The organism is Solidesulfovibrio alcoholivorans DSM 5433, from assembly GCF_000702665.1.
Taxonomy (GTDB): domain Bacteria; phylum Desulfobacterota; class Desulfovibrionia; order Desulfovibrionales; family Desulfovibrionaceae; genus Solidesulfovibrio; species Solidesulfovibrio alcoholivorans.
Map to the genome: position 1 here is coordinate 55885 of NZ_JNJA01000012.1, position 57671 is coordinate 113555.

Genomic DNA, 57671 nt, shown 5'->3' on the forward strand with positions numbered 1-57671 from the left:
CCTCGTATTCCTTGCGGAAATGCTTGAGCGTGGAGAGCACGGGGTTGGGCGCGGTCTTGCCCAGGCCGCAAAGCGAGCCGATCTGCACGGCGTGGCCGAGGGTTTCGAGCAGCTCGAGGGTCTCGGCCGTGCCCCGGCCTTCGATGACGTCGTCAAGCAGCGCCAGCAGCTGCTTGGTGCCCTCGCGGCACAGCACGCACTTGCCGCAGGACTCGCGCTGGGTGAATTCCATGAAGAAGCGGGCCACGGAGACCATGCACGTCTTCTGGTTCATGACGACCAGGCCGCCGGAACCGACCATGGCCCCGACGGAGCGCAGGGAATCGAAATCGAGGGGCAGGTCGAGCAGGTCCGGGGTCAGGCAGCCGCCCGAGGGGCCGCCGATCTGCACGGCCTTGAACCCGGCCTTGTCGATCAGGCCCCGGTCGTCGGTGACGCCGCCGCCGATGTTGAGCACGATCTCGCCCAAGGTCGTGCCGAAGGGCACTTCGATCAGGCCCGTGTTGCAGACGTGGCCGGTGAGCGCAAAGGTCTTGGTGCCCGGGGACTTCTCGGTGCCGCACTCGCGGTACTTGGCCGCGCCGCCCATGACGATGCGGGGCACCTGCGCCAGGGTTTCGACGTTGTTGATGACCGTGGGCTTGCGCCACAGGCCCTTTTGCGCCGGAAACGGCGGCTTTGGCGCGGGCATGCCGCGCCGGCCCTCGATGGAGGCCATCAGCGCCGTTTCCTCGCCGCACACGAACGCGCCGGCTCCTTCCATGACTTCCAGGCGGAAGGACTGGCCCGAGCCGAAGAGGTCGTCGCCGAGGAACCCGGCGGCCTCGGCATCGGCCACGGCCTGGCGCATGCGCCTAACGGCCAGGGGATACTCGGCGCGCACGTAGATGTAGCCCTCGTCCGCGCCGATGCCGCGGGCGGCGATCATCATGCCCTCGATGACGCAGTGCGGGTTGCCCTCCATGACGGAGCGGTCCATGAACGCGCCCGGGTCGCCTTCGTCGCCGTTGCAGATGACATATTTCTTGGCGTTGTCCTGGACGCGGGCGGCTTCCCATTTGCGGCCGGTGGGGAAACCGCCGCCGCCGCGGCCGCGCAGGCCCGATTCGGAAATGACGTCGCACACGGCCTTGCCGTCCATTGCGGCAAAGGCCTTGCGCGCGGCCGCGTAGCCGCCGTGGGCCACGTATTCCCTGATCTCGTCGGGATCGATGAAGCCGCATTCCTTGAGCACGCTGCGGTGCTGGCGCTGGTAGAAGGGAATCTGGTCCGGGCCGAGGCACTTTTCCCGGGAGCGCGGATCGACGTAGAGCAGGCGCTCCACGGGTTCACCCCGAAGCAGGGTGAGGTTCACGATGTCCGGGACATCCTCCTCGCAGACTTTCGTATAGAGGATGTTCTCGGGCAGGATGGTGACGAGCGGCCCCATCTGGCAAAAGCCCTGGCAGCCGCTGTGGGAGACGCGCACGCCGTCGCCGTGGCCTTCGGGCTTGAATTCCAAAATGACGTCGAGGCCGGCGGCGGCCATCTGTTTTTCCAGGGCGGCGAGCACCTTCCTGGAGCCGTTGGCCACGCAGCCGGTGCCGGCGCACACGATGACCCGGCGCAGGCCCGCATGCGCGGCGGTCGCGGGGGCGGCGGCGGAATCCTGAAGGGGACCTTCCATTACTGCAACTCCTTGGCGCGGATGCCATCGATGAGGGACACGGCGCGCTGCGGGGTCATCTGGCCGTAGACGTCCTCGTTTATGACCATGACCGGGGCCAGGCCACAGGCCCCCAGGCAGGCCACGGTCTCGACGGTGAAGAGCATGTCCGGCGTGGTCGCCTTTTCCTCGGACAGGCCCAGGCGGTCGCGCAGGGCTTCCAGGATGGGGATGGAGTGCTTGACGTGGCAGGCGGTGCCGTCGCACAGGCGCACGATGTACTTGCCCTTGGGGGTGAGCGCGAAGTGGGCGTAGAAGGTGGCCACTCCGAAGACGTTGGCCTCGGGGATGCCCAGGGAGGTGGCCACGTAGGAGAGCACTTCCTCGGGGAGGTAGCGGTACTCTTCCTGCAGGGCTTGCAAGATGGGCACCAGTCGCGCGGGGTGACGGCCGTAATGGTCGAGAATGCCGCACAGCTTCTGGAATTTGGTGGTTTCCGCCAGGCAGGCGGCCATGTTCGGCTCCATCCGTTGATCTCCTTTTCGACTGCAAGCGTTTATCGGAGTCCATACGCCGGGTATCGCGGCCTTCGCCGCCGCCCTGGGCGCAATCGCACGCCGCGGCGTCCGGCTGCGCAAACGCAACATCCGAAAACGCCTTGCGGCCGTCGCCATCCGGCAAATCCCGGGCACGACGCCAGAAAGGCGCCGCGCTCGGGGCGTCGGGAATCGATCCGTCGGATCGCACCAGGGTCATGTTGTCAGGGGGTCGCGCAAGGAACGCCTTGGCGGCCGGATCGGGCGGGTCCAGCAAGATGTATGCTATGCGTCGGAGGACTGGAGGGAGGAGACGTCGGACTGTCTTATTTAATTGAACAAATATGGGGAAATTGCGCTTTGGAGGCGCGGGAGCATCACGGTTCGGCGCGACGTCGCGCGCGGGACATGTTGCAATTTGGCATCAATTTATGCAAATCTGCAACATGCCCGAGTCCGACTTCGGTATTTTTGCAACCGCTTTCCAGAGCGCCAACGTCTGATTAGTTGCAAAAACGCATCAATACGCGCCGCCGGACACCACGCCAGGCCCAGCCCGGTCCCCCAAGGCGCAATGCACCGCCGCCACGCACGACCCAGCGCCCGAAAGACCCTCGACAAGCGCCGCCTCCAGCGCGTCCGCGCGCGCCACGGCAAGCCCGCGCGCGCCCAGCGACCGGCCGAAGGCCGTGAAATCGGGATGCGCCGCAGCATCCTCGCCGACAAGGGCCACGACCAGGACCGGCAGGCCGCAATGCACCGCCGTGGCCAGTTCCGTGCCCAGGGCGAGCAGGCCGCGCGCATCCGTGACGCAGGCCACGGCGCGCGGCCCCACGGCCGCCTTGACCCCCACCGCCGCCGCCACGGCCCAGCCCGCCGGCGCGCACGGCGCGGGCGTGAAATAGGCGCACGGCCGCACCGCCATGAAGCCGTGGGTGAAACAGGGCCGCAGCGCAAACGCGTCGACCACGAGGCAGCCGTCGCGGGGAAGCGCCCGGCGTAGCGCCGCGGCCACGGCCATAGGGACGGGCGGGGCGTCGGGCGCGGACGGCGCGAGCGACGCGGCATCGGACAACGCCGCTTCCCGCAGCCCCCTGGCCCAGGCCGCACGCGCCTGGTTGCCCGCCCGCAGCCGGTTGATGCGGGCCGAGCCGCCTTCGAGCATGAGTTCCAGCGCCGCCCGGCAATCGCCGACCACGGGCACGTCCACGGGGAGCGCCCGCCCGATGGCGGCCGGGTCCGCGTCCACCTGTACGAGGGTGCGCCCGGGCGCGGCCAGCGTCGCCCCCAGAGGGGCGTCCCAGCCGGAGAGATTGCAGCCGAGCAGGATGAGCACGTCCAGGGGCTGCGCGAGCAGCGCGCCGGCCGCGCGGCCGCCGCCGTCGCACACGCCGAGGCACAGCCGGTGGTCGCCCGGAAACGCCCCCTTGCCCCGCACGGTCGTGGCCACGGGCAGCTCGAACTGCTCGGCAAAGGCGATGAGCCGCCGGACGGCTCCGGCCTTTTCCACGCCCGCGCCGGCCAGGACGGCCACGCGCGCCGGCGTGGAGCCGCCGCCGTCGGGCACGAGGATGCGCCACAGCCGTTCCACGGCGACCGCGTCCACGAAGCGCGGCCGGTAGGTCGCGGCGTCCAGGGGCTGCCACGGGACCGCGTCCCCGGCCTCCCCCCCGCCGCCGGCATCGGGCGGCAGGCCGAGCAGGACCGGCCCCCGGGGGGCGGCGAGCATGCGCGCAAGGCCCGCGCGCAACTGTTGCGGCATCGCATCCGGCGTCGCCGCGGCAAAGGACGCGGTCGCGGCCGGCGCGAGCAGGGACAGGCCGCCCCCTCGCGCCGCAACGCACAGCAGCGGCGAGCCGTCGGCACGGGCCGTGGCCACGGCGCCGGCCATGGCCGCAGCCTCGGACCCGTCTCCGGCCAGACAGGCCCCGAACCGGCCCGAGGCCCGGGCGTAGCCGTCGGCCATGCAGGCCGCGCCGGCCGCCTGGGCGGCCGGGACGACGGCGACGGCAGCGTCTTGGACAGCGCCGCGCAGGGATTCGCCGGGTCCTCCCGCGGCCGTGAACACGTGGCGGACGCCTTCGGCGGCAAGGATATCAAGCAGAAAAGCCGTGGCGCGCATCTCCCCCTCCAGGGTGGAAAATTCTCCCTTTGCCCATGATGCGCCGGCCAAACCCGGGCGTCAAGGCCGGCCGCCGGCCGCGCGGGGCGAACAAAGTCCGTGCGGCGGCGTTGCCTGTATGCGGTGATCGATGCTATCCTTTGCTCCCAAAGTTCCCACGCCAAACAGCTGGTCCGGTTTGCGCGCGTTCCGCAGGGGAGGGAGGCAGCTAGCCCATGGACGACAACGATGCCGTGACAGGCCAGGACGACATCCGGCGGGAAACGTCACAATCCCCCCACGCCCCCGACGCGCCCTGCCCCGTGGTCGCCATCGGCGCTTCGGCCGGCGGGCTCGAAGCCATCCTCGCACTTCTCGAGAATCTCCCCCCAAACCTGCCTGCCGCCCTTGTCGCCCTCACCCACCTGCCGCCCGACAAACCGAGCAGTCTCGACGCCGTGCTCGCCAGCCACACGCGCATGGCCGTGCGCACGATCGACGGGGACACCCCACCGCAGCAGGGCACGATCCATATCCCGGCAAGCGGCGACGACCTGGACTTTTCCGGCGGCCTCCTGCGGCCCCACCGCCGCGAGGCAGGACTGCTGCGCCACAACATCGACGCCTTCCTGAGCGACCTCGCCGAGGCCTACGGGTCCCGGGCCGTGGCCGTCATCTGCTCCGGCACGGGCACGGACGGCATGCAAGGGGCCATCCGCGTCGCCAAGGCCGGCGGCGTGGTCCTCGTCCAGGACCCTGCCGAAGCCGCCCATGCCGGCATGCCCGAGGCCGTCATCGCCGCCGGCGCGGCCACTGCCGTATTGCCCATGGCGGAACTGGCCCGCCAACTGGCCCGCCTGCTGGCCGACGCCACCTGCCCCGAGGTCGAAGACGACGCCTTTGTGGACGCCACGCTGCTGCTGGTCAAAAAACAGACGGGGCACGACCTGACCGGCTATAGGACCAACACCATGGCCCGGCGCATCCACAAGCGCATGCTTCTCTCCGGCACGACCGGGCCCCAAGCCTACCTCGACCGCCTGCGTGACGACGCCGAAGAGGCCGGCAGGCTCCTGCGCACGCTTTTCATAGGCGTGACAGCCTTTTTCCGCGACCCCGACGCGTTCGAGGTCCTGCGCGCCTGGGCCCTGCCGGCCATCTTCCGCGACCGCGAGCCCGGCGACCCGGCGCGTTTCTGGGTGGCCGGCTGTTCCACGGGCGAGGAGGCCTATTCCCTGGCCATGCTCACGGCCGAATATCTGGAGCGCACGGGGAGCCGGGCGGGATTCAAAATCTTCGCCACGGACATCGATCCGGGCGCGGTGGCCGCGGCTCGCAGGGGCCGCTATTCCCTGCGCAGCCTGCAACAGATGCAAAAGGAACGCCTCGACCGCTATTTCAAGACCGAGGGGCGGGGAAAAACCGTCATCCCGTCCCTGCGCGAACGCGTCGTGGTGGTGCGCCACAATCTGCTTGCCGATCCGCCTTTTCTGCGCACGGACCTGATCGTATGCCGCAACCTCCTCATCTACCTGACGCCCAAGCTCCAGGAGCGGGCCGTGGGCCTGCTGCATCAGGCCCTCAATCCCGGAGGATTCCTGTTCCTCGGCCCCTCCGAATCCGTCAAGCCGCACACCGGCGGTCTGGAGGTGGTGAACAAGCGCTGGAAACTCTACCGCAGCATCGCCCCCCCGGACCGCCGCCACCTGCGCCGCATCGCCCCGGACCATCCGGCCTCCCGGGAAGCCCCCTGGGCGGTCCCTTTCGCCGCCAAGCCCGACGAGGACCTCGACGCCGTCCTGGACAAGGGCCTGCGCCGCCGCTACAGCCCGCCCGCCGTGCTGGTCGACAGGGAGGGGCACATCCTGCGCGCGCACGGCGACACGAGCCGCCTCCTGCGTCTTCCCGACGGCGAACCGACCCTCGACGTCGTCCGGCTCGCCCGGCCGGAACTGCGCCACCACCTGCGCCTGGCCCTGGCCCGGGCGATCAAAACCGGCGCGGGCACGACCCTGCCGCCCATACGCCTGACGGCGGACGGCGATGACGCCGTGGCCGTGGCCGTGGACCCCGTGCCCGGCGAAGACGGCGAAGCCGCGCGGCTGCTCGTGGTCTTCGACACGGTGCGCGCGCTTCCCCTGCCCGGCGACTATCAGGAATTGGCGGGCCTGACGGAAAGCGGCGTCGTGCAGCGCTACGAGGCGGAATTGCAGGCCGCCCACGACCACCTGCGCGAGGTCGTGGAGCGTGACGAGTCCCTGAACGAAGAATTGCGCGCCACCAACGAAGAACTGCTCAGCATGAACGAGGAGCTCCAGTCCGCCAACGAGGAGCTCGAGGCCTCGCGGGAGGAATTGCAGGCCTTAAACGAGGAGCTGACCCACAAGATCGAGGAACTTGGCAGGGCGCATGCCTTCGTGGAGAACCTGCTCGCCGCCGCCGAGGTCGCCACGGTGTTTCTCGACCGGGAGGGACGCGTCATGCGCTCCACCCCGGCCGCCCTGGAGGTCTTCCATGTCGCGGTGGAGGACGTGGGCCGCCCGCTTGCGACGATCAAACCCAGGGTGCACGACAAGGCCCTCATGGCGGACGTGGACGCCGTCCTGCGCGGCGAGGCGGCGACCGAACACGAAGTCCGGCGCGACGACGGCCGGGTGTACCTGCGCCGCGTGCTGCCCTACCGCGAAGAGGACGGGACCGTGGGCGGCACGGTGCTCACCTACGCCGACGTGACGACGCTCAAGGAAGCGGAGGCCGTGCTGCGCCGCGGCAACGAGGAACTCGAACACCTCGTCGCCGCGCGCACAGACGAACTGCGCGCGGCCCGGGAGGAAGCGCAGCGCTGGGCGGACAGGCTGGTCATGGCCCTGGACGCGGCCAAGGCCGGCATCTGGGAATGGGACCCCAAGACCAACGAAAACATCTGGTCCGAGCAGATCTGGTCCCTGTACGGCCTCGACAGGAAGTCCGTGCAACCCTCCTACGACAGCTGGCGGCAGGCCGTGCATCCCGCGGACCTGTCCGCGATGGAAACGGCCGTGCAACAGTCTCTGGCGCACGGCGAGGACATCGCCATCGAATGGCGCACGGCACGGCCGGCCGGACAGGAACGCTGGCTGCTCTCCGTGGGCCGGCCGGTGTTCGACGCCCACAGGCGCGTGATGCGTTACAGGGGCATCGTCCTCGACATCACCGGACGCAAGGCGCTCGAACGCTCGCTGACGTTTCTGGCCACCTGCGGCCACGGCCAGGACGGACGGGACTTCTTCCATTCCCTGGCCGCGTACCTGGCCGAGGCGCTGCACATGTCGTTCGTATGCATCGACCGGCTGGAGGGCGACGGGCTGCGCGCCACCACGCTTGCGCTTTTCTGCGACGGCCATTTCGAGGACAACATCACCTACGCCCTGGCCGACACCCCCTGCGGCGTGGTCGTGGGCAAGGCCGTATGCAGCTTCCCCAGCGGCGTGCGGCAACGCTTTCCGCACGACGCCGTGCTGCAGGAGATGGACGCCGAAAGCTACGTGGGCGTCACCCTCTGGGACAGCGCCGGCCGGGCGAGCGGCCTGATCGCCGTCATCGGGCGCAAGCCCCTGGCCGACGTCGAGCTGGCGGAATCGCTTTTGACCATGTTCGGGGCGCGCGCCGGCAGCGAACTGGAACGCCTGGAAGCCGAGGAGGCCCTGGTCAAGGCCAAGGAAACCGCCGAAAGCGCCAGCCGCACCAAATCGGAATTCCTGGCCAACATGAGCCACGAGATCCGCACGCCCTTAAACGGCGTGCTCGGCATGCTCCAGTTGCTCGGCACCACGAGCCTCGACGCGGAGCAGGCCGAATACGTGCAGGCGGCCACGGTCTCGTCGCTGCGCCTGACGCGCCTGCTCTCCGACATCCTGGACCTTTCGCGCATCGAGGCCGGCAAGCTCGTCATCCACGAGGCCGAATTCACCGTCGCGGGCTTGCGCGCCGCGGTCCTCGACCTCTTCTCCGTGGCCGCCCGAGAAAAGGGCCTGACGCTGGCCTTCGAGGTGGACCCGCGCCTGCCGGCCACCCTCGTCGGCGACGAGGTCCGGCTGCGCCAGATCCTTTTCAACCTCGTCGGCAACGCCATCAAGTTCACGGAGAAGGGCGTGGTACGGGTGGAGGCGTCGCTGCTGCGGCAGGAAAAGCGCCGCGCGCGGGTGCTCGTTTCCGTCGCGGACACGGGCATCGGCATCGCCGAACACAAGCTGCGCGAGATCTTCGAGCCTTTCGTCCAGGCTGAGGGCACCTACACCCGCCGCTTCCAGGGGGCGGGGCTGGGGCTTTCCATCGTGCGCCGGCTGGCGCGGCTCATGGACGCAAGCCTCGACATCGACACCGAGGAGGGCCGGGGCGCGACGTTTTTCCTGTCCCTGTCCCTGGGCCTGCCCGGCCCGCTGCCCGCCCGGGAAGTCCCCGCCCTGGCCGCTTCCGCCGCCGCCAGGCCCCTGCGCGTCCTGCTGGTCGAGGACGACATGGTCAACCTCCTGGCCGGCAGGCGCATGCTCGAAAAGCTCGGCCATGCCGTGGCCACGGCCGAGGACGGCCGTCAGGCCCTGGCGCGCCTCGGCGACGACGACATCGACCTCGTCTTCATGGACATCCAGATGCCGGTCATGGACGGCCTGGAAGCCACCCGGGCCATCCGCGCCGGACAGACCCCCCGGCCGGACATCCCCATCATCGCGCTCACCGCCTACGCCATGCCCGCGGACCGGGAACACTTCCTGGCCGCCGGCATCGACGACGCCGTGACCAAGCCCGTGGAAACGGCCACCCTGGCCGAAGCCATCGAACGCACCCTGGCCAGGCGCGGGACCGTGCCCGCGTAAGGGGCGTTGCGCCCCGGCGCCGCGGCGCGTGTGGAAAAGGAATCAGCAAAGGAGACAGCCATGTCGTCTGAAAAAGCCGCTTTCGAAACCACCTGCCCGGGCTGCGGCGAAAAGGTCCGCGTCACGGTCTCGCGCGAGGACGTCGCCGACGGCAAGGCCCATGCCCAGGCCGTGTGCCAGCGCTGTCTCGGCCGCTTCGAGGCCATCACCGACCTCGACTGCCTGGAATGGGACGACGCCTGCAAGACGGAAGTCGGCCGCTTCGGCTAAGGGCGCGTCCTTTCGATAATCGTTCCGCCAACGGCGTCGCCCCTTTTTAGGGGCAACGCTTTTTTCGGGGGCGCGGCGCGAGGCCGGCCCGCACGAGGAGTTCCCGATGCCGCGCCACTGGCTGCTCAAGACCGAGCCGGGCTGCTTTTCCATAGACGACCTGGCCGCCGCCCCCGGGCAGACCACCTGCTGGGACGGGGTGCGCAACTATCAGGCCCGCAAGTATCTGCGCGAAATGGCCGTGGGCGACCTGGCGCTTTTTTATCACAGCGTGAAAAATCCCGCGGCCGTGGGTGTGGCGGAGATCGTGCGCGAGGCCTACCCGGACGTGAGCGCCCAGGACCCGCAGGACCGCCATTTCGATCCCAGGGCCACGCCGGAAGATCCCGTCTGGGTCATGGTCGACGTGCGCCTGCGCGCCCGCTTCGCCGCGCCCGTGCCCCTTGCGGCCATGCGCCGGGAACCGGGGCTTGCCGGCATGGAGCTTTTGCGCAGGGGCTCGCGCCTGTCGGTCATGCCCGTTTCCGCCGAGGAATTCGCCCTGGTCTGCGCCCTTGGCGGCGCGGCGGCACAAAAGGCTTGACGCCGGCCCCGGACAGGGGTTTAGCCCGTCTGGCGCAGGGCGCCGCCGCGCCCAATCCGCGCCCAAAGGCTCTTCCCGTGCATTGTGACGCAACCTGCCCCATCGGCATCTTCGATTCCGGCGTCGGCGGCCTCACCGTGGCCCGCGCCGTCATGGACCGCCTGCCAAACGAACGCATCGTCTATTTCGGCGATACCGCCCGCGTGCCCTACGGCGTGAAGTCTCCGGACACCGTGGCCCGCTACGCCGCGCAGATCACGCGGTTCCTGCTCGCCAAAAACGTCAAGCTGCTCGTCGTCGCCTGCAACACCATGGCCGCCGTGGCCCTGCCGGCCATCGCCTCCATGTCGCCCGTGCCCGTCATCGAGGTCATCTCGGCCGGGGCCAAGAGCGCCCTGGCCGTCTCGAAATCCCGGCGCATCGGCATCATCGCCACGCCCTCGACCGTGGCCAGCCGGGCCTACGAAAAGGCCCTGGAACTCTATGGCGGCCCGGACGTCCACGCCGTGTCCAAGGCCTGTCCGCTGTTCGTGCCGCTGGTGGAGGAAGGCTGGCTCGACCATCCGGCCACGCGCATGGTGGCCGAGGAATACCTGCGCCCGATGCTGGCGGAGGACCTGGATACGCTGATCCTCGGCTGCACCCATTATCCGCTGCTCGCCCCGCTTCTGGCCCAGGTCGTCGGGCCGCAGGTACGGCTGCAGGACTCGGCCACGGCCATGGCGACGCGCGCCGCCGCCGTGCTGGCGGAACTGAATCTCGCCCGAAACGACGGGCCGCCGCGCCATATCTTCCACGTCACGGACATGCCGTTGCGTTTCCGGGAGATCGGCGAACGGTTCCTCGGCCGTCCCATGGAGGACGTGCGCCTGGAGAAGATGTAGCGCCGGAGTGTCTAGGAATTGGCGGCGGCGTGGGCGTTCGGGGAGGCCGCGGGCGCGTCGCCTGCCGGCGGCGTGGGCGCGGACGCCGGTGCCGGGGTCGCGGGGGCGGCCGGGGTCGCGGGCTTGGGCTTGGGCTTCGGCTTGGGTTCGGCCGGCGGCGCGGGCGGCGTTTCGGCCCGGGCGCAGGCCACGCGGGCGTTTTTGTATTCCGTCACGGCCGGGGCATAGGCCGGGTCCAGGACCATGGCCCTGCGGTAGGCGGCGAGCCCTTCGCGGCAGTCGCCGGCGGCCATGGCCAGGTTGCCGAGGTAATACTGGACCTGGGCGTTTTTGGAGCCGCGCCGCACCGCGGCGGCAAGGCGCTCCCCGGCCGCGTCACGGCGGCCGGCCGCGTACAGGGCCACGCCCAGGGCCTCGAGCGGACGCGGATCGGCGGCGTCGAGGCTGGCCGCCTCGGTCAGCACGGCTTCGGCACGCCCGAGATCGCCGTCCTTGGCCGCGCAGATGCCGAGGTACAGCCGCGCCTCCACGGATTTGGCATCCTGGAGGACGGCGGCTTCCAGGTCGGCCATGGCCTTGTGGCAGTCTCCCGCGGCGACCGCCTTCTTCCCGGCCTCGAGACGTTTGGCGGCCGAAGGGACGGCAGGGGCCGTCGCCGCGACAGGCGGCGGGGATGGCTGCTTCTGGCAGGCGGCCAGGGCAAGGGCCAGCCCCAGGAGCACGGGGACGGCTTTTCCCAGGAATAATCGCGACATGGTTCCTCCCGGCCGCACGGGCCAGACGGTCCCGCGGACGGCGACACGCGCCGCGTCGCAGGACCGGCGTTTCGGCGTGTAGCGCCGCCTCCGAACCCTGTCAACGGCCGGGCACGCCGCGAAGCGCCCTTGACGCCATCCCCTGGCCCACGTAGAGGATAATGGCTTTCCGGTTTCACGGACAAGCCCCGCCCCAGGAGTTGCGGTGAAGCGTTTCGAGGCCGTTTTTGCATCTTTTTCCGGACGCCGTCCCCCGGGACGCCATTTTGCCGCAGCCCCATGAGCGCCCCGAAAGACGCGGCACACGCCGACACCGCACGCCCTGCCCTCCTGCCGATCGTCGCCATCGGCGTGGCGCTTTCGCTGCCTGCCGCCCTGGCCGCCGCCGGCCTGCTCGACTTCCCCACCTTTCATGCCCTGACGCAGACCGCCTGCATGGCGGCCGGCATGGCGACATTCCTGGTGCTCTGGAACGCCCGGGATTTCCTGGCGCAGAACTTCTTCCTGGTCCTTGGCCCGGCCTTTCTGGCAGCGGCCGTCTTCGTCTGGCTCCACACCCTGCGCGCGGCCGAACTGGTCCACCTCCCCCTGTCCTGGGAACTGCTGCACGCCCTGCCGCTCGCCGGCGACCTCGGCCTTGCGGCCACGCTTTGCGCCGGAGTCTGGCTTGCGCCGCGACCACGCCGCAATCCCGTCGCGGTCCTTGCCGTCGTGACCGGCGGCAACCTGGTCTTGTGGCTGCTTTTCGCCCTGGATACGGCCCCGCATTTGACCGCTGCCGACCCGACGCTCGCCGCTTTGCCCCATGTCGCGGCCCTGGCGCTATTCGTGGCCGCCGCCCCGCCCCTTTTCCTGAAACGCGCGGGGCTCGGCAAGGAAACGTCGCTGCCGCTGCTTGCCGCGTTGGCCTGTCTGGTCGCGGCAGAAACGCGCTTCGTCTCGGGACCGGAAGGCGCATGGCCCGATCTGGCCGGGCACACGGCCAAGCTCCTGGGCTACGCCCTCTTCTGCCGCGCGGCCGTGATCGCCGGCGTCGTAGAGCCCCAACGACTGCTGCGCCGGGAAGTCGATCGTCGCGAAGGGGAGCTGACCGCGCGCATGGTGCGCCTGGGGGCCCAGACGCGGGCCACCTACGAACTGACGCGCCTCAAGGCCCTGGAAGGCGGCGACTTCGACAGCTTCGCCAGGACGCTCCTGGGACGGGCCCAGGCCGTGCTCCACCTGGAACAGGCGGGCGTGTGGCTGCTCTCCCCTGAGGGAAACCGCCTGACCCTGGCCATCGGCGCCGGGGACGCCGGCGCGGACGCCGCCACCACCCTGGATGTGTACTGCGCGGACGACTACCGCGAAGCCCTGGCCCACGAACGGGTCCTCGCCGTGGGCGACACCGCGTCCTGGCCGCTTGCCGGGCCTGTTTTCGCGGCCACCCTCGCCGCGCGCGGCGTGGCCTCGTGCATCGACGTGCCCCTGCGTTTTTCCGGCCGCCTCGCCGGCGTCCTCAAACTCGAACACGCCGGCGCGCCCCGCGCCTTCGCCGACGACGAACTGGCGTTCGCCGGCACCCTGGCCGACCTGCTCGTGCTCGGCCGGGAATCGGCCGAACGCCGCCTGGCGGCCCGCAACCTGGCCGAAAGCGAACAGCGCCTGCGCGCCTTCGTGGACGCCATGCCCGATCCGGCCTGTTTGAAGGATGCCGACGGCCGCTGGCTCGTGGCCAACCGGGCCATGCTCGAGACGTTGCGCCTGCCGGCGACGGGCTGGGAGGGACGGACCAGCCGGGAACTCGACGCGCTCTGCGCCGGGGACAAGGCCGCCCTGGAGGCCATGGCGGCGACCGACAGCCGGACCTGGGCAGCCCGGGAAGCCGCCGTCTTCGGCCTGACGCTGACCGGAGCCGACGGGGACGACCGGCATTTCGACATCATCAAGGCCCCTTTGTTCCACGCCGACGGCCGCCCCCGGGGCATGGCCATCCTGGCCCGCGACGTCACCGCCTACCGCGACGCGCTCTCCCGGCTGCGCGAGTCCAACGCGGAACTCGAAGCCATCTACAACGAAACCTCGGACGGGCTCGTCATCGCCGACATCGGCAACCAGAACGTGGTGCGGGTCAACGCCGCCGCCTGCCGCATGTTCGGCGACGGAGCCCGTGCGCTGACCGCGCTTTCCCCCTGGGACCTGCATCCTCCCGAGGAGCGGGAGCGCTTCGTGCGCCTTTTCGGGGAAATCGCGGCCGGCAGGCTGCGCCTGCTGGAAGGCATCCCCTGCCGCCGGGCCGACGGCACGACCTTTTTCGCCGACATTTCCGCCCAGCCCATCGCCTACGGCGGCCGCGCGGCCATCCTGGGTTTTTACCGTGACATCACCGAACGCCGCGCCGTGGATGCGACCTTGCGCGCCTCGGAGGAACGCTTCCGCCGCGTTTTCAACAGCACCTACGACGCCATCTTCCTCCACGACGCACAGGGCACGATCCTCGACCTAAACGACAAGGCACTGGAGCTTTACGGCATACGCCGCGAGGAAATGAACGACATCGCCATCGCGCGCGACCTCTCCGCCCCGGAAACATCCCCCGACCTGTTGCACGAATACTGGAGCGCGGTGCTGGCCGGCCAGGAGCGCTTCTTCGAATGGAAGGCCAAGCACCCCCACGACGGCAGCGTCTTCCACGTCGAGGTCTACCTGCGCCGCATCCTGCTCGGCGAGCGGCCGGTCATCCTGGCCAACGTGCGCGACGTCACCGAGCGAAAGCGCGTCCAGGCCGCCCTGGCCGCCCGCCAGGAGGAAATTTCGGCGCTCAACCGCGACCTGGCCCTGCGGGTGCGCGAGGCGACCGAAAAGAACCGGCAAAAGGACATCCTGCTTTTAAACCGCACGCGCATGGCCGCCATGGGCGAAATGATCGGCAACATCGCCCACCAGTGGCGGCAGCCCTTAAACGCCCTGTCCATCGTCCTGGCCAACATGCGCTTCGAATTCGAGGCCGCCTGCGGCGAGGAAGGGGAGGCGCTTGCCGCCGCCCACCGCCAGGCCGGGGAAATCCTGCGCAAGATGTCCGCCACCATAGACGACTTCCGCGACTTCTTCCGGTCCGACAAGGAACGCAAAGCCTTCCACGTGGTCGCGGCCATAAACGACGCGCTGCTGCTGATCGAGGCGAACCTGGCCCAGCACGGCATCGCACTGCGCGTGACGGCGCGCAGGAACCCGCGCGTCATGGGTTTTCCGGGCGAATTTTCCCAGGTCGCGCTCAACCTCGTCGGCAACGCGCGCGATGCCATCCTGGCTTCGGGCGTGCGCGACGGCGTCATCGCCATCCGGGTCATGGAACGCCACGGCCAGGCCGTCGTCCACGTGCGCGACAACGGCGGCGGCATCCCCGAGACCGCCCTGCCGCGGGTGTTCGACCCCTACTTCACCACCAAAAGCGACAACGGCGGTACCGGGCTTGGCCTGTACATGTCCAAGATCATCATCGAGGACCACATGCGCGGCGGCCTGACCGTGGCCAATGCCCCCGGCGGGGCGCGCTTCGTCGTGCGCATGCCCCTGGCGAACGCCGCCGCCCCCCTTCCCGCCAACCGCGCGATCCCGCCCCGGAGGTAGGCATGCCCAGGAACTCCGCTTCCCTGCAAAAGTACCGTCCCCTTTCCCGGCTGCACATCCTGGTCGTCGAGGACGACTTCCTGGCCCGGGAGCAGATGGGCCTCATGCTGTCGCGCTTCGCCGGACGGCTGACCACGGCCGTGGACGGGGCCGAGGGACTCGAACGCTTCAAGTACGAACGGCCCGACATCGTGGTCACGGACATCAGCATGCCGCGCATGGACGGCCTGGACCTGGCCGAGGCGGTCAAGGCCATGGACAAGGCCACGCCCGTGGTGCTGGTCACGGCCCACAGCGACACGGCGTTTTTCCTGCGCTCCATCGCCATCGGCGTCGACGGCTATGTGGTCAAGCCCGTGGAGGCCGAGTCCCTGCTCGGGCTGCTCGCCCGGCTCGGCAAGGGACTGCTGGAGACCAGGGCCGCGGCCAGCCGGGCGCAGCTTTTCCAGTTCACCCTGGACATCAACCCCAATTTCATCCTCACCTGCGACGCCGGGGAAGTGGACTACGTCAACCGGACGTTCCTGGAATTCCTGGGCGCGCCGAGCCTGGCCGCCCTCAAGGCCGGGGAGCACGCCGGCCGCACGCTCGAAATCGACGGCCGCCGCCACGAAGCCGGCGATCTGGCCTGGACCGAACACGTCGGAGGACGTCCCGGAGCGACCCACCAGGCCGTGTTTTCCCGTCTGCCCGGCGAAAAGGGCCAGCCGCGCACCTTCCTCGTGTCCGCCGCGGAATTCCCGGAACTGGAACGGCGCGTCCTGACCTTCACCGACATAACGCCCCTGGCCGAGGAACGGCGCGCGCTGCTCATGCGCGCCGCCACGGACGCCCTGACCGGCATCGCCAACCGCGCCGGGCTCGACGAGTTCCTCGACAACGCCCAACACCGGGCCAACGCGGAGCAGACCCCCCTCTCGGTCATCATGTTCGACATCGACCACTTCAAGGTCATCAACGACACCTACGGCCATCAGGCCGGCGACGCGGTTCTGGTGGAACTGTCGCGCCTCGTCGGCAGCCATGTCCGCGTCGGGGATCTGCTCGGCCGTTACGGCGGCGAGGAATTCCTCATCGTGGCCCCGGGAGCCGAACACGACGTGGCCCTGCAACTGGCCGAACGGCTGCGCGCCGTGGTGGAAAAGCACCTGTTTCCGGTCGCGGGCGGCCTGACGTGCAGCTTCGGCCTGGCCGTGGCCAGGGTCGGGGAATCCGCACCATCCCTGGTCGGGCGGGCCGACGAGGCCCTGTACCGGGCCAAGGAGGCGGGTCGCAACCGCGTGGCCGCCGATTGAGCGCCGCCCAGGGCGCCGGGTGGCCGGTCCTGTCCCGGCAGCGGCAATACTTGACAAAAGCAAATCATTACACAGTAATAACAAGACGCCCTATACCTTTCGGCCGCCACAATGTGATTTATTTCCCAATTAGGGCTTGCCAGCCGCCCGTCCCGAGCGTAGCCGTGGACTTGCGACCGTCATGCCGGACAGCCGGTCCCCGCCCTGGCGGAGCGGAGGACGACCCGGCAGGACCGCCTCCCTTTTTCGGCAAGGCAGGAAAGGGGACGCAGACGGGCGGCCGCGACGGGTTGTGAGGACGTCGGCCGGCCCTGGAAGCAAGGAGAACGCGACAACCAACGCCCCTCGTGCACGCTACTGACCGGACAACCGCCCCTTGGGCGAAGGACTGATCGACGGGACCCGGACTCGCGGGAGCCATGCCCGGGCCGCGGACGCCACACGAGATCACCGGACGCAAACCCGGTGGACGACGGCAGCCGCCCGCCGGCGACTTGGGGTCACCCCCGGGGAGTCGGACATGAGTCTGATGGATGTAGGCGCCATAGCCGGCGCGCTGGTTTTTCTGGCTTTGCTCGGATTCGTCTTCTACAAGCGCTGCATGAAATAACGCAGGAAGGGCGTCCGCTCCATTCGGAGCGGACGCCCGCGTTTTTTTCGGGCGACCGGCGGGGTTTGCTTCAGGAATAGACCGTGCCGTCGTAGCGGTCGTTGAGGCCGAGGGCCAGCCGCCGGGTCGTGATGCGCCGGCTGACGTCGGCGGCGAGTGCCGCGACGACCGCAGCCCCAGACCCCGCGCCCGCGGCATCCGGCGGCACGGCGCGCGCTTCGTCGCCGTCCTGCGCCACGGAGAGCACCGGCCCGAGGTCCATGTGGCCGCAGAAATCGGCAAGCCCGGTGCCGGCCAGTTCCACGCCGCCGGCATCAAGCAGCCCGGCCGCTTCCACGGCCGCGCCCGCGCGCCCCGCGACCAGCACCAGGACGTCCTGCCCGATCAGTTCCCGGGCCAGCGCAGCCACCAGCGCGTCATGCCCGGCCGCATCGCCGTCGCAGCCGACGATGGCGACCATGCCGCGCACCATGCCGATGCGCAGCGCCTTGAGCAGGGGTTCGGGCGATCCGCCGCAGGCGTCCACGAGGCTCTCCCGGAAACGGTCCTCGTCCACGCGCGCAAGGGGCGCAAGCCCCTGCCGGCCGCACGGGCACGCGACGACGAACATGTATTCCCGCAGCAGATCCCGGGCGGCCTGCCCGCCGTCGGCCCCGCGGGGGCTCGCCGCAACGGCATTCGATTCCTTGTGCATACGCTCCTCCACAACCGCCCCGGCAACGCCGGACGCGCCCGAAGCGGTCTGTACGGGGCGAGCTTTACTTTTTTGTCAAATCCGTGTCTGTCAGATGGCCGACAAAACCGGGCAGAGCGGATGGCCCCCGGGAAAACGCGCCGCTTACACGTCAAGCAGGGCTTCCAGGGCGTCCGGGTCCGGGACGCAGATCACGCCGCGCCCCTTGAGGCGGATGAGGCCCTCGCGCTCCAGGGCGTTGAGCAGGGAGGACACGGTCTGACGCGAGGAGCCGACGATGGTCGCGAGCTGTTCGACGCTCAGGCCATGGTCGAAGCAGGCCGCGCCTGTCGCATCGGGCTCCACGCGCCTGACCTCGAGCAGCAGCAGTTGCGCCAGACGCCGGCGCGCGTCGTGGAAGGCCAGGCCGTCGATGACCGTGAAGGCGTGGGAGAGCAGGTCGCCGAGCACCTTGACCATGGAGATGGTCAGGGCCGGCATGTCGGCCAGGAACCGGCGCACGGCCGCGATGTCGGCCTCGAGCAACTCCAGGTCGTCCAGGGCTTCGACATGGGCGCGGGTGTGGGTGGTGTAGACGTCGCCCACGTCCAGGATCGCCATGGTGAATTCCTTGTCCTTGGAGACGAGGTACACCCTGGCCCGGCCGCGCACGACGATGAACAGCCGGTTTTCCGCTTCCCGGGGCGCGAAAACCTGCCGCCCGCGGGGATAGCGGCGCGTGACGAAGACCCGCCGCACGGCGGCGAATTCGGGCCGGTCGAGTTCCGTCAGCAGGTCGGCGTCGGTCAGGCGCATGGCATTCCCGGAGAAAGGCGTTCCCGCACGCCCGGAGCCGTATGCCCCGGACGCGCGGGAACGAGCCTAGCCCATGTCGCGGCCCGGGGGAAGCCGCCCGGGCGCGGCAACGCCGCGCGGCAGTCTTATTGCAACAGCAGCAAGGATCCGGGGAAAGCCGGAGGGCCGTAGCGCCCCGTAACCTGCGCGACCTCCCCGGACACGACGGTCACGGTCTGTTGCGCCGGAGTCCGCCAGCCGGCGACCGGCGAGAAGGCCACCGTGTGCGCGCCGACGCTCAGGCCGGAGACCGTCGCGCCCGTGGCATAGGCCGTGGCCCCGCCGTCCAGCCGCCATGTCGCCGTGGACGCCAGCGACGCGGGTTCGATGACGACATGCAGCGACCCGGTTGCGGTCACCGCGACATAATGCCCCGAGATGAGCGCCGTCTGCCCGGATGGGACGACCACGGTCGTATTCGCCGGCGTGGTCCAGCCGGAAATGGGATTGAAGGTGACCGTATATGTATTCGCCGTCACGCACAGCGTGTCCCCGGGATCGATGTAACCGTAGCAATTGCCGCCGGGGGAGAGGCAAAATCCCGGTCGGGCCGCCGCCGCCGCGTCGGGCGTGATGTTCATCTGCAAGCGTCCGGTTCCGGCCGGGCACGGGCTGCCGGCCTCCTGGCTGACCCCGAGCGTCTGGCCGGCGATGGTGATCTGGCCGCTGCGCGAGGCATTGGTCGTGTTCTGGTCCGCGCTGACGGTGACGGTCCCGCTGCCCGTACCGCCGGAAGCGGACAGGTGCACCCAGGAAAGTCCGCCGGCCGAAGCCGTCCAGGCACAGGACGACGCGGAGGCGGTGACCGTCACCGTCTGGGAGCCGCCCGCGCCGGTAAAGGTGTCGAGGGAGGAAACCACGTACGAGCAGGCGGGCGCGGCGACCACCCAGCCCATATCCTTGAGCATGCCCTTGGTCACCGGACCGGGGTCGTGCCTGGAAACCCCCTTGGCGATGGCGTAGACCATCAGGGCGTTGGCCGTCCCGACATAGGTGGCGTAGTCGAGATGCGAATAGCTCGAGCCCTGCATCCAGGTGGGCGGCGCGTAGATCTTGGCCGCACTGCCGCCGTTGGCCGCCGTGGCGTTGCTGCCGTCGAAATACAGCCCCCCGGACGTGAACGCGCTGCCGAGCGTCGTCGAAGGATTGGGATAGACGCTGGTATTGGTCAGCTTGCGCGCCGACGCGTCGGAGACGTACACGTCGTACGCGTTCGGATAACCGCTCGAACCGAGCGTTCCCGTCCCGTTCGAATACGAGGCCATTCCCGCGAAATTGAGTCCATGGCCGATTTCGTGCAGGACGACGCTCAGCAGATCTATCTTGTCGCTCGGCGTATTGCCGTCCGTTCCATAATACCACGTGTAATTCGCATTATACGTGATGTTCATGTCGGCATACCCGGCATACAGCCTGGTGCCGCTTAAGGCATTGGCCAACGCAAACGAGTACCAGGTATTGCTGCGGGGCGCGCCGGTAAAATCGCGGGTCGATTGCGAACCCGAATAGCCGAGCGTCAGGGTGGACCCCAGGTCCGCCCAGCAGGCGTTGATGACGATAGGCACCGCGGAATTGAGCAGGCCGCTCCAGATCGCCCCCGCCGCGTTGAACACGGCCTTGGCTTCCTCCGGAAAGGTCTGGCACGTCTGGCCGTAGGCGTCCTGCCCTCCGGCCGCGATGTAATTGATCGAAAACGAGGCGGCGGCGCCTCTGGGAAAGGCGTGCGTCGTCTCCGGGGCCGGGACGTGCAGGGCGCGCGTTCCCGGGTTCGGGTCCTCGAGGACGATCACGGGCTGGCCGCCGCCTATGCCGTCGCCGTCCGCGCTCCGCAGCGACGGGGGCACTTCGGGAATGAACACATCGGCCGTGACGCCGTTGACGACCACGGTTTCAATGCGCCCCGCCGCGAAAACCGCCAACGGAAAAAGGAGGGTCAGGGCAAGAAACAAAGCACAACGGCGGAAATGCGTCAAACGGGACATCGCTTCCTCCATGAAGGGATTCGTCTCTCTCCGTCACGCGCACCGCCGGACACGACACGGGACGCGCCGCGCAAACGCCTCACAAAAAGGCGGGCCGGGCCATCGGCCCTGGCCCCGCATCTGCCGCAGGCATGAGCGACAACAACAATTTCCGCCCCGCAACATTTGCCTGGTGTGAAGGGACGGCATACAGGCCACAGGATGATGTACCACAGCAGCCCGTCGACAAAAATCGCTCTCCAGTCGCGCAATTCATGCCATGCAGCGGACATTCTCCAGAAAGTACGGGCTTACCTCCCTCTTTTGCTACATACGCCACCAGCAAATCGACTTTTTGTATTACCATCCAATATACCGAAGCATTTTCTTCCCATGACACACATGAAACACCACGCCTCGTAGGCTTCTTTGCATGATTATAACAAAACGAATATACATGCAAACGAAATTGCACTTCCATATCCAGAGAATCGCTTTTTGTTTCGCCCAAAACCATGGGCGAACACACAGCAACATCAAAAGATCACGGAATGATACGCCGGAAGACCGGAAGATAGCGGCTTCATGCCGGAAAGCTGCATTTCGAAGAAAGGGAAAACGACAGGCAGGCGCGACGTTTCACGCCCCGGCACACCCCACGTCGCGTACACGCCTCGCGGGGAGCCCGGACCGTGCGTGCATCAGGAGGCGCTGTCCCGCGCGACGGCAGGCGCAAGCCTGCGCCCCTCAGTTGCCGCCCTCGCCGAGGTGCGTGAGAAAGGCGGTGAAATTACCCGTGAACTCGTAGTTGCCCACGTGAGTGAACACGCTGTGGATGTCGGCGTAGATCTCGCCGCCGATGTCCGTCCAGCGCTTGCAGAAGGCATAATCCTCGGGAAGGTAGTCCCGGGTCGCGGGATCGATGGCCGTCTCGAAAAAGGCCACGTTGTCCACCTGGTCGTCGTTGGTGTAGGCGTAATCGTAGCCGAGTTCGGGATAGGCCTCGGCCAGGCGCGTGAACACCTCGCGCCGTATCATCATGAAGCCCGTGGCCCCGTAGACCACCGGCAAAAGCCCCGTGACCGGCTCGGGCCGGCCCCCGGGCTTGAGCTTGACCGCGTAATGCAGCGAGGCCGCCTGCGCCACGCGTGGCAGCACGTCGCCCCGGATCGTGCGCAACTTGTCCACATCCAGGTTCTTGACCGGGTAGATGCCGCAGACCACGTCCTTGTCCGCTTCCAGGTACTTCCAGGGCAACTCCGGCGCAAAGCCGATGTCCGCGTCGATGAAAAGCAGGTGCGTGTATTCCTTCTGGCGCAAGAACTCGTTGGCGACCAGGTTGCGCCCGCGCGTGATGAGGCTTTCATGCGACGGCGTGAGCATGCCCGTGCGGATGCCCTGGCGTTCCAGAAACCCGATCATCGGAACAAGCGAACGCAGGTACTGGACCGACACGTTGCCGTTGTAGCAGGGCGTGCCGATCATGAGCATCCGCCCCTTGGGGTCGCACTTCTCGCACATGAAAACCTCCCGGAATGGCGCGGGAAAACGCCGTTTCCCCGCTTCAGGTCCGGTTATCCGGGCAGGCCCCCGGGAAGTCAAGGACCCGCGCGCCCTTGGACACCTCCGCCCATCTGCGCTATCGTGCTCAAAGCGCCGCCGCGCGCGAAAAGGCGATTCCCCTATGGCCCTGCCCCGCGACATCCCCTGCGAAGAAATCATGGAGTCCCTTGCCGACGGCGTCTTCACCGTGGACACGGACTTCACGATCACCTTTTTCAACCGCGCCGCCGGCGACATCGCCGGCCTCGCCCCGGCCGAAGCCCTCGGCCGCAAATGCTGGGAAGTGTTCCACTCGAGTCTGTGCGACCGCGACTGCGCGCTCGGGGCCTGCATCCGCGACGACGCCACGCTTTCCGAAAAAGCCATCTTCATCGTGCGCCCCGACGGCCGCAAGGTGCCCGTCAGCATCAGCGCCGCGCCCCTTCGCGACGCCTCGGGCCGCATCGTCGGCGGCGTCGAAACCTTCCGCGACATCTCCGACCTCGACCGCCTGCGCAAGGAACTCCAAGGCGTGCGCACCCTCGAGGACATCGTCACCCGGAACAGGGAAATGGCCCGCCACCTGGACCTCCTGCCGCCCATCGCCCAAAGCGGGGCCACCGTGCTGCTCCTTGGCGAATCCGGCACCGGCAAGGAACTCTTCGCCCGCGCCCTGCACAACTTAAGCTCCCGCGCCGCAGGGCCGTTCGTCGCCGTCAACTGCGGGGCCATCCCCGGCGAACTCCTGGAATCGGAACTCTTCGGCCACGCGCGCGGCGCGTTCACCGACGCCAAGAGCGAACGCAAAGGCCGTTTCGCCCTGGCCACCGGCGGCACCCTGTTCCTCGACGAAATCGGCGAACTGCCGCTCCCCCTGCAAGTCAAACTCCTGCGCGTGCTCCAGGAACGCGTCTACGAACCCCTCGGCTCGGACAAGACCATCGCCGCCGACGTGCGCATCCTCGCCGCCACCAACCGCGACCTGGAAGCCATGGCCGCCTCGGGCGCGTTCCGCCGCGACCTCTTCTACCGCCTGAGCGTCGCGCGCATCGCCCTGCCCCCCCTGCGGGAACGCCCCGAAGATATCCCCCTGCTCGTCGCCACCTTCATCGAACGCTTGAACCTCCTGCGCGAAAAATCCATCGTCGGCGTGCGCGACGACGCCCTGCGCATCCTCCTGCGCCACGACTACCCCGGCAACGTCCGCGAACTGCAAAACATCCTGGAATACGCCTTCATCCTCTGCCCCAGCGGCCGCATCGGGCCCGAACACCTGCCCGACTACCTGCGCCCCTCCCCCACGACCGCCACACTCCCGGACACGACCCCGCACACCATGCGTGCCGTCAAATACGCCGCCGCCAAAGCCGCCCTCGACCGCCACCACGGTAAAACCATGGCCGCCTGCCGCGAACTCGACGTCACCAAGGATACCTTGCGGCGGATACTGGAAAAAGGGCCAGGTGAAACGGGGGGAAAAGGAGATGAAGAGGCCTCCGGCGGCCGGGGGGGATGATCCCCCCCGGACCCCCTCGACGGGGGAGCGGGGAGCGGATGGCGAGGCGGTCGGTTGGCGGTACGTCGGGGTCTGTGGTCGCGGGAATGGGGCGGCCCCGCAGGCCGCAAAGCCGGCCAGCACGACGGCCCCATCTTCCTCCCGCCCCGCCAACCGGCCTTCCGGTGCCCGCAGCCCTTCCCGCGCCACGACGCCGAACGGGGGGACCGGGGGGAGTGACTCCCCCGGCGGGGTCTGGGGCGCTGCCCCAGCGGGGCCGGGGCAGCGCCCCGGATTACGCCATGCGTACCGAGGCGATGTTGTCGCAGAACCAGCGGTAGGTTTGTTCGAGTCCTTCGGCAAGGGTATGGCGGGGTTTCCAGCCCAGGCTGGAGAGGCGTTTGATGTCCACGATTTTGCGCGGCGTGCCGTCGGGTTTGGAGGCATCGAAGACGATGCGACCGGCGAATCCCGTGACTTTGGCCATGAGTGCGGCGAGTTCGCGGATACTGACTTCCTCGCCGGAGCCGATATTGACGATTTCCCCGCCGTCGTAGCGTTCGAAGCAGACCAGGGCGGCGGCGGCCATGTCGTCGACGTGGAGGAATTCGCGCAGGGCGTTGCCGGTGCCCCAGACGGAGACGCTGTCGCGGTTTTCCAGTCGCGCTTCGTGGAAGCGGCGCATGAGTCCGGGGATGACGTGGGAATTGACGGGGGTGAAGTTGTCGCCGGGCCCGTAGAGGTTGGTGGGCATCAGGCTGATGGCGGAGAAGCCGTATTGGCGGTGGTAGGCCTGGCACATTTTGATGCCGGCGATCTTGGCGATGGCGTACCACTGGTTGGTTTCTTCCAGGGGGCCGGTGAGCAGCGACTCCTCGGGGATGGGCTGCGGGGCCATGCGGGGGTAGATGCAGGAGGAACCGAGGAAGACGAGTTTTTCCGCGCCGACGTTTCTGGCGGCGTCGATGACGTTGGTCTGGATGAGCAGGTTGTCGCGGATGAAATCGGCCGGATACGCGTCGTTGGCGCGAATGCCGCCGACCTTGGCCGCGGCGAGGAACACGGCGGCGGGTTTCTCGGCCGCGAAGAAATTCCGGACGGCGTCCTGGCTGGTCAGGTCAAGTTCGGCGTGGGTGCGGGTGAGCACATGCACGCCTTTGGCGGTGAGCGCGCGCGTGAGCGCCGCGCCGACAAGGCCGCGGTGCCCGGCGACGTAGATGGATTTTCCGGCAGTGACGTAATCGACGATTTTCATGAAGGCCTCGTAAAGCGAAGGGGTGGCGACGCCGGGGTGCGGGGCGCGCCGATCATTTCGCGCCTCGCGCGAGCAGCGGAGCCAGGGCCGTGGCGAGTGACTCCCGTCCGGTCTGGAGGGACTGGTAGCCTCCTTCACGGGCCTTGTCGAGGATCGCCTGGGCCGTGGCGGCAAGTTCGGGCAGGCCGAGGTTGAGCAGGTTGCCCTTGAGCCCGTGGGCGGCTTCGACGCAGGCCGTGCCGTCGCCGGCCGTGATGGCCGCGTCCAGACGTTCGAGGGTCCGGGCGAGGACGACGGCGGCGACGTCCAGGGCACCCTCGGTTTCCTCCGCCGAGAGCATCTGCCGATTTCCCAGGAAGTCGCGCGCCTGGCGCAGGACGTCGGCGGGCGTCATGGGGCAGGGGGGAGGGCGTCCCCGCCCAGGGCGACCAGGACCTTTTCCAGGTCGCTGATACGGTAGGGCTTGGCGAAAAAGGCCGTCATGCCGGCCTCCCGGCATTTGGCGGCGTCATCGGGCGACGCCTGCGCGGTCAATGCCACGATGGGAGTGGCGATGCCGGCCTGCCGGGCGCGACGGGAGACTTCGAGCCCGTCGAGGCCGGGCATGCGCAGGTCCATGAACACGACGTCGTAGGGCGTGTCCCCTTCCTTGGCGGCCAGCAGCATCTCCAGGGCCTTGAGCCCGTCGTCGGCATAGGCCTGCCGCCCCACGCCGAGTTTCTCGAGGATTTTCTGCAGCAGGAAGCGGTTGAAGGGGTTGTCTTCGGCCACGAGCACCCGCAGCCCGCCCAGGTCCACGGCCGGCGGCAGGGGCGTGCCCAGGCGCGGGGACGCGGGTTTGCCGGAGGGCTCGTCCAGGTACAGGGTGAAGCCGAACGTGCTGCCCTTTCCCGGGGCGCTGACGACCTCGAGCCCCGTGCCACCGAGCAGTCGCACGAGACGGTCGGAAATGGAAAGTCCGAGGCCCGTGCCGCCGTGTTCGCGGGCGACATCCTCGCCGGCCTGGACAAAGGGCTCGAAGATGCGCTGGCGCATGTCCTCGGGAATGCCCGGACCGGTGTCCGCGACCTGGAACCGGATGGCCGTCGCGGCCATGCCGGCGGTCTGGGCGCGCGCCCGCATGGCGGTGAGGGTCACCCGACCGTGTTCGGTGAACTTCAGGGCGTTGGAGAGCAGGTTGAGCAGGATCTGCTTGAGCCGCACGGGATCGCACACGAGGACCCGGGGCAGGGAGGGATCGCGTTCGAGGGCCAGGACGAGCCCCCGCTCCTCGGCCATGGGGACCATGACCCGGCGCGCGTCTTCGAGGAGGCGGTCGATGTCCACGGGAGCGGGACGGATCTCCAGGCGGCCGACCTCGATGCGGGAAAAATCCAGGATGTCGTTTAAAATGACGAGCAGGCCTTCGCCGGCGGCGCGCATGGTTTCCAGGCTTTCGCGCCGGCTTGGGTCCATGTCGCTTTTGAGCAGCAGGTTGGCCAGCCCCAGGATGGCGTTGAGCGGGGTCCGTATCTCGTGGCTCATGTTGGCCAGGAAAGCCGACTTCATGCGGCTGGCTTCCTCGGCCTCCTGTCTGGCCCGGATGAGATCCGAGACGTCGGTGAAGGACTCGATGCCGCCGGAAACGTCGCCCTGGTCGCCGCGCAGGGGGGCGGCGTTCTTGCGGATGGTGAGGCGGCGGCCGTCCCGGGTCATGATGCGCGAGAGACTCTGGCGCACGGCCGCGGCGTCCGGGGCTGCGGGACAGGGCGACGGCGGCGATTCGCGCAGGAGCGCCGTGCGTTTGCGGCCCAGGGCCTGGTCCCGGTCATAGCCGGTGATGGCCGTGAATTCGTCGTTGACGGTCAGCACTTCGTCGTCGCGGTTGACGATGCAGATGGCCGCCCCGGCGATGGTGATGACCTGTTCGAGAAAGCTCCTTTCGCGCTCCACGGACAGGCGGGCCTCGACCATGGGCGTGACGTCGATGAAGGAGACGATCAGACCCGTGAACGTCGTGCCGTCGAAGACCGGCTGGAGCTTGACCGTGACGTCGCGGTCGCCGAACCGGCGGTCAAAGGAGACCGGGGCATGGGCCGCGCCGCGACGAAAGAGGTCCAGGAAGGCGCTGGCCTGGTAGTCCTCGGTTTCCAGGTCGAGGACTTCGATGCCCCGGCCGAGAACGGTTTCCCGGGAACCCGCGACGAGCGTCAGGCAGCGGTCGTTGGCCTCCACCACCGTACCCTGGGGCGAAACGAAGGCGATGCCCTGGTCCAGGGCGGCGAGGATGGAGGAAAGGCGCGAAAGACGACCTGCGGACTCGGACGCGCCAAGGGCGTACACGGGTTCGCGGCAAAGGCGGCCCCCGGGCCGCCGGCTGGCGGATGTCGCCTTACGTGGCCCGCGTCGCGGCCGCCGCGTGAAAGACATCCAGACGCTCCTTGTAGGGCGGATGGCCGAAAAACGCCGAACCGGAAACCAGCACGTCAGCCCCTGCGGCGACCAGGGCGGCGGTATTGTCCGGGGAGACCCCGCCGTCCACCTGGATGCGGAAGGACAGGTCGCGTTCCCGGCGCATGGCGGCAAGGGCTTTGATCTTGTCCATGGTGAACGGAATGAACGACTGGCCGCCGAACCCCGGGTTGACGGTCATGACGAGCACCATGTCAAGTTGCGGCAGCAGGTACTCGACCATGGACAGGGGCGTGGCCGGGTTGAGGGCCACGGCGGGGGCGGCGCCCAGGCGGGCGATCTCCGCGACCGCGCGCTCCAGGTGGACCGTGGCCTCGGCATGGACGCAGATGAGGTCGGAGCCGGCGTCGCGGAATGCGGACAGGTAGCGCTCGGGCCGTTCGATCATGAGATGGGTGTCGAAGTAGAGGCGGCTCTTGCGGCGCATGGAGGCGATGACCGGCGGCCCGAAGGTGATGTTGGGCACGAACTGGCCGTCCATGACGTCGAGGTGGACCCAGGTGAGCCCGGCTTCCTCCAGCGCGGCCAACTCGTCGGCCAGGCGGCTGAAGTCCGCGGACAGGAGGGAAGGCGAAAGGATGAAGGTCGGCGCGGTCATGACGGCTCCCGCGACGCGGAAGGATATTGCTCCCTCTGCGCCGTTTCTTCCTGCATAGTCTTCCGCGCAGGCCGGGTCAAGGCGTCGGGGCGGGAAGGACGCCACCGCGCCGGAGAGGGCCGCCTGTCCCGTCGTCACGAAAGCCTTGTAACACAATGCCATCCCAACCATATGAATTCATGCCTGAATTTTTTCATGCCGGGCACGTCACGCGTTCTTTGCCCCTCTGTCACCAACCCGTAACAAGCCAAACCTAGCTTCCACCTGCGACCTGGGGCACTTCGCGCCAATTGTGGCGCGACAAACTCTTTGAGGAGGAGTTCCATGAAAAAACTTATTGGTATCGTGGCCGCTTTCCTGATGCTGGCCTCCACCGCCTTCGCCGAGACCACCATCAAGGTGGACGGCTCCACCACCGTGCTGCCGATCATGCAGAAAGTCGTCGAAGCCTACATGAAGGCCCATCCCGACGTGAAGATTTCCGTTTCCGGCGGCGGCTCGGGCAACGGCATCAAGGCCCTCATCGACGGCGCCACGGACATCGCCATGGCTTCGCGCGCCATGGAGCAGAAGGAAATCGACCTGGCCAAGAGCAAGGGCGAGAATCCGGTCCAGACCGTGGTGGCCATCGACGCCATCGTCCCGGTCGTCAACCCGGCCAACAAGCTCTCCGAGATCACCCTGGCCCAGCTTAAGGATCTCTACACCGGCAAGATCACCAGCTGGAAGGACCTCGGCGGCGAGGGTCCGGTGGTCGTGATCTCCCGCGACACCTCCTCGGGCACCTACGAGACCTGGGAAGGCCTGGTCATGAAAAAGGAGCGCGTGTTCCCCGGCGCCCTGATGCAGGCTTCCAACGGCGCGGTCGTCCAGGCCGTCAGCAAGAACAAGAACGCCATCGGCTACATCGGCCTGGGCTATCTCGACGCCTCCACCAAGGGGCTTAAGGTCGACGGCGTCGCCGCTTCGGCCGAGACCGCCAAGTCCAAGAAGTACGCCGTCTCCCGCGACCTCTACATCTACACCAACGGCGCTCCCGCCGGCGCGGTCAAGGGTCTCGTCGACTTTCTGCTCGGCCCCGACGGCCAGAAGCTGGTCAAGGAAGTCGGCTTCGTGCCGCTCAACTAGTCCGCCCGCGCAGCGACCACTCACGCGCCCCGGCACGCTCGCGTCGCCGGGGCGCTCCCCTCGGGAGAACCACATGGCCCTTTCGCGAAAAGCCAAGGACAACCTGATCAGGAACATCTTCTTCCTGACGGCCCTTTCCTCCATCGTGGCCCTTGCCCTGATCATGATCTATCTCTTCGTCGAGGGGCTGCCGATCTTCAAGGTCGTCTCGGTGACGGACTTCCTGTTCGGCAATCTGTGGTATCCCACGTCCGATCCACCGGATTTCGGCATATTTCCCCTGATCGTGGCCTCGCTTGCGGTCACGGCCCTGTCCTCGGCCATCGCCATCCCGCTCGGCGTCATGACCGCCATCTACCTCTCCGAGATCGCCAGCCGGAAAACCCGCGACCTCTTCAAGCCCGTCGTCGAGCTGCTCGCCGCGCTGCCCTCGGTCGTCATCGGCTTTTTCGGCATGGTCGTGGTCGCGCCCTACATCCAGGAGACGTTCGACCTGGCCACGGGGCTCAACCTCTTCAACGCCGCCATCATGCTGGCCTTCATGTCCGTGCCGACCATCTGTTCGGTCTCCGAGGACGCCATCTACTCCGTGCCCCGCGAGCTCAAGGAAGCCTCCCTGGCTCTCGGCGCCACCCATTTCGAGACCATCGCCAAGGTGGTGCTGCCCGCCTCGCTTTCGGGCATCTCCACGGCCGTCATGCTCGGCATGTCCCGGGCCATCGGCGAGACCATGGTCGTGCTCATGGTCGCCGGCGGCGCGGCCATCATCCCCACCTCCATTTTTTCGCCCGTGCGGCCCATGCCGTCGAGCATCGCCGCCGAGATGGCAGAGGCCGCCTTCCGCGGGAACCACTACCGCGCGCTTTTCGCCATCGGCATCGTGCTGTTCCTGTTCACCCTGGCCTTCAACCTCGTGGCCAGCCACGTGGCCGAAAAGCACAAGCAGGTCGGCGCGGCCACCCTGTAGCCCAGGCCCAACCGCCCCGACAGACGCCCGGATTCCGCACGCCGCCAAGGAGCCCCGACATGAACGCCACGACCATCACCCAGGCCGGCCTGCGCCGCCGCCACCGCACCCAGAAGATCATGTGGGGCGTGTTCGGCCTGTCCTCGCTCGTTAACATGGCCGCCCTGGTCCTCATCTGCGGCTTTCTGCTCATCAAGGGCCTGCCGGCCATTTCCTGGAGCTTCCTCACCGAGATGCCCCGGGACTCCATGACCGCCGGCGGCATCCTGCCCTGCATCCTGGGCACGATCTACTTGAGCCTCGGCACCATGTGCGTGGCCTTTCCCCTCGGCGTGGCCTCGGCCGTGTACCTCAACGAATACGCCCGCCCGGGCCGGACGCTGCGCCTGATCCGGCTTGGCATCAACAACCTCGCCGGTGTGCCCTCGGTGGTTTTCGGCCTGTTCGGCCTAGCCTTTTTCGTCACCTTCTTCGGTCTGGGCGTGAGCCTCCTTTCCGGCATCCTGACGCTGTCCATCCTCGTCCTGCCGGTCATCATCGGCACGGCCGAAGAGGCGCTCAAATCCGTGCCCCAGACCTACCGCGAGGCCTCGCTCGGGCTCGGCGCGACCAAATGGCAGACCATCCGCCTGGTGGTGCTGCCCGCGGCGCTGCCGGGCATGCTCACAGGCGCGATCCTCGGGCTGTCGCGCGTGGCCGGCGAAACCGCGGCCATCATGTTCACCGCGGCCGTGTTCTTCACCCCCTACCTGCCGACCAACATCACGGACTCGGTCATGGCCCTGCCCTACCATATTTACGTCCTGGCCACGGCCGGCACCGAAATCGACAAGACCCGGCCCCTCCAGTACGGCACCGCCCTGGTGCTCATCGTTTTGGTGCTTGGCATGAACCTCAGCGCCATATTATACCGGGCCAAGCTGCAGAAGAAACGCTAGTCGCCGCGACCGGCGCACGTGCGACGGCAAGGCGCGCGAGGAAACCGCCACGGACACGCGTTTGACCAAGCGATGTTCGCAGGTCCTTCCGGAAACGATTCGGCCGGCACGGACCATCCCCACAAGCCGAAAACGGCGGCGTGACGCAACGGGCGTCGCGCCGCCTTTTTCTTTGCAGGCTTCGCCGCCGCGGGACGCGGCGCATCCCGGCCGGGGCAAGGAGGCTCGCCCCGGCCGGAAGCCCGGTCCCACGCGACTGGCGAAGACAAACGGCCGCCGACGGCCGCCGCGATTTGCGGCAGCCGTCCGGCGCGGACGCGGGATTGACAGGGAGGCAGGCATGACCCAGGCCCCGGATGCGGGACGCAAGAACTACGTGCTCGACACCAACGTCCTGATCGAAAACCCCCAAAGCGTGCTGCGGCTGCGCAACGGCGTGGAAAACGCCATCCACATCCCCTACCACGTGCTCATGGAGCTCGAGGGGCTCAAGAAAACTCCGAAACTGCGCCACATCGTGGCCAACGTCATCCAGGTCCTCAGCGACAACAAGGAATACATCCACTTCATCCAAAACGACAAAAGCCATTCGGCCTTCACCGATATCGTCGACAACCACATCCTCGACGAAATCCAGGCCTCGACCATCGAAGACCCGGTGCTCGTGACCAACGACCGCATCCTCAAGCTCCAGGCCGAGCTGCGCGGCATCAAAAGCGAGGAACTGCGCGACTCCAAGCCCTTCGAGTCCGAATCCCAGCGCTACACCGGGTTCGCCGAGGAAGGCGAGGAGCCCGCGCCCAACTGCTTCACCTGGCGCGACGGCAAGCCGGTGCTGCACGCCCCGGACGGGGAAAAGCTCATAAACTACACGTGCGACGTCTGGAACGTGCGCCCCCGCACCGTCTACCAGAACCTCGCCCTTGAACTGATCATGGCGCAGCACATCGACCTCGTGTCCATCCAGAGCGAGGCCGGCTACGGCAAGACCTTCCTGGCGCTGGCCGCGGCGCTCTACGCCGTGCAGGAGAAAAAGCAGTACGAGAAGATCTTCGTGCTCAAGCCCACCATAGAGATCGGGGCCAAGCTCGGCTACCTGCCCGGCGACGTGTCCGAGAAGATGGAACCCTACATGAAGTACGTCTTCGACCTGCTCGTCAAGCTGCACCGCTGCCGGGCGGCCAACAAGGTCTTCCTCAACCCCAACGACGAGATGCTGCGCATCAACCCGAAGAAGTTCGAGATCCTGCCCCTGGCCTACGTGCGCGGCATGAACATCGAAAACGCCTTCGTCATCATCGACGAGGCGCAAAACCTCTCGCGCACCGAAGTGCGCGCCGTGCTCACGCGCATGGGCGAAGGCGTCAAATGCGTGGTGCTCGGCGACACCTCCCAGGTGGACAACCCCTACCTCAACGAGGCCAACAACGGCCTCAACTGGATCGTGCGCAAGTTCAAGGGGTTTACCAACTACGCCCACATCGTGCTCAAGGGCGAGCGCTCGCGCGGGCCCATCACCGACATGGTGCTGCGCTCCAAGCTCTGATCCCACGCCGCCCCGGGGAGGCGGCCGTCCTCCCCGGGGCGGCGTGCGGGATGGTGCTTGACGGGCCACAGTTTAGCACCTATACACTTCACATGTCCGCGACCCCGGAAGCCTTGCGCACCCTGTGGGACAGGCTGGCCAACAAGCTGGTCTTCCTCGAAAAGCGGTACGTGCACGCCTATGGAGACCTGCGCCTGCACCCTTCGGAACTGCACGTGCTGCTGGCCGTACGCGCCGCTCCCGACGCCAACGCCACACAGTTGGCCGCGGCACTCGGCGTCACCAAGGGCGCGGTTTCCCAGGTCCAGAAGCGCCTGGAAAACAAGGGCGTCATCGTGCGGCGCGCGGACGCCTCGCGCAAAAACGCGGTCACGTCCGCGTTCACGCCCCTGGGCCGGGCCGCCCTGGAGGATTTCCTCGCCTCCCGCGCCGCCGCCGGGCAGGCGTTCGCCGCCTACCTCGAAAACCTTCCGCCGGAAGCCAGGGAGCTTCTTGCCGGCTTTCTGGCGCACCTCTCCGCGCTTGTCCCCGGGCCCGGGCGTTGAGCGCAGCGCGCCCGGCGGCCTGGACCCTTTTTTTGGGCCATATGTGTATAGCAACTCAACACGAACCCCTTCCGGCCGGACGCCCGGTCGCGACAACCCAGGGAGTCCTTGTCATGGAACACACGAGAAAGCGCAGCGTCAGCGACTACAGCCGGCATATCGCCGCCGCGCCCGAGGCCGTTTTTCCCCTGTTGTGCCCGGTGCGGGAAGTCGAATGGATCGAGGGGTGGCGGGCCGAGACGCTCCATTCGGTCTCGGGCGTGGCCGAACCCGACGCCGTGTTCACGACTGCGCCCCTGTCTGACGTGGGGCCCGAAGTCTGGGTGTGCAGCCGCCACGAACCGCCGCGCCGGGTGGATTACGTGCGCGTCGGACGACACACGGTCATCCGCCTGCAACTGACCCTGGAACCGGCCGGACAAGGGACGGCGCTTACGGCCCTGCTTGTCGTTTCCGCCCTCACCGCGGAGGGGGACGCCATTGTCTCGGCCATGGGCCGGTCGCCCTGCGTCGCGCTCTTCACGCCGTGTTTCCGCATGCTGGACCATTTCCTGCGCACCGGGACCATGCTGCCGCAGGCGCAGGCCCTGGCAGGACAAGCCTAAAGCGTCACACGATCGTCACGGGGGGCGGTCAAAATGGCGCGACGATCGATCGCGGCATCGGCCGCCCGTTTCAAGACGGATTCGCGGCAGGACGCGATGTTTTTTTGCCATGAAACCGTAAAGAGGCTACCATAGGCGGCAAACCGAAGCGGCGCGGGCCCGGGCAGGGTCCGTGCCGGCCCGCCAAGGAGGAACCCCATGACCGGATCACGCAAACGCAAGTTCGAAGTGGTCCTGCCCCGGGTCGAAGCCATGCAGGCCCTGGCCGACCTCACGGCGCAGGCCGCCCGGGGCGAGCTCGTCATAAACGGCGAGACCGTGCCCCTGGAGGACTTCACGAGCCTGCGGATCGGCGTCAAGAACCTCGGCGCGTCGTCCATGCTCAAGGTGAGCCTCAAATACCCGGCCGCCGGCCTTGCGGCCCTGCCCTCCCCGGCCGGCATGGACGCCGAGGACGTCGCCCGGCAGGGCGCGGGCGAGGCCCCGGCCGAAGGCATGGACGAGGGCGGCAAGCCCAGGTACAAGAATCTCAAAAAACGCATGAAGCATTTCTTCAAGGCCATCGTCGTGTCATTGCGCGCCGGTGTCCTGCCCGATGCCGACATCCTGGCCGCCTTCGTCGCCGACAGCCGCCTCATGACCAGCTACCCCGGCAAGGGCGACGCCTTCTACCCGGCCTACGACGCCGAAGTGGACCGCCTCGAGGCCGCGGCCCAGGCCGGCGACGTCGAGGCCGCGACGGCGTCCGTCGCCGCACTCGACCGCATGAAAAAGGAGTGTCACAGCCGCCATGCCTGACGCCGCCACCGCCACGGCCGGGGGCGCGGTTCCCCGCCCCGCCGCGCCCGATGAGCCCCATTGCGTGGAGATCGACCTCTCCCGCGTGGACCCCGCCGTCACCGAAGAGGACGCGCGGGCGTTTGCGCGCATCAACGACGTCTCCCTTTCCCCGGAGCAGATCGAGCGCATCGTCGCCCCCGCGCGCACCTATCCCCGCCAGGAATACGTCCTGGCCACCCACTGGCACCCCGAACACGTGCCCATGGACCTGCTCAGGAAGCGCATCGAACGCCTCTACCCCAACCGCGTGGACGAACTGATCATCCCCACGCAGCACAACGTGCTCCTGGAGTACGACGGCTGCCAGGGCGTGGAGGTGGACTGCTATTCCAGCGGCTTCAACCGCAAGGTCCAGCTCCTGCTCCACTTCAAGGGCCTGGACACGCAGCGCGCCGAAGTGCTCGAGGCCATGCTGCGCCACACCCACCGCTACCGGGCCTCGCAGCTTTTCGAGTTCCTCGACGCCCTGTGCGAACCCGCGGGCGAATCCCGCCGCCAGATCGCGGCCGGCCGCTCCAACGTGGACGAGGAGCTCGTCTCCTTCGTCTCCATCCAGGCCGCCAAGATCAAGGCGCTCATCCTCGCCCACGAGGCCGACATGCCCGAGGACGCGTACAAGAACAAACTCGTGCGCAATTTCCTCGACACCCTGCGCGCCCGCTTCGGCGACCGCATCGTCAACAAGGCGCAGGTCTACGCCAAGGCCGTCAAGGATCTGGTCAAGGAAGGCTTTTCCCTGTCCTACTTCTACCGCGCCTCGGAAGTGATCGAGGAGGCGCGCGCGCTCGGGGCCGGCATCGTCATCCCCCACCCCGAGCAGTTCTGGCCGATCCTACTCGCCGACTACGACGTGGACGGCATCGAGGTCTGGAATCCCCAGTCCCAGCAGTACACGGAATTCCTCATCAACGTGGTCAACCGCCGCAACCGCATGGGCTGGCACGGCAAGCGCCCCCTGCTCATCTTCATGGGCGACGACTGCCACATGAGCGAAAAGACGCGCGACCCGGCCGAACAGGACGCGGCCAAGGCCGCCCGGGAAATCGGGCTCCAGCCGGCCTGGCACGACTTCGCCATCCGCAAGAGCCTGATCATCAACGGCGTCAGCCGTCGCAAGATCATCGACGAATACCGCTCCCGCCTGGGCTAGGGAGGGGAGCACGGAGGGGCAGGGAAAGCGCCTCCGGCGGCCAAAGGGCTGCGCCCTCTGGACTCCCGTCAAGGATTCCGGCAGGTTGGGGTTTCGCGCCCATGTCTGGTTTGGGCAAAGCCGCAGGGAAGGAGTGTGGGACGTGGAAAAGGAATCGCGGTTCAAATACGAGTCCGTCCAGGATGCGGACACGCTGCGGCGCTATCTCGAGGCCGTCACCGAAGGCTTCGCCTCGGGCGAGCTGCGCTTTTCCAGCCGCGAGGGCGAGGTGGCCCTGCATCCCGCGGGCATGATCGGCTTCCTCGTCGAGGCCAAGTCCATGGGCGGGCGCATGAAGCTGCACCTCAAGTTCTCTTGGCGCGAGGACGGCGGCGAGGACGAGTCCGACGCCGGGCTGACCATCGCCCCGGGCGGCACCGAGGTCTGATGCGCACGGGGCGGTATGCCCCCCTTTTTTCACGACAGCGTTACGGACGAACGGCCCGGAGGGCGCGATGCGCATTCTCGAAGGCATCGAAGAGAATTTCCGCTTCATGGTGCTCGAGGTTTCCAAGCAGGTCTCGAGCGCCCTGCTCGTGGTCGAGCGGCCCGATCCCGATCGCATCAAGCGCATCGAAAGCCGCGACGACTATATCGACAACCTCAAGAGCGTCATCGAAAACGCCTGCTGGGGCCGCATCCACGGCTCGCGCGACGGCAACAAGCGCACCCTCGACCTCGTGCGCGCGGCCAACATCATCAACATCAACCTCGAGCGCATCGCGGACTACGCGGTCAACATCGTCTCCCAGGTCCAGTACCTGACCGACCCGCTTTTCATCCGGCGCTACGACTACCGCGACCCCTTCGTGGACGTGGAGCGTGCCCTGGGGCTGGTCTTCCCCGCGCTCACGCGCCAGGACGTGCGCCTGGCACTGCGCATCTGCCGCGCGGAATTCTCCCTGGACGACCGGTTCAAGGCCGCCTTCGACGCGATCCTCGCCGACCTGCGCCGGGGCGAATCGCCGGAAAACGCCATCTCCTGCTTCAACATCTTCCGCTACCTGGAGCGCATGGGCGACGCCCTGCTCAATATCGGCGAGGCCGTGATCTTCGCGGCGCTCGGGGAAAAGCTCAAGATCCACCAGTACCAGGCCCTGCAGGATTCGCTCGGGCAGGGTGGCGAGGACATCCCGCTCTCGCCCGGGGACTTCAGCTCCATCTGGGGCACGCGCTCGGGCTGCCGCATCGGCCGGGTGGAGGACCACGGACCGCGCTCCAAGGGCGTGCTGTTCAAGGAGGGCAACGCCGAGAAGCTGGCCAAGGAGAAGGAGAACATCGAACGCTGGGAAAAGCTCAGCCCGGGCCTGCCGCCGGCGATCCAGGCCTTCCAGACCGACGGCGACTCGGCCTCCATGCTCCTCGAGTACCTCGGCGGCTGCAATTTCCAGGAAGTGGTCCTGACCGCGGACCGGGAGATCGTGGAAAACGCCTGCTTCCTCATCACCCAGACCGTGGGCAACGTCTGGGAGCAGACCCTGACCCGCGCGCCCGTGGCCTCGGGGTTCATGGCGCAGATGCGCTCCCGCCTCGACGACGTGCTGCGGCTCCATCCGGGCTTCGCCACGGAGCGCAAGGACTTCTGCGGCCTGGCCATCCCCGCCCTGTCCGAGCTGCTCGCCGCGGCCGACGCCGCCGAGGCCGGGCTTGCCGCGCCCTTTTCCGTGTTCCTGCACGGCGACTTCAACCTCAACAACATCGTCTACGACCACACCGCCCAGCGCATCCACTACATCGACCTGCACCGCTCGGGCCAGGGCGACTACGCCCTGGACACGGCGGTCTTCCTCGCCTCCAACTTCCGCCTGCCCGTGTTCGAGGCGCACCTGCGCGACCGGCTCCAGCTCGTCATGCGCCGTTTCCTGGAATTCGCCCGCGCGTTTGCCACCGATCAGGGCGACGCCGCCTTCGAGGCGCGCCTGACCTTCGGCGTGGCCAGGGCGTTGGCCACGTCGGCCCGTTTCGAGATGAACCGGGCCTTTGCCCAGGAACTGTTCCAGCGGGGGGTGTACCTGCTCGCGCGGCAGGCGGCCCTGGCCGGCCGCCCCATCGAGGAGGCCGTTTTTCCAGACGCCGTGCTCGTCTACTGATCGCGCGGCTCGGCCACAGCCCCGGGCAGGGAGACCTCGAGCCGGGTGCCGCTGTCCGCGTCGGTTGCCAGGCGGGTGTCGCCGTGCTGGCATTGCGTCATGAGCCGCGCCGAATACGCGCCCAGGCCGCTGCCGTCCTTCTTGCCGGCGGTGACGTATTTCTCGAAAAAAACCGGCACGACAGCAGCGGGGACGGGCGTGGGATTGGCCACGGTCAGCCGCGCGCCTCCGTCGTGTTCCTCCACATGGACCTCTACGCGCCCGCCTGCAGGCTCGGCCTCGATGGCGTTCTTGAGCAGGTTGGCGGCTATGGTCCGGCACAGGAGCGCATTGCCCACGGCGAAAACGGGTCCGCCCGCGGCCACGTCCAGGGCCACGCCGCGTGATGCGGCCATGCCGGCCAGCATTTCCGCCGCGCCGGCGACGATGTGCGCCAGGTCGATGCGCTGCGCCTCGAGCACGTAGGTTCCCGTCTCCATCTTGTACATATCCAGGGACAGCGCGATCTGCTCGAGCATGGACTGGCCCGCGCGTTCGATCTCGGCGAGCAGTTCCTCCTGCTCCGCGTTGACCTCGCCGACCACGCGCACGATGTCGGGCAGGTTGACGATGCTATTCAGCGGCGCCTTGAGGTCGTGGCGCATGATGCGCTCCACGTCCTCGCGCACGCGTTCGAGCTTGCGGCGCTCGGTGATGTCCTCCTTGACGGCCACGTAATGCGTGATGGCCCCGAAATCGTCGCGCACGGGCGAGATCGAGCAGTTCTCCCAGTAGAGCTCGCCGTTTTTCTTGCGGTTGCACAACTCCCCGCGCCAGATTTCGCCCGCGACCAGGGTTTCCCACATCTGCCGGTAGAAATCGTCGGAATGGGCGTCGCTTTTGAAAATCCTGGGATTCTGGCCCTTCGCTTCCTCGGGCATGTACCCGGTCAGGACCGAGAAATGGGGATTGACGTACTCGATGACGCCCTGGGGGTCGGTGATGACGACGGAGGTCGGCGACTGTTCCACCGCAGCCCAGAGCAGACGCAGGGAGGCCTCCCGTTCCCGCAGGGGACCGATGTCCTCCACCGAGGCAATAACGGGCGTCGGGGCGCGGCCGGGCTCCACGGGATTGAAAATGGCCCGGACGTGGCAGCATTTTCCGCTGATGCTCGTATAGGGGCCCTCGGCCGTGGCGGGCGCGCCGCCGATGGCGCGGTCGAGCGCGTCGCGCACGTAGGGCGGCATCCGCTCGCGCACGTTGTGGCCGATGACCTGTTCGGGCGCGGTCCCGAGCAGTTGCAGCAGGCGGACGTTGCAGTTGCGCACCACGCCCGTCTCGTCGAAAAAGACCAGGCCCAGCGGCGAGTTGTCGAAGATGATCCGCAGCTGGTTCTCCCGCCGGGCGAGATGCTCCTCGGCGAGTTTGCGTGTGGTGATGTCCGTGCAAAACCCCTCGAACAGCTCGGTTTCGCCGGAAGCGTCGCGCACGGCCCGGATGGAAAGCGAAACCCAGATGACGTCCCCGCTGCGGGTCAGCCGCCGGATTTCGTAATTGGAAAGATGGTCCCGGGTCGCAAGCGCCTTGAGCATGGCGTCCCGCTCGGCGGGATCGACGTACACCTGGGAGCCGATGTCCTTGATCGAGGCCATGAATTCCGTCGCGCCGCCGTAGCCGTACATCCTGGCGAGGCGGTCGTTGACGCGCAGGTAGCGGCCGTCGGGGCTCGAGGCGAAGATGCCGACGGGCGCGTTGTCGTAGAGGTTGCGCAGCGCCTCCTCGCTTCGGCGCAGGGCGTGTTCGACGCGCAGCCTGTCCGAGACGTCGCGCATGGAGCCGCCGACGCCGACGTCACCATTGCCGAAAAACGCCGGGAACTTGCGCACCTCGAAGGTCCGCCCGTCCTGGCTTTCGAGCAGCGTGACCACCTCGCGGCCGTCCCGCACGGCCACGTCGGATTCGTGGCAACGGGCGGCGATGTCCGCCGGCAGGAGTTCGAAGTCCGTATGCCCGACCACTTCCTTCGGCGTTTTCCCGCAATGGGCGGCGAAGCGCGTGTTGACCACGACATGGCGCAGGGAGGCGTCCTTTAAAAAGACCATGTCGCTCGTGGCGTCGAGAAAGGCGCGGTAGTGGGCCTCGATCTGGCGCAGCGCCGCATTGACCTGCGTGAGTTCCTGCGTGCGCGCGGCCACGGTGCGCTCCAGGCCGACGTTGGCCGTGCCGAGCGCGGCGGTCGCCCGGGCCACGGCCTGGGACAGCCGCGCCGGCCACGAGGTGCGCAGGAAAAACGCCGCACCAAGGCCCAGCCAGGCGAACGCCGCGGCCGCAAGCATCGCCCGGGGTGCGGGCATGGGCGTAAAACCGCCCGGGGGCGTCGCCGCCAGTTCCCAGACGCCGCCCGGAAAGGCCATGGACGTCGTGACCGGTCCGCGCGCAAACACCTCCGGTTCGCCGAACACGATCACGCCGTCGCCGTCCTTGCCCTGGGTGCGGACGGCCACCTGCACGTCGCCGTTGCCCGGGAGTCCCGTCTCCCGGAAAAAGGCGTCGACGTCGATGACGATGGCGGCCAGCCCCCAGCGTTGCAGCGGCGCGCCCGGCGCGGTCGCGGCCATGACCGGCATGCGGGCGATGAAACCGCGCCCGCCCTGCAACAGGGCTACGGGCCCGGACACGACGGTCCTGCCCTCGTCCAGGGTTGCGGCCAGGGCGTCGCGCTGCGCATAGGGCAGGTCACGGGCCAGTGCGAGGCCCAGGACGCCGGAATTGCCGGCCAGCGGGTAGATGTGGCTGACCACGGCGTCCCGCGCCAGTTGCAGGGAGCGGATGTCCGTCGTGCCTTGCATGAGGGCGGCGGCGAAGGCATCGAAACGCGCGGGCGTGATGTCCGGGTCGCTCGCGGCGCTGGCGGCGACGGCCCGCAAAAAGGCCAGGCGTGCGTCCAGGGCCGATTGCAGGGCCAGGCGGATGTTGTCGAGACGGGCCGTGACCGCGGCGTGGCGGGCCGTGTCGTAGCGCACGGCCTCGCCGCGCCACAACAGCCAGACGCTCGGCGCGACGAACAAGGCCGCCGCGGCGAATGCGAGCAACAGCAGTCTGGCCTTGTGCGCGCGGCCTTGGACCATGAAAATGCTTCCTTCAGGCAATCGGCGCGGACCGTAGGGGAAAACGGTTGCGCTGCAGGATGGCGATGAAAATACCGAGCCTCTCCATCCTATAGCCGCAGGCGTGCCCTGGCGCAAGAGGATGCCGGGCGCGCCTTGCTTCCCCCGTGCGGGCGGGCTATTGCCAAGGCGCTTGCCCGTCTCGGGCGACAAACCAGACCTGGGGAGAAGGCATGCACACCCTGCGCCGTCACCTGCTGCATTGCATCCTGGCCCTTTGCTGCTGCGCCCTGCCGCAGGGCACGGCGTCCGCCCGTTCCGGGGGACAGGCGGACGCCGCCACGGACGCGGGCTGGACGCCGCTCGTGGACAAGCTCGCCGCGGACGGCCTGGACAAGGCCGCGCTCACGCGGCTTTTCGCCGGCGGGGGAGTGGAATATTCCCCGGAGATCATGGCGCGCAAGGTGGACGCCATGGTCAAGAAGGAATTCGAGCCCAAGCCCAAACCCGGGCGCAAGACCCTGGAGCAAAGCAGCTACCGCCACTTCCTGACGCCGGCGGCCATTGCCGGGGCCGTGCGTTTCGTGCGGCAAAACCGGGCCGCCTTCGACAAGGCGCAACGCGAATACGGGCCGCCCCCGGAACTCGTGGCCGCGTTCCTGGTCGTCGAAACCAACCTCGGCACCTATCTCGGCGACCGCGACGCCTTAAGCGTCCTGGCGAGCCTGGCCCGGGCCTCTACCCTGGAGCAGATCGCGCCCTACATGAAGACGTTGCGCGACGATCCCGCCCGCCGGGAGTTCGCGGCCACGGCCGCAGCCGACCGGGCACAATGGGCTTTTCGCGAGCTGGCCGCGCTGCTGCGTTACGCCGCGGCCAACAAACGGCAGCCCGGCGCAATCCCCGGCTCCATCTACGGCGCCATCGGCATCTGCCAGTTCATGCCGAGCAACGCCCTGCGCTTCGGCGTGGACGCCGACGGCGATGGCATCGCGGACCTCTTCTGCCCGGCCGACGCCATCGTCAGCGTCGCCAGCTACCTGCGCGGCCACGGCTGGAAACCCGGCATGACCCCGCAGGAAACCCGCGACGTGGTCTACGCCTACAACCACAGCGACCTCTATGTCCTCGGCGTCATGACCGTGGCCGAACGCATCAAGGCGCAATTGTAGCGCCGGCGCGGCCCGATGCCGCGAGGGTCAGGGATTGGGAACGGCGAAGAAGAGCGGATTGGGCTTGCGGCCTTCGGCCAGGAAACTGCCCTCGAAATAGCCCTGGCTGAAGCCCTCGCGGTAGCCGGAGGCATAGGCCCCGCGCCGGGTCATGGCGGCCACGGGCGTGTACGCCCCGAGCCGGCCCTGGGCCCGGATGAGCATGTCCCGACGCTGGTGCTCGAGCATGGCGATGCGGTCCCACACCAGTTCGCGGCGGTCCACGGGCGGCGCGTCCTTCCCCGCGGCCCTGGGGCCGCCGATGAAGATGTAGACCACGAGGCCGATGATGCCGGCCAGGATGATGAGGTATTTCACCGCGACGCCCGCGAGGCCGGCGACGCGCCGGCCCCATGCCGGTTACGTGCCGCGCCTTTATTCCTTCCTTTCGACGCCGCAAGGGGCCATCTTTACCCCGGCGGGAACACGGGAACGGATTCGGGCGATTCAGGCGGAGCGCACGGCCGGGATGCCGTGTTTTTTGAGCAGCGCGTAGAGCCGCGATCGCGACAGGCCGGAGATTTCGAGCATGCGCGTGACGTCGCCGCCGAAGCGCCCGGTCAGCGCCCGCAGATAGCGCGCCTCGCCCTGGTCGCGAAAATCGCGAAACTGCGGCAAAAGGCCCAGGGCGAGGCTCGGTTCGCCGCCGTCGCCCTCCTCCCTGGCCGCGCCCACGGCGCGCCCGGCCACGCGGTTTCGCGCCGCGCAAACCCGGATGTGCAGGGGCAGATGCACGGGCAGCAGGGCCTCGTCGCCCCGGGCCAGGGCCAGCGCACCCTCGATGGTGTTCTTGAGTTCCCGCACGTTGCCGGGCCAGGGATAGGCGAGAAGCGCCCGGGAGAACTCGTCGGAAAAGGTCCTGGCAGCCATGTCCAGCCGTTTCGCGGCCTCGTCCGCGAAATGGGCGGCGAAATCCAGGATGTCGTCCGGGTGCCCGGCCAGGGACGGCAGCTCGATACCCACGCCCTGGAGGCGAAAGAGCAGGTCTTCCCGGAAAAGCCCCTCCGCGGCCATGGTCTCCAGGTTCTGGTTGGTGGCCGCGACCAGGCGGAAATGGCAGGGAGCCTCCTCGAGGCCGCCGACCGGGCGCACCCGCCGCTCCTGAAGCACCCGCAAAAAGGCCTTCTGCACCGAAAGCGGCATCTCCCCCACTTCGTCCAGGAACAGCGTGCCCTCGTGCGCCCGCAGCAGCACGCCCTCGCGGCGTCGGTCCGCGCCGGTGTAGACGCCCTTTTCCGAGCCGAACAGCACGCTTTCCACGATGCCCGACGGCAGCGCCGCGCAGTCGACGACCACGAAGGCCTTGGCGCGCCTCGGGCCGTTGTCGTGGATGGCGCGGGCGAAGAGCTCCTTGCCCACGCCCGTGGGGCCGGTGAGCAGCACGTTGACGTCGCTTTGCGCGGCCTTGGCCGCCTGCTCCAGGCACAGGGCGCGCTTGGGGTTGCCGCCGGCGATGCCGGCGAAGCGGAAAGGTTCGGCCCCGCTTGGGCCGGAGCGCGCCTGGCGGCGGTGCTCCATGGCGCTGACCAGGGGCGCGGTCATGGTTTTGACCGTGGGCGGCTTCTCGATATAGTCCCAGGCCCCCTGCCGCATGGCCCGTTCGGCCCCGTCCGGGTCGCCCCAGCCGGTGATGACGATGACTTCGGGATTGGACGGCGCGCGCTTGATCTCGCCGATGGCGTCGAGGCCGTTGCCGTCGGGCATGCGCACGTCGAGAAAGACCACGTCCACGTCCGCCTCGCCGGCGCGGCGCAAGCCTTCGCCGAGGGTCGCGGCCATGTCCGGGGCGTGGCCCAGGCGCGTCACCACGCGCGCCAGGGCGTCGCGTATGGTCCGGTCGTCGTCGATGATGAGCACGTTGCCCAAAAAAGCCTCCGCAGGCGTCGGCGCGGTCGCCGGGCCTGCCCGTGCAATGACCATCGGGCGGCGGCCTGTCAAGGGCAGTCCCCGCGCCGGGGAGGCGCGTCGCGCATCCAGGCGGCGCGGGGACGCTGCCCGCTGGCGCGTCGGTCAGCGCATGCCGCCCTTGCGCGGCGTGCCGGACAGGCCGAAATCGTTTGGCGGCACCACGTTGTTGACGTCGAGCGCCCGGGCCTTTTCCAGGCTGGCCCTGGCGCAGGCGTCGTCGCCGAGGCGCATGCAGCTTATGCCCAGGTTGTAGTAGGCGTAGCTTAAGTAGTCTACGCAAAGCGGCTTGGTCACGGCCTCGCGCAGCGTCGCGGCCGCTGCGGCGTTTTGGCCTGCAAGCAGCTGGTCCGTACCGCGCATGTAGAGTTCCATGCCCGCCCGGCCGGAGCACTTCCACCAGGCCTTGCGCACGCCCTTTTTCGCGCCCCGGGCCGCGGACCTGCCCATGGCCGCGTATTCGGCCTTGTCGATCCTGCCGTCCATGTTGAGGTCAATGACGCCGAACACCTCCATGGTCAGGCCCGAGTTGAACACCACGATCTCCTCGAACACGATGACCCCGTCGCGGTTCTTGTCCACGTTCGCAAAGGGCGGCTTTTTCCAGGCAAAGGCGTTGGCGGCGAGGCCAAGGGCCACCACGGCCACGAGCATCGAAATCGCGCGTCGCATCGGAAGCCTCCTTGAATGGGGTTTGCAGGGTTGCCCGAGCGTAGCACAGCCCTGCACGCATGGCAGCCGTTTTCCCGCACGAAGGGCGTGCGACATCCAAAAAAAATGCGTACGGCCTTGACATGCCCCGTCTCCCGTGCTGTTACTCCTAAAACTCTCACCCGTTTCCGCGAGTGATTGCAGCATGGAGGAAGAGACGCGTCTCGGAGTCCAAGCTCTTGTGCGCACTTGCGAAAGCTTCAAGCGTTTGCCGCCCTTGTACAGGCCGGGAGGTCAGCGTCCATGAAACGGATAGGAAAGCCCTTTTTGTTCGTCTGCCTCGGCGTTCTATTGGCTTTTCCCCTCTTCAGCCTGACCTACTACACGATGGTGCGGACTTCAACGCCGCTTTTCTGCGCCTCCTGCCACGAAATACAGCCCGCCTACAACGCCTGGCGCACCTCGTCCCACACCAACAATTCGCGGGGCGTGGTCGCCGACTGCATGGACTGCCACCTGCCCGCCCCCCACGACACCTATGACTTCTTCTTCGCCAAAACCATGCACGGCATCAAGGACGTCATCGCCCACTTCACCGAGGACCAGTCCCAATACGACCACGCCCTCAACCGTGCCCGCGCCGCCCGGGACATCAAGAACGACCAGTGCCTCAAGTGCCACCGCAACCTGCTCTACCTGCCCCGCAAGCAAGGCGGCATGCTGGCGCACCGCCAGGTGCTCTATCCCAGGCCAGGCTACGAGAAGCGCTGCACGGACTGCCATCAGAATCTGGTCCACGTGCAGCGGCCCTACTACTGCTACCTGCCCTGCGATTCCGCGGGCGGATAGCGACGCTGGAAAATGCGGCGGTATTGTTGAAAACAATATTGCAAGCGTGTTGCATTGGATCGGTTGCGCATCTTTCGGAGACGCGACACGAAGCGCGGCGCTTCACCACGGGAAGAAGCGGCGGCCGGACGGCCGGGCGACGCCGGCAGCGACGACGACAGCCAAGGAGGAAGCGGCATGGACAAGACGAAACGGTGGACGGCGACGGCGGCAGGGCTCGCGCTGCTGCTCGGCACGGCTTTCTTTGCATTGGCCCAGGACAACAAGGGCGCGGCCCCGGCCAAGGACACGGTTCAGGCGAACTTCCCCCAGGTCAAGGAATTCCGCATCGAGCGCGGCATGAGCAAGCAGGCGCAAGCCTGCATCGAATGCCACAAGGTCGAAACCCCGGGCATCTTCTCGGATTGGGCCGCCAGCCGCCACGCCGCGGCCAACATCACCTGCATCGACTGCCACCAGGCCCAGGACTTCGACCCCGACGTCGCCAAGCAGCACTACAAGCAGTACGAACGCGCGGACAACAAGTGGGGCACGGCCGAATACCGCGTGCCCGTGGCCGGCGTGGTCACGCCCAAGGACTGCTCGCGCTGCCATCCCGACGAGGTCAAGCAGTACTCCCGCAGCAAGCACGCCAACACCCTGGAAATCATCTGGAAGATCGACCCCTGGCTCAATCAGGGTTTAAACGACGCGACAGAAAGGACCACGGGCTGCTACGCCTGCCACGGCACGGTGCTCAAGGCCGACGCGAAGGGCACGCTCGACCCCGCCACCTGGCCCAACGTCGGCGTGGGGCGGGCCAACCTCGACGGCAGCCTCGGCAGTTGCACGAGCTGCCACACGCGGCACCGCTTCTCGGTCATGGACGCGCGCAAGCCCGAGGCCTGCGGCCAGTGCCACCTGGGTCCCGACCACCCGCAGATCGAGATCTACACCGAATCCAAGCACGGCGACATCTACGCCGCCTTCGGCAACACCTACAACTGGACCGCCGCCCCGGGCACCTGGACGCCGGGCGTGGACTACCGCGGCCCGACCTGCGCCTCCTGCCACATGTCCGGCGCGGGGCCGGTCATCGGCAGCCATGACGTGACCGAACGCCTGTCCTGGGAATTGCAGGCCCCGCTGACCGTGCGGCCCCAGGATTTCGCCGCCTTCCCGGCCCAAAACAACTGGGAGGTGGAACGCAAGAAGATGCAGGCCGTGTGCAACCAGTGCCACAGCGCCACCTGGACGGACGCGCACTACGCCCGCATCGACGCCACGGTCCAAAACTACAACGAGCTCTACTACAAGCCGGCCAAGGCCCTGCTCGACGACCTCTACGCCAAGAAGCTCCTGCCCGAGAAGCCTTTCTTCCACACCAGGTTCCAGTGGGACTTCTACGAGCTGTGGCACCACGAGGGCCGGCGCGCCCGCATGGGCACGGCCATGATGGCCCCGGACTACGCCTGGTGGCACGGGTTCTACGAATGCAAGAAGCGGCTGTGCGAACTCGGCGAGCAGGCCCACCACATGCTCACCACCAACACGCCGGCCTTCGTCTACGACAACTTCCCCGGCACCGGCGGCGACACCACCCGACCGCCCGAGATCTTCGGCGCGAACAAGCAGTAGGCCCGCATCCGTCCTCCACGAAACGACAAAGCCCCCTTGCGCGGGGGCTTTGTCGTCAGGGCCGTCGTCCGCGCGCCGGCCTTTGCGACGCGTTGCGGCGCGCGGGGGAATGTTGACTCCAGGCGGTGGAATTCCTATGACCGCTGCGTGCAACCGTTCGTCCGCAACCAGGCATCCCAATTAGGCACGACATCCCTGCATGTTACGGCATGCCTGCTCACGCTGTTGCTGCTTGCGCACCCTGGGTTCGCCGTCTTCGCCCGGGCCCAGGAATCCCCCCCGACGCGGCGGCCGCTTTTGATCGGCGGGGACAGGAACTACCCGCCCTACGAATACCTCGACGAAAACGGGCAGCCGGCCGGCTTCAACGTCGACCTCTCCAAGGCCGTGGGCGAAGCCATGGGCGTTCCCGTCCGCTTCGTGCTCATGGACTGGTCCCGCCTGCACGAGGCCCTGGCCGACGGCACGGTGGACGTGCTCCAGCGCACCCCCTACTCCAACCTCTGGCTGCGCGAGGCCGAACTGACCCCGCCCCACACCACCATCAACCACGCCATTTTCGCCCGCAAGGGCACACCGGCCGTGGCGTCGCTGGAGGAACTCGCCGGCAGGAAGGTCATCGTCCACCCGGGCGGCAGCATCAACGACATCCTCGACGGCCTGGGCTACGAAAACGACCTCATTTTCTCCAAGACGCCCGTGGGCGGCCTGCGCCGCCTGGATCGGGGCGAGGGCGACTATGCCGTGGTGGCGATGCTCCCGGGGCTTTTCGCCATGGAGCGGGAAAAACTCGACAACCTCCGGATCGTGGCCAAAAGCGTGACCACCCAGCCCTACGGCTTCGCGGTGCGCCACGGCGACGACGCCACGCTGTCCCTGCTCAACGAAGGCCTGGCCCTGGTCAAGCAGTCCGGCCGCTACCAGGAACTGCGGCGCAAGTGGTTCGGGGTGATGGACTCCCAGGCGTTTTCCTTCAACATGGTGCTCAAGTACGCCGCGGTGGTGCTCGGCCCCTTGCTGCTTCTGCTCGGGTTGGCCGCGCTGTGGACCCGGTCGCTCAAGAAACAGGTCGATCAGCGCACCCGCTCGCTGACGGACGCCCTGGAGAAGCTGCGCGAGAACCAGCAGCAGCTCGTCCAGGCCGACAAGATGGCCGCCCTCGGCGTGCTGGTTTCCGGCGTGGCCCACGAGATCAACAACCCCAACGGCCTGATCCTGCTCAACGTGCCCATCCTCAAGAAGCTCAACGCCGAGGCCATGCGCGTGCTCGACGACGTTTTTGAGGAGAAGGGCGATTTTCCCCTGGGCGGCGGCGCCTACTCGCGCATCCGCGACAAGCTGCCACGCATCGTCGACGTGGTGGAGGAAAGCGCCCAGCGCATCCGGCGCATCGTGGACGACCTGCGCGACTTCTCCCGCGTCGCCCCGGCCAGCGACCATCAGGCCTTCGACCTCGGCGAGGCGGCGCGTAAGGCCTCCCGCCTGGTCGGCAGTTCCATCCACAAGGCCACGTCCCGCTTCAGCCTTGACCTCGCCCCGGACCTGCCGCCCGTCTGGGGCAGCCCGACGCGTATCGAACAGGTGGCGGTCAATCTGCTCTTAAACGCCTGCCAGGCCCTCGACTCGCCGGAGGCGGCCATCGCCGTGTCCACGGCCGTCTCCGACGACGGCCAGTCCGTGGTCCTGACCGTGGCCGACGAGGGCTCGGGCATCACGCCCGAGGACCTGCCCCGCATCACCGATCCCTTTTTCACCACCAAGCGCGCCAGCGGCGGCACCGGGCTCGGGCTCTCCGTCTCGGCCGGCATCGTCCAGGAGCACGGCGGCAGCCTGGACTTCGTTTCGCGGCCCGGCAGCGGCACCACCGCCCGCCTGCGGCTGCCCGTCGCGCCAAAGACCGCCCCATGACCGCCTGCCCCCCCGCCGCCTCCCCCGGCATCCTGCTCGTGGACGACGAGCCCGACTGGCTCGCCTCCATGACCCTGCTGCTCGAGGTATCGGCCGGCCTCGACAACGTGCGCTCGTGCCAGGATAGCCGGCAGGTCATGGGCCTCCTCGACGCGGGCGGCATCGGCCTCGTCCTTCTCGACCTCACCATGCCGCACCTCTCCGGCACGGAACTGCTCGCGGCCATCGCCGAGCGCCACCCGGACGTGGTCTGCATCGTCCTCTCCGGCATGAACCAGCTGACCACGGCCGTTTCCTGCATGAAGCTCGGGGCCTACGACTACTACGTGAAGACCGACGACGAGGCGCGCATCGTCGGCGGCATCCTGCGCGCCGTGCACATGCTCGAACTGCGCGAGGAAAACCGCGTCGTGGCCAGCCGGGTGGTCTCCGGACAGTTGCGCCATCCCGAGGCCTTCGCCGCCATCTGCACGCAAAGCCCGGCCATGCGCGCGGTTTTCGCCTACGTCGAGGCCGTGGCGCAAAGCCCCAGGCCGCTCCTCGTCAGCGGGGAGTCGGGCGTGGGCAAGGAAAGCCTCGTGCGCGCCGCACACGACCTGAGCGGCCGGGGCGGCCCGCTTGTCGCCTGCAACGTGGCCGGGCTCGACGACGGGGTGTTCGCGGACACGCTTTTCGGCCACGTCCGGGGCGCGTTCACCGGGGCCGACGCGCCGCGCCGCGGCCTGGTCGAGGAGGCGGCCGGCGGCACGCTCTTCCTCGACGAGATCGGCGACCTGTCCATCGCCTCCCAGGTGAAGCTGCTGCGCCTGCTCCAGGAAGGCGAATACTACCCCCTGGGCAGCGACCGGCCGCGCAAGCTCTGCGCCCGGGTCATCGCCGCCACCCACGCCGATCTCGCCGCCCGCGAGCGCGAAGGCGCGTTCCGGCGCGACCTCTACTTCCGCCTGCGCACCCACCACGTGGCCGTGCCCCCCCTGCGGGAGCGCCCCGAGGACATCGCCGTGCTGCTCGACCATTTCCTGGCCGAGGCCGCGACGGCCATGGGCAAGCGCAAGCCCACGCCGCCGCCGGAGCTCGCCGCGCTGCTCGCGACGTACGCCTTCCCGGGAAACGTCCGGGAACTGGCGGCCATGGTCTACGACGCCGTCAGCCTCCATACCGGGCGCATGCTCTCCATGGAGCGCTTCAAACGCCACATCGGCGCGCCGGACGCCGCGCCGGACGCCTCTGCCGACGACAATCCGTTCACGGGGCTTGCCGCGCTGCCGAGTTTCGCCCAGGCCGAGAAGCTGCTTCTGTGCGAAGCCATGGCGCGTTCGGGCGGCCGCCAGACCCTTGCGGCACGACTCCTCGGCGTCACCCAGTCCGCCCTGTCCAAGCGCCTCAAGGCCCTGCGCCAAGAGGGCGACTAGCCCGCTTTTCCCCATTCCCCCGGTTTCAAAGGGGTATGCCGACAGGCAAGTCATGCCGTTTGGCAAGTATTGCCGAATCGTCATGAACACGTGCCTGCCGGCACAAGCGCCTTTCCCCTTGCCACGCGGCATACCCCTTCGCCTGGCCGATACCGTCGAAAATTCCGCTTTTCCCTTTTGATTCAAGCATGTTGTGTAAATAACCTGGCTTGGCATCGCTCCTGCTTTAGGGAAGGCGTCACGAACGAGGACACGCCGCCGCCTCGGAGGCGGCGGCCGGTTCGCGACGACGGTTCGCGGCCAGCGGCCGCATGACGCCAAGCAAGGAGCGAGTATGAGACGTTTGCGCATCACCGGATCGTTCGGACGCCAGTTCGGACGGCTGGCCGGACTGGCCTGCCTGGCGGGCCTGCTGGCCCTGGCCGCCGGCAACGCGGCCGCCGCCGAACCCCTGACCTACGAAGGGGCGAGCACCATCGGCCACAAGGTCCTGCCCGAGGCCACGAAGCTCTTTACCGCCAAAACCGGCATCCCCTTCGGCGCCATCGGCACGGCCGGGGCCGGCGCGGGCTTCAAGGCCGTGGTGGCCGGCCAGGTCTCCTTCGGCGGCCTGGCCAGCGAGCCCACGGACAAGGAAAAAGCCCAGCTCACGACCATCGCAGTCATCGGCTACGACGTCATGGGCATCTTCGTGCATCCCAAAAACACCATCAAGAACCTGAGCATGGCCCAGCTCAAGGACATCTTCTCGGGCAAGGCCGCCAACTGGAAGGAATTCGGCGGGCCGGACATGCCGATCACCATCTACAGCGAAAAGCTCGACGGCGGCCGGGCCACGGTCAAGGCCTTCAAGTCCATGGTGCTCGGCGCCACGCCCTACGGCCCGGTCAAGGAACTCGACGACGCCACCGACTGCGTGGCCGACGTGGCCAAGGACCCGAGCGGCATCACCGCCGCGTCCATGTCCTTCGCCGTTCCCGGCGCGACCGCCCTGTCCGTAAACGGCGCCCGGCCCGAGGCCGAGGCCGTCCGGTCCGGGGCCTATCCCCTCAAGCGGCCGCTCTCGCTGATCGCGGTTTCGCCCTCCAGGGAAGTGCAGGACTTCTTCGCGTTCATGCTCACCCCGCCGGCCCAGGCCGTGGTGGCCAAGAGCTTCGTCCCGGCGAAATAACGCCCCGCGCCGCGATCCCTCCCCCGCAACCGAAAACCAAAAGGCGTTTCACATGACCAAGGACATGCACGATACGGAATCTGCGACCCGTCGCAACTTCATCAAGGCCGGCGTGGCGGCGGGCGTGGGCGCGCTGCTCTCGCCGCTTATCGTCAAGACCGCCCAGGCCGCGGCCGAGGCCGCCCCCGCCGTTGCGGCCGCCGCCGCTCCGGCCGCCAACGACAAGCCCAAGCTCAAGATCGGCGACGTGCTGCGCGTGGCCCGGGAAAAGCTCTACCCCATCTGCCGCGTCTGCCCCGAGTGCGACGGCGTGGCCTGCGCCGGCGAGGTGCCGGGCATGGGCGGCATCGGCTCCGGCCAGGCATTCAAAAACAACTACAACGCCCTCAACAGGATCGACCTCGTCATGCGGACCTTCCATGACGTGAAAAAGCCCGACCTCGGCACCACCCTGTTCGGGCACAAGCTGTCCATGCCCGTGACCTCGGCCGTCACCGGCGGCGTCACCTACAACATGGGCGGCAAGATGACCGAGGAGGAATACGTGACGGCCATCCTCGGCGGCTGCATGGACGCCGGCACCCTCGGCTGGGTGGCGGACGGCATCGGCGACAAGATGGACGTGTTCGAGCGCCGCATCGCCGTGCTCAAGGAGAAATTCGGCGGCAACGCCATCGTCACCATCAAGCCCAAGACCAACGACGAGATCATCAAGCGTTTCCGCATGGTCGAGGAAGCCGGCGGCATCGCCGTGGCCATCGACATCGACTCCGCCGGCCGCGCCGCCCGGGCCGTGCCCGGCCAGACCGTGGAGCCCAAGACGCCCAGACAGCTGGCCGAACTCGCCAAATCCACCAAGCTGCCGTTTATCATCAAGGGCATCATGACCGTGGAGGAGGCGAAGATCGCCGTGGACGTGGGCGCGCGCGGCATCGCCGTGTCCAACCACGGCGGGCGCGTGCTCGACTACACCCCGGCCACGGCCACGGTGCTGCCGGCCATCGCCGACGCGGTGAAGGGCAAGGCCGTGATCCTGGTGGACGGCGCGGTGCGCCGGGGCCAGGACGTGCTCAAATACCTGGCCATGGGCGCGGACGTGTGCCTGTGCGGCCGGCCGCTGGTGCGCGGGGCGCACGGCGCGGGCCGCGACGGGGTGGCGCTCATGATGCACATCATCAAGGACGAGCTTACCGTGGCCATGACCCTGACCGGCGTCGCCAGCGTGAAAAACGTCCCCGCCAACGTCATCACCAAGGGGCAGGCATGAAACGAGCCTGGAGTCTCCTGCTCCTGGCTCTCCTGACCGCCTGGCCGGGGACCTCCCTGGCGACTGACGGAGGGAAATCCCTGCGCTACGGCGGCGGAGGCCAGGGGACCGTCATGTTCGACGGCAGGCTGCATGCGTCCAAGGGCTTTCGGTGCGCGGACTGCCACACGAAGCTCTTCGAAACCAAGAAAGTGGCCCATATCGCCATGGCCGACCACTTCACGGACAAGGCCTGCTTCAAATGCCACAACAATAACAACAAAACGGATCCGTTGACCGCCTCGCGCGACTGCGCCACCTGCCATCGCAAGGTGGCCTCGAACCCCGAAACCTCGACCGACGCCATGGGCGGCGTCGTCGCCACGGCCTTTAGCGGCGACGACGCGGCCAGGGACATCCTGCTCTCCGGCAAGCAGGGGGCCACGGCGCAAAGCACGGCATGCCTGTCCTGCCACGGCGCGGCAACGCCCCCCAAACCCGTGACCGAGCGTGGCAAGACCCTGAACCTCCACGTGGACGTGGCCGGCTACCTGCACGGCACCCACGCCAACCTGCCCTGCGCCACCTGCCACACCGGCACCAAGGGCACGGAGAGCTTCCTCGAGCGTCCGCACGCCGTGGCCCGGCCCGACGACAACACCTGCCTGTCGTGCCACAACGTGGGCCTGTCGCACCAGATCAAGGCCTTCCGCCAGAGCGCCCATGTGGAAAAGCTCAAGGACAAGGTATCCTGCGACAGCTGCCACACGCCGCACGCCCAGCCCAGGAAGCCGCAGCAGGTGGCCTACGCGTCCCTGGCCGCCATGTACAACGCCCAGTGCCTGGCCTGTCACGCCGATGCGGCCAGGCTCAAGGAACTCTCGGGCAAATCCGTGCCCGACGCCAAGGCGGCGCATGCGTTCCTGCCCAACTGGAGCGCGCACAACCGCTCCGTCATGTGCGTGGAATGCCATACCCCGGTGGCCGATCCCAACGACCACCTGATCGGCGAAAAGAAGACCGCGGTGCGCGACTGCTCCACCTGCCACACCGCTCCGGGCAAGTCCCTGATCGTGGCGCGGGCGACCCCGCACGTGGGCGGCGCGGCCCCCGTGACCTCGGGCTACTTCCCGCCCAACCAGGTAGCCCCGGTGCTGAGCGCCGTCGGCGGCACGGCCGTCAGCGGCGTGTTCGCCCTGGCACTGCTGCACGGTCTCGGCCGGGCCTTCCCGCGCCGCAGGCACGGCGCGCTGGTCGCGGAGTGCATGTACCCGGCCTTCGTACGCGCCACCCACTGGATAAACGCCGGCCTGTTCGTCCTCCTCGGCTACACGGGCCTGTCCGTGCGCTTCCAGGAGGCGTCCTGGGCGCTCGGGCTCGAGCCGGCGACGCGCATCCACAACGTCTGCGGCATCCTGCTCGCTTGCAACTTCCTGGCCTACGTCATCCGGGCCCTGGTCACGGGCGACATCCGCCAGTACCTGCCCGGGGGCCAGGGCGGCCTCAAACCGTTGTTGGTCCAGGCACGCTACTACTGCTCCGGCATCTTCCGGGGCGGGCCGCATCCCTATCCGGTGACGCCGGAGCGCCGCTTCAATCCGCTCCAGCGCGCGACGTACCTGGTCGTGTTCCTCATCGGCATGCCGGTGCTGCTCGCCTCCGGCGCGCTGCTGCTCATGCCGGAGGCCGTGACGGTCGCCATCGCGCCGCGTCGGTTCCTGGTTGCGGCGCACGTGAGCATCGTCATCGGTTTCGCGCTGTTCTTCGTCGGCCACCTCTACCTGGCCACGACCGGCGCGACGCCGCTGAGCCTGATCCGGGGCATGGTGACGGGCCGGCACGAACACCCTGCGGACGAGCGCCCCGCGCCCAAGAAATCCGCAAACGATTAACCCTTCGATCGACGCGCAGGCTCGATCGGACACGGCACAACGGGCGCCGGTGCTGCTGCACCGACGCCCGTTCCTGTCCTGCGTGACACAAGATGTTCGCTTGGCGGATTATGCCTGACGCGCGCGCTTCACGCCGTGCAACCGGTTGAGCCATGCCCTCCTCGGCCGGCGGATCGTTCTTGACAGACTCCGGAAAAGGGTTTCTTAAACGATCGTTCAACAGCAAGCCCGCGAGACGCCATGGCCGCTCCGAACATGCGTAAAAAAATCCTTGTCGCCGCGTCGCAGCTCTTCGCCGCCGAAGGCTACAGCGCGGTTTCCATGCGCCGCATCGCCACGGCCGTCGGCGTGACGCAGGCGAATCTCTATTATTATTTCAAGGACAAGGAAGAACTTGTCCGCTCCGTGCTGACCTTCGTGTTCAGCGGCAGAAGCCGGTCCCTGGGAGATATCCTCGAAAGCGGCGAGGATACGGAACAGTGCCTGGAAAACGCCATTTCCTGGTTTCTGACGCTGCTGTTTCGGGACACCGTCTCGACGAAGCTCTTTTTCCGGGAACTGCTGACGGACGACAGGGACCGTTTGCAGTTCCTCACGGAAAGCGTTTTCCAGGACTCCTTCGACAGTCTGGCGCGGGTCCTCGACGCGTATCTGCATACGGCGGACCCCGTCCATGCGGCAATCTTCCTGACGAGCGCGCTCATCGGATATTGCCAGTTTTCCGGCATCGTTTCGCACCTGCATGGCGCAAAGCCGGAATATGTCGAACCGCAGGTCATCACGCGGTATCTGATGCAGCAACTGCGCAGATTCGCCAAGCAGCCTGCCTTGCCTCAATAAAGCGCGGTTGGGGTTTGCGGCAGGGGATGTCGGACATGTTTTGTTTCCATGTTAACCACGACGGGCGCACGCGCGCAGGGACGCCGGCCGGCCACGGCATGGGCGGACGTCCCCTGCCCCCGCCCGTCGCAGACGGCGGACAACGCCGGAAAGGGGCGGCGCAACGCCTGCGATACCGTCCCGGATGTCCCGTAACGGCAGTCGGAGGTTCCTGATGCAACGCCGAGGAAGTTTGTCTCCCTGCGCACGCGCGCTGGCGGTCTGCGCGTGTCTCGTCCTTTTTGCCGGTTGCAGCCGCGAGCAGCAGGCCGGCCAGCAACGCCCCACGCCGGAAGTCTCCACCGTGACCGTCGCGCCGCGCGAGGTCGCGCTTTCCACCGAACTGTCCGGGCGCACCTCCGCGTACCGGATCGCCGAGATCCGTCCGCGCGTCAGCGGGCTCGTCGAAAAGCGCCTGTTCACGGAAGGCTCCAACGTCAAGGAAGGGCAGGTGCTCTACCAGATCGATCCCGCCCCGTTCACGGCGGAGCTCGACAACGCCCAGGCCGCGTTGGCCGAGGCCAAGGCCAAGCTGCCGACCACGAGCCTGCGCGCCTCGCGCTACAAGGCCCTGGTCTCCCACAGCGCACTCAGCCAGCAGGATTACGACGACGCGGCCTCCAACCTCGATCAGGTCAAGGCCAGCATCACGTCCCTGGAGGCCCGGGTGGAAACGGCGCGCATCAACCTGGGCTACACCAAGGTCGTCGCGCCCATCTCGGGGCGCATCGGCAAGTCCAGCGTGACCGACGGGGCCATCGTCACGGCCTACCAGGCCACGGCCCTGGCGACCATCCAGCAGCTGGACCCCATCTACGTGGACGTGCCCCAATCCACCGCCGACATGCTGCGCATGAAGGCCCGCTTCAAGGAGGGGCTGCTCAATCCGCAGGAAAAGGACCACGACAAGGTCCGGCTCATCCTGGAGGACGGCAAGCCCTATCCGCTGGAGGGCACGCTCCAGTTCAGCGACGTCAGCGTGGACCCCACCACCGGCTCGGTCATCCTGCGCCTGATCTTCCCCAACCCGGAAGGCGACATCCTGCCGGGCATGTTCGTCAAGGCCGTGATCCGGGAAGGCGTCAACCCCAAGGCCATCCTCGTGCCCCAGCAGGGCGTGTCCCGGGACGCCAAGGGCAACCCGTACGCGCTGCTGGTCGATGCGGAAAACAAGGTCGTCCTGCGCCAACTGACGCTCGACCGGGCCATCGGCAACGAGTGGCTCGTCGCGGACGGCCTCGCCCCGGGCGACCGGGTGATCGTCGAGGGCCTGCAGATGCTGCGGCCCGGGACCGTGGTCAAGGCCACGGCCCTGGCCCAGGGCGACCCCAAAAGCGCCGGGGAAGGCCATGCCGAGGCCAAACCGGCGAAACAGGGTGCGGAGGGCAAGTAAATGCTCTCGAAATTCTTCCTGGACCGGCCCGTCTTCGCCTGGGTCATCGCCATCATCCTGCTCTCCCTGGGCGGGCTCGCCATCTACAGCATGCCCATCGCCCAGTATCCGCCCATCGCGCCCCCCTCCATCGCCATCACCGCCTATTATCCCGGCGCTTCGGCGGAAACGGTGGAAAACACCGTGACCCAGATCATCGAGCAGAAGATGACGGGCCTCGACGGCATGCTCTATTTGAGCGGCTCCAGTTCCGCCTCCGGCGAGGCCAGGCTCGAAATGACCTTCGCCCCGGGAACCGACCCGGACATCGCCTGGTCCAAGGTGCAAAACAAGCTGCAGCTGGCCATGGCCAGCCTGCCCGACGAAGTGCAGCGTTCCGGGGTCAAGGTCAGCAAGTCCACCCGCAACTACCTCATCGTCGTCGGGCTGATCTCCGAGGACGGCAGCATGCGCGGCGAGGACCTGCGCGACTATGCCCAGTCCACCCTGGAAAAGGTCCTTTCCCGGGTGCCCGGGGTGGGCGAAGTGGAAAACTTCGGCACCCAGTACGCCATGCGCGTCTGGCTCGACCCCGACAAGCTCAACAGCTTCAGCCTGACCGTCAGCGACGTCATCACGGCCCTGTCCGC

The 57671-nt window shown here is 67.8% G+C and carries 45 protein-coding genes (2 of these 45 only partly in view); 29 read left to right on the top strand and 16 right to left on the bottom strand.

Annotated elements, in window-relative coordinates; translation table 11 throughout:
- From Q368_RS0117465 to Q368_RS0117475, 3 genes are all read right to left on the bottom strand, one after another.
- Positions 1 to 1666, bottom strand: the 5' portion of a protein-coding gene (locus Q368_RS0117465) for an NADH-ubiquinone oxidoreductase-F iron-sulfur binding region domain-containing protein (RefSeq protein WP_029460331.1). It extends 224 nt beyond the left edge of the window; 1666 of the gene's 1890 nt are visible here — the first part of the coding sequence; it begins with the start codon at positions 1664 to 1666; the stop codon falls past the left edge of the window.
- A complete protein-coding gene (locus Q368_RS0117470) occupies positions 1666 to 2172 on the bottom strand; it encodes an NADH-quinone oxidoreductase subunit NuoE family protein (RefSeq protein ID WP_029460332.1) in 507 nt (168 codons plus the stop codon). The genes Q368_RS0117465 and Q368_RS0117470 overlap by 1 nt, the downstream gene beginning before the upstream one ends.
- Before the next feature lie 529 nt (positions 2173 to 2701).
- A complete protein-coding gene (locus Q368_RS0117475; RefSeq protein ID WP_052360260.1) occupies positions 2702 to 4303 on the bottom strand; it encodes a thiamine pyrophosphate-binding protein in 1602 nt (533 codons plus the stop codon).
- 215 nt (positions 4304 to 4518) lie between these two features.
- On the opposite strand from Q368_RS0117475, the gene Q368_RS24100 reads away from it, so the two are divergent.
- From Q368_RS24100 to murI, 4 genes are all read left to right on the top strand, one after another.
- A complete protein-coding gene (locus tag Q368_RS24100; protein ID WP_052360261.1) occupies positions 4519 to 9135 on the top strand; it encodes a CheR family methyltransferase in 4617 nt (1538 codons plus the stop codon).
- Between the two features lie 60 nt (positions 9136 to 9195).
- On the top strand, positions 9196 to 9405 hold the full coding sequence (locus Q368_RS0117485) for a hypothetical protein (RefSeq protein WP_029460335.1): 210 nt from the start codon (positions 9196 to 9198) through the stop codon (positions 9403 to 9405).
- Between the two features lie 106 nt (positions 9406 to 9511).
- The gene (locus tag Q368_RS0117490; RefSeq protein ID WP_029460336.1) at positions 9512 to 9988 is read left to right on the top strand and encodes an EVE domain-containing protein; all 477 of its coding nucleotides are present in this window, start codon (positions 9512 to 9514) and stop codon (positions 9986 to 9988) included.
- A 77-nt stretch (positions 9989 to 10065) separates the two neighbouring features.
- The gene (murI, locus tag Q368_RS0117495; RefSeq protein ID WP_029460337.1) at positions 10066 to 10872 is read left to right on the top strand and encodes a glutamate racemase; all 807 of its coding nucleotides are present in this window, start codon (positions 10066 to 10068) and stop codon (positions 10870 to 10872) included.
- An 11-nt stretch (positions 10873 to 10883) separates the two neighbouring features.
- Here the strand turns inward: murI and Q368_RS0117500 are convergent, their stop codons facing one another.
- A complete protein-coding gene (locus Q368_RS0117500; protein WP_052360262.1) occupies positions 10884 to 11627 on the bottom strand; it encodes a tetratricopeptide repeat protein in 744 nt (247 codons plus the stop codon).
- Between the two features lie 279 nt (positions 11628 to 11906).
- On the opposite strand from Q368_RS0117500, the gene Q368_RS0117505 reads away from it, so the two are divergent.
- From Q368_RS0117505 to Q368_RS25905, 3 genes are all read left to right on the top strand, one after another.
- Positions 11907 to 15236 (top strand): PAS domain S-box protein, encoded by a 3330-nt coding sequence (locus tag Q368_RS0117505; RefSeq protein WP_084158875.1) that lies wholly within the window; start codon positions 11907 to 11909, stop codon positions 15234 to 15236.
- Between the two features lie 2 nt (positions 15237 to 15238).
- Positions 15239 to 16531 (top strand): diguanylate cyclase, encoded by a 1293-nt coding sequence (locus Q368_RS0117510; protein ID WP_029460340.1) that lies wholly within the window; start codon positions 15239 to 15241, stop codon positions 16529 to 16531.
- A gap of 520 nt (positions 16532 to 17051) precedes the next feature.
- The gene (locus Q368_RS25905; RefSeq protein ID WP_156955783.1) at positions 17052 to 17141 is read left to right on the top strand and encodes an LPXTG cell wall anchor domain-containing protein; all 90 of its coding nucleotides are present in this window, start codon (positions 17052 to 17054) and stop codon (positions 17139 to 17141) included.
- Positions 17142 to 17211: 70 nt separating this feature from the next.
- Here Q368_RS25905 and Q368_RS0117520 read toward each other — a convergent pair whose 3' ends face one another.
- From Q368_RS0117520 to Q368_RS0117535, 4 genes are all read right to left on the bottom strand, one after another.
- Positions 17212 to 17835, bottom strand: coding sequence for a hypothetical protein (locus Q368_RS0117520; RefSeq protein WP_029460341.1), 624 nt, complete (start codon positions 17833 to 17835; stop codon positions 17212 to 17214).
- Between the two features lie 144 nt (positions 17836 to 17979).
- Positions 17980 to 18630: a Crp/Fnr family transcriptional regulator gene (locus Q368_RS0117525; protein WP_029460342.1), complete on the bottom strand. Its 651-nt coding sequence runs from the start codon at positions 18628 to 18630 to the stop codon at positions 17980 to 17982.
- Between the two features lie 125 nt (positions 18631 to 18755).
- Complete coding sequence (locus tag Q368_RS0117530; RefSeq protein ID WP_029460343.1) at positions 18756 to 20651, bottom strand: BACON domain-containing protein; 1896 nt, start codon at positions 20649 to 20651, stop codon at positions 18756 to 18758.
- Positions 20652 to 21377: 726 nt separating this feature from the next.
- Positions 21378 to 22151, bottom strand: coding sequence for a hypothetical protein (locus tag Q368_RS0117535; RefSeq protein ID WP_029460344.1), 774 nt, complete (start codon positions 22149 to 22151; stop codon positions 21378 to 21380).
- 163 nt (positions 22152 to 22314) lie between these two features.
- Between Q368_RS0117535 and Q368_RS0117540 the strand changes: the two genes are divergently transcribed.
- Positions 22315 to 23688 carry a sigma-54 interaction domain-containing protein gene (locus Q368_RS0117540; RefSeq protein ID WP_052360263.1) on the top strand — a complete coding sequence of 458 codons (1374 nt, stop codon included), beginning with the start codon at positions 22315 to 22317 and terminating at the stop codon, positions 23686 to 23688.
- 274 nt (positions 23689 to 23962) lie between these two features.
- On the opposite strand, the gene Q368_RS0117545 is transcribed toward Q368_RS0117540, so the two are convergent.
- Genes Q368_RS0117545 through rpe form a run of 4 tightly spaced genes read right to left on the bottom strand, consistent with a single transcriptional unit; the run spans position 23963 to position 27971 of the window.
- Positions 23963 to 24922 carry a GDP-L-fucose synthase family protein gene (locus Q368_RS0117545; protein ID WP_052360264.1) on the bottom strand — a complete coding sequence of 320 codons (960 nt, stop codon included), beginning with the start codon at positions 24920 to 24922 and terminating at the stop codon, positions 23963 to 23965.
- A 52-nt stretch (positions 24923 to 24974) separates the two neighbouring features.
- Positions 24975 to 25316: an Hpt domain-containing protein gene (locus Q368_RS0117550; RefSeq protein WP_052360265.1), complete on the bottom strand. Its 342-nt coding sequence runs from the start codon at positions 25314 to 25316 to the stop codon at positions 24975 to 24977.
- Complete coding sequence (locus tag Q368_RS0117555) at positions 25313 to 27331, bottom strand: hybrid sensor histidine kinase/response regulator (protein ID WP_029460348.1); 2019 nt, start codon at positions 27329 to 27331, stop codon at positions 25313 to 25315. The genes Q368_RS0117550 and Q368_RS0117555 overlap by 4 nt, the downstream gene beginning before the upstream one ends.
- A complete protein-coding gene (gene rpe, locus Q368_RS0117560) occupies positions 27294 to 27971 on the bottom strand; it encodes a ribulose-phosphate 3-epimerase (protein ID WP_029460349.1) in 678 nt (225 codons plus the stop codon). The genes Q368_RS0117555 and rpe overlap by 38 nt, the downstream gene beginning before the upstream one ends.
- Before the next feature lie 324 nt (positions 27972 to 28295).
- On the opposite strand from rpe, the gene Q368_RS0117565 reads away from it, so the two are divergent.
- The 10 genes from Q368_RS0117565 to Q368_RS0117610 all read left to right on the top strand — a co-directional run bounded on the left by Q368_RS0117565 (position 28296) and on the right by Q368_RS0117610 (position 37819).
- Positions 28296 to 29099 carry a PstS family phosphate ABC transporter substrate-binding protein gene (locus Q368_RS0117565; RefSeq protein ID WP_029460350.1) on the top strand — a complete coding sequence of 268 codons (804 nt, stop codon included), beginning with the start codon at positions 28296 to 28298 and terminating at the stop codon, positions 29097 to 29099.
- 73 nt (positions 29100 to 29172) lie between these two features.
- Positions 29173 to 30066 carry a phosphate ABC transporter permease subunit PstC gene (gene pstC, locus Q368_RS0117570; RefSeq protein WP_029460351.1) on the top strand — a complete coding sequence of 298 codons (894 nt, stop codon included), beginning with the start codon at positions 29173 to 29175 and terminating at the stop codon, positions 30064 to 30066.
- A gap of 59 nt (positions 30067 to 30125) precedes the next feature.
- Entirely contained in the window at positions 30126 to 31004 is an 879-nt protein-coding gene (pstA, locus tag Q368_RS0117575; protein ID WP_029460352.1) for a phosphate ABC transporter permease PstA, read from the top strand.
- A 340-nt stretch (positions 31005 to 31344) separates the two neighbouring features.
- Entirely contained in the window at positions 31345 to 32550 is a 1206-nt protein-coding gene (locus tag Q368_RS0117580) for a PhoH family protein (protein WP_029460353.1), read from the top strand.
- 92 nt (positions 32551 to 32642) lie between these two features.
- Positions 32643 to 33095: a MarR family winged helix-turn-helix transcriptional regulator gene (locus Q368_RS24105; RefSeq protein WP_162179661.1), complete on the top strand. Its 453-nt coding sequence runs from the start codon at positions 32643 to 32645 to the stop codon at positions 33093 to 33095.
- Between the two features lie 113 nt (positions 33096 to 33208).
- Positions 33209 to 33700: a hypothetical protein gene (locus Q368_RS0117590; RefSeq protein WP_029460355.1), complete on the top strand. Its 492-nt coding sequence runs from the start codon at positions 33209 to 33211 to the stop codon at positions 33698 to 33700.
- Positions 33701 to 33898: 198 nt separating this feature from the next.
- Positions 33899 to 34498, top strand: coding sequence for a GAK system XXXCH domain-containing protein (locus tag Q368_RS0117595; protein ID WP_029460356.1), 600 nt, complete (start codon positions 33899 to 33901; stop codon positions 34496 to 34498).
- Complete coding sequence (locus tag Q368_RS0117600) at positions 34491 to 35690, top strand: hypothetical protein (protein WP_029460357.1); 1200 nt, start codon at positions 34491 to 34493, stop codon at positions 35688 to 35690. The genes Q368_RS0117595 and Q368_RS0117600 overlap by 8 nt, the downstream gene beginning before the upstream one ends.
- A gap of 142 nt (positions 35691 to 35832) precedes the next feature.
- Positions 35833 to 36117 carry an amphi-Trp domain-containing protein gene (locus tag Q368_RS0117605; protein WP_029460358.1) on the top strand — a complete coding sequence of 95 codons (285 nt, stop codon included), beginning with the start codon at positions 35833 to 35835 and terminating at the stop codon, positions 36115 to 36117.
- A gap of 67 nt (positions 36118 to 36184) precedes the next feature.
- The gene (locus tag Q368_RS0117610; RefSeq protein ID WP_029460359.1) at positions 36185 to 37819 is read left to right on the top strand and encodes a PhoU domain-containing protein; all 1635 of its coding nucleotides are present in this window, start codon (positions 36185 to 36187) and stop codon (positions 37817 to 37819) included.
- Here the strand turns inward: Q368_RS0117610 and Q368_RS23415 are convergent.
- Positions 37813 to 40929: a PAS domain S-box protein gene (locus Q368_RS23415; protein WP_043786333.1), complete on the bottom strand. Its 3117-nt coding sequence runs from the start codon at positions 40927 to 40929 to the stop codon at positions 37813 to 37815. The two genes, Q368_RS0117610 and Q368_RS23415, sit on opposite strands and share 7 nt — an antisense overlap.
- A 212-nt stretch (positions 40930 to 41141) precedes the next feature.
- Here Q368_RS23415 and Q368_RS0117625 point away from each other — a divergent pair, with 212 nt between their 5' ends.
- Positions 41142 to 42080 carry a lytic murein transglycosylase gene (locus Q368_RS0117625; protein ID WP_084158878.1) on the top strand — a complete coding sequence of 313 codons (939 nt, stop codon included), beginning with the start codon at positions 41142 to 41144 and terminating at the stop codon, positions 42078 to 42080.
- Positions 42081 to 42107: 27 nt separating this feature from the next.
- On the opposite strand, the gene Q368_RS0117630 is transcribed toward Q368_RS0117625, so the two are convergent.
- The 3 genes from Q368_RS0117630 to Q368_RS0117640 all read right to left on the bottom strand — a co-directional run bounded on the left by Q368_RS0117630 (position 42108) and on the right by Q368_RS0117640 (position 44696).
- On the bottom strand, positions 42108 to 42437 hold the full coding sequence (locus Q368_RS0117630; protein WP_029460361.1) for a hypothetical protein: 330 nt from the start codon (positions 42435 to 42437) through the stop codon (positions 42108 to 42110).
- A 129-nt stretch (positions 42438 to 42566) separates the two neighbouring features.
- Positions 42567 to 43976, bottom strand: coding sequence for a sigma-54-dependent transcriptional regulator (locus Q368_RS0117635; protein ID WP_245611389.1), 1410 nt, complete (start codon positions 43974 to 43976; stop codon positions 42567 to 42569).
- 153 nt (positions 43977 to 44129) lie between these two features.
- On the bottom strand, positions 44130 to 44696 hold the full coding sequence (locus Q368_RS0117640; RefSeq protein ID WP_029460363.1) for an EF-hand domain-containing protein: 567 nt from the start codon (positions 44694 to 44696) through the stop codon (positions 44130 to 44132).
- A gap of 282 nt (positions 44697 to 44978) precedes the next feature.
- On the opposite strand from Q368_RS0117640, the gene Q368_RS0117645 reads away from it, so the two are divergent.
- The 10 genes from Q368_RS0117645 to Q368_RS0117690 form a co-directional block, all read left to right on the top strand.
- The gene (locus tag Q368_RS0117645; RefSeq protein WP_029460364.1) at positions 44979 to 45524 is read left to right on the top strand and encodes a cytochrome c3 family protein; all 546 of its coding nucleotides are present in this window, start codon (positions 44979 to 44981) and stop codon (positions 45522 to 45524) included.
- Between the two features lie 177 nt (positions 45525 to 45701).
- Positions 45702 to 47141, top strand: coding sequence for a multiheme c-type cytochrome (locus tag Q368_RS0117650; RefSeq protein WP_084158879.1), 1440 nt, complete (start codon positions 45702 to 45704; stop codon positions 47139 to 47141).
- A gap of 147 nt (positions 47142 to 47288) precedes the next feature.
- Positions 47289 to 49049: a transporter substrate-binding domain-containing protein gene (locus Q368_RS0117655; RefSeq protein WP_245611383.1), complete on the top strand. Its 1761-nt coding sequence runs from the start codon at positions 47289 to 47291 to the stop codon at positions 49047 to 49049.
- Positions 49046 to 50461 (top strand): sigma-54-dependent transcriptional regulator, encoded by a 1416-nt coding sequence (locus Q368_RS0117660; RefSeq protein WP_029460367.1) that lies wholly within the window; start codon positions 49046 to 49048, stop codon positions 50459 to 50461. The genes Q368_RS0117655 and Q368_RS0117660 overlap by 4 nt, the downstream gene beginning before the upstream one ends.
- Positions 50462 to 50795: 334 nt before the next feature.
- The gene (locus Q368_RS0117665) at positions 50796 to 51632 is read left to right on the top strand and encodes a substrate-binding domain-containing protein (RefSeq protein WP_029460368.1); all 837 of its coding nucleotides are present in this window, start codon (positions 50796 to 50798) and stop codon (positions 51630 to 51632) included.
- A gap of 52 nt (positions 51633 to 51684) precedes the next feature.
- Positions 51685 to 52899 (top strand): alpha-hydroxy-acid oxidizing protein, encoded by a 1215-nt coding sequence (locus Q368_RS0117670; RefSeq protein WP_245611384.1) that lies wholly within the window; start codon positions 51685 to 51687, stop codon positions 52897 to 52899.
- Positions 52896 to 54770 carry a cytochrome c3 family protein gene (locus Q368_RS24110; RefSeq protein ID WP_052360267.1) on the top strand — a complete coding sequence of 625 codons (1875 nt, stop codon included), beginning with the start codon at positions 52896 to 52898 and terminating at the stop codon, positions 54768 to 54770. Before Q368_RS0117670 ends, Q368_RS24110 begins: the two co-directional genes overlap by 4 nt.
- 255 nt (positions 54771 to 55025) lie before the next feature.
- A complete protein-coding gene (locus Q368_RS0117680; RefSeq protein ID WP_245611385.1) occupies positions 55026 to 55610 on the top strand; it encodes a TetR/AcrR family transcriptional regulator in 585 nt (194 codons plus the stop codon).
- Between the two features lie 232 nt (positions 55611 to 55842).
- Positions 55843 to 57042, top strand: coding sequence for an efflux RND transporter periplasmic adaptor subunit (locus Q368_RS0117685; protein ID WP_245611386.1), 1200 nt, complete (start codon positions 55843 to 55845; stop codon positions 57040 to 57042).
- Positions 57043 to 57671, top strand: partial view of an efflux RND transporter permease subunit gene (locus tag Q368_RS0117690; protein ID WP_029460373.1) — the 5' portion only. Its footprint extends 2527 nt past the window's final position; 629 of the gene's 3156 nt are visible here — the first part of the coding sequence; the start codon lies at positions 57043 to 57045; the stop codon falls past the right edge of the window.

Bases quoted from the DNA above. Each gene is read 5' to 3' on its own strand.
- Q368_RS0117470 (WP_029460332.1), bottom strand. From the start codon at position 2,172: ATGGAGCCGAACATGGCCGCCTGCCTGGCGGAAACCACCAAATTCCAG.
- Q368_RS0117475 (WP_052360260.1), bottom strand. From the start codon at position 4,303: ATGCGCGCCACGGCTTTTCTGCTTGATATCCTTGCCGCCGAAGGCGTC.
- Q368_RS24100 (WP_052360261.1), top strand. From the start codon at position 4,519: ATGGACGACAACGATGCCGTGACAGGCCAGGACGACATCCGGCGGGAA.
- Q368_RS0117485 (WP_029460335.1), top strand. From the start codon at position 9,196: ATGTCGTCTGAAAAAGCCGCTTTCGAAACCACCTGCCCGGGCTGCGGC.
- Q368_RS0117490 (WP_029460336.1), top strand. From the start codon at position 9,512: ATGCCGCGCCACTGGCTGCTCAAGACCGAGCCGGGCTGCTTTTCCATA.
- Q368_RS0117500 (WP_052360262.1), bottom strand. From the start codon at position 11,627: ATGTCGCGATTATTCCTGGGAAAAGCCGTCCCCGTGCTCCTGGGGCTG.
- Q368_RS0117505 (WP_084158875.1), top strand. From the start codon at position 11,907: ATGAGCGCCCCGAAAGACGCGGCACACGCCGACACCGCACGCCCTGCC.
- Q368_RS0117510 (WP_029460340.1), top strand. From the start codon at position 15,239: ATGCCCAGGAACTCCGCTTCCCTGCAAAAGTACCGTCCCCTTTCCCGG.
- Q368_RS25905 (WP_156955783.1), top strand. From the start codon at position 17,052: ATGAGTCTGATGGATGTAGGCGCCATAGCCGGCGCGCTGGTTTTTCTG.
- Q368_RS0117520 (WP_029460341.1), bottom strand. From the start codon at position 17,835: ATGCACAAGGAATCGAATGCCGTTGCGGCGAGCCCCCGCGGGGCCGAC.
- Q368_RS0117525 (WP_029460342.1), bottom strand. From the start codon at position 18,630: ATGCGCCTGACCGACGCCGACCTGCTGACGGAACTCGACCGGCCCGAA.
- Q368_RS0117530 (WP_029460343.1), bottom strand. From the start codon at position 20,651: ATGTCCCGTTTGACGCATTTCCGCCGTTGTGCTTTGTTTCTTGCCCTG.
- Q368_RS0117535 (WP_029460344.1), bottom strand. From the start codon at position 22,151: ATGTGCGAGAAGTGCGACCCCAAGGGGCGGATGCTCATGATCGGCACG.
- Q368_RS0117540 (WP_052360263.1), top strand. From the start codon at position 22,315: ATGGCCCTGCCCCGCGACATCCCCTGCGAAGAAATCATGGAGTCCCTT.
- Q368_RS0117545 (WP_052360264.1), bottom strand. From the start codon at position 24,922: ATGAAAATCGTCGATTACGTCACTGCCGGAAAATCCATCTACGTCGCC.
- Q368_RS0117550 (WP_052360265.1), bottom strand. From the start codon at position 25,316: ATGACGCCCGCCGACGTCCTGCGCCAGGCGCGCGACTTCCTGGGAAAT.
- Q368_RS0117555 (WP_029460348.1), bottom strand. From the start codon at position 27,331: ATGTCTTTCACGCGGCGGCCGCGACGCGGGCCACGTAAGGCGACATCC.
- rpe (WP_029460349.1), bottom strand. From the start codon at position 27,971: ATGACCGCGCCGACCTTCATCCTTTCGCCTTCCCTCCTGTCCGCGGAC.
- Q368_RS0117565 (WP_029460350.1), top strand. From the start codon at position 28,296: ATGAAAAAACTTATTGGTATCGTGGCCGCTTTCCTGATGCTGGCCTCC.
- pstC (WP_029460351.1), top strand. From the start codon at position 29,173: ATGGCCCTTTCGCGAAAAGCCAAGGACAACCTGATCAGGAACATCTTC.
- pstA (WP_029460352.1), top strand. From the start codon at position 30,126: ATGAACGCCACGACCATCACCCAGGCCGGCCTGCGCCGCCGCCACCGC.
- Q368_RS0117580 (WP_029460353.1), top strand. From the start codon at position 31,345: ATGACCCAGGCCCCGGATGCGGGACGCAAGAACTACGTGCTCGACACC.
- Q368_RS24105 (WP_162179661.1), top strand. From the start codon at position 32,643: ATGTCCGCGACCCCGGAAGCCTTGCGCACCCTGTGGGACAGGCTGGCC.
- Q368_RS0117590 (WP_029460355.1), top strand. From the start codon at position 33,209: ATGGAACACACGAGAAAGCGCAGCGTCAGCGACTACAGCCGGCATATC.
- Q368_RS0117595 (WP_029460356.1), top strand. From the start codon at position 33,899: ATGACCGGATCACGCAAACGCAAGTTCGAAGTGGTCCTGCCCCGGGTC.
- Q368_RS0117600 (WP_029460357.1), top strand. From the start codon at position 34,491: ATGCCTGACGCCGCCACCGCCACGGCCGGGGGCGCGGTTCCCCGCCCC.
- Q368_RS0117610 (WP_029460359.1), top strand. From the start codon at position 36,185: ATGCGCATTCTCGAAGGCATCGAAGAGAATTTCCGCTTCATGGTGCTC.
- Q368_RS23415 (WP_043786333.1), bottom strand. From the start codon at position 40,929: ATGGTCCAAGGCCGCGCGCACAAGGCCAGACTGCTGTTGCTCGCATTC.
- Q368_RS0117625 (WP_084158878.1), top strand. From the start codon at position 41,142: ATGCACACCCTGCGCCGTCACCTGCTGCATTGCATCCTGGCCCTTTGC.
- Q368_RS0117640 (WP_029460363.1), bottom strand. From the start codon at position 44,696: ATGCGACGCGCGATTTCGATGCTCGTGGCCGTGGTGGCCCTTGGCCTC.
- Q368_RS0117645 (WP_029460364.1), top strand. From the start codon at position 44,979: ATGAAACGGATAGGAAAGCCCTTTTTGTTCGTCTGCCTCGGCGTTCTA.
- Q368_RS0117650 (WP_084158879.1), top strand. From the start codon at position 45,702: ATGGACAAGACGAAACGGTGGACGGCGACGGCGGCAGGGCTCGCGCTG.
- Q368_RS0117660 (WP_029460367.1), top strand. From the start codon at position 49,046: ATGACCGCCTGCCCCCCCGCCGCCTCCCCCGGCATCCTGCTCGTGGAC.
- Q368_RS0117665 (WP_029460368.1), top strand. From the start codon at position 50,796: ATGAGACGTTTGCGCATCACCGGATCGTTCGGACGCCAGTTCGGACGG.
- Q368_RS0117670 (WP_245611384.1), top strand. From the start codon at position 51,685: ATGACCAAGGACATGCACGATACGGAATCTGCGACCCGTCGCAACTTC.
- Q368_RS24110 (WP_052360267.1), top strand. From the start codon at position 52,896: ATGAAACGAGCCTGGAGTCTCCTGCTCCTGGCTCTCCTGACCGCCTGG.
- Q368_RS0117680 (WP_245611385.1), top strand. From the start codon at position 55,026: ATGCGTAAAAAAATCCTTGTCGCCGCGTCGCAGCTCTTCGCCGCCGAA.